The following is a 42049-nucleotide window of genomic DNA, read 5'->3' as shown; positions in this document are numbered from 1 at the left end:
CCCGGACCGCCGCGGGGTCGAGCGCGGCGGCATAGTCCTTCGCATGGGCCAACGCCCCCGCCGTCGCCGGATCGCCCGGGTCGCTGGCGATCAGCACGGACAGCAGCGTGGCGACATCGCGGACGCTGTGCGCCATCGGCCCGGCGGTGTCCTGGCTGTGGCTGATCGGCACGATATGGGTGCGCGGGACCAGGCCGATGCTGGGCTTCAGCCCGACCAGCCCCGTCATCGACGACGGGCAGATGATCGACCCGTTGGTTTCGCTGCCGATGGCGGCAGGGGCGAAACCGGCGGCAACGGCGGCGCCCGACCCGCTGGACGACCCGCAGGTCGTGCGATCGAGCGCATAGGGATTGCGGGTGAGGCCGCCGACCGCGCTCCACCCGCTCAGCGACCGTTCGGACCGGAAATTCGCCCATTCGGACAGGTTGGTCTTGCCCAGGATGATCGCGCCTTTCGCCTTGAGCGCCGCGGCGACGGGGGAATCCCGGTCGGGATCGTTGCGCGCCAGCGCCAGCGAGCCGGCGGTGGTCGGCATCCCCGCCGCTTCGATATTGTCCTTGAGCAGGATCGGGATGCCATGCAGCGGCCCGCGTAGCCGGCCTGCCCTGCGCTCCGCGTCCATCGTGCGCGCCTCGGCCAGGGCATGGGGATTGAGCGCGATGATGCTGTTGAGCCGCGGCCCCCTGCGGTCATAGGCGGCGATGCGCTTCAGATAGGCGCGCACCGCTTTCACGCTGCTGGTACGCCCGGCGGCCAGATCGGCCGAGAGGGAGACGATCGTCGCGTCCTCCACACCCTGCGCCCCTGCGGGCGCGGCCAGCAGCAGGGCCACCACGGCGATCGTCCATCGCTTCATCGCGGATATGTCCCGTCCATATGCTCCAGGCTCTGGACGATCAGCGCCTCCATCACCGCCATGTCGATGTCGGAAAGGCGCTTCACATAGAGGCAGCCCTTGCCCCGGCGATGGCGGCCGAGGCCAGGCAGCTCGCCCTCCCCCAGCCCGGACAGGTAGAAGACCAGTTCCGCCTTGCGCGGCGAAAAGGCGATGCGCGGCGCGTCTCCTTCCCGCCCGCTGTCATAGCGATAATGATAGCGGCCGAAGCCGATGATCGACGGTCCCCAGAGGCGCGGCGGCTCGCCCGACAGGCGCGCCATCAGCGCGGCGACGACACGGCCGTCGTCCCTGCGTTCGGCCGGCTCCACGGCGGCGAGGAACGCCTCCACATCGGCCTGCGTCTCCGCGGTCTTGTTGCCGGCCTTCCCCATGGCTTGCCATTCCTCTTGCCCTGTCCTACAGGCTAGCGCGTCATCTGGGGAGTAGCCAGCCGTTCGCGCCGCGCGAACGGGCCATGCGTCAACATATTCGGCCGAGAGGCCGTGGCTCATGGGATTCGGAAGGGGCGGAGCGCCCCTTTTCCGCATCGGGCGAGACCAATGGCATCGCATCCTCCTCGTCCGGCCGGGCGGGAGGAGGCGGTGGCATTGCGTCTTCAACCCTTCGCCCGGCCCCGGACAAGTCGATGGAAGCGCTCCTCACCTCCACCGCGCTGGTCGCGCTCGCCGAAATGGGCGACAAGACGCAGCTGCTCGCCATGCTGCTCGCCACCCGGTTCCGCCGGCCTATACCCATCATCCTGGGCATATTGTTCGCGACGCTCGCCAATCATTTCCTCGCCGCGCTGGTCGGCCATTCGATCGCCGGCGTGCTGACGCAGCCCTGGTTCCGCTATGCCGTGGCGGCCAGTTTCGTCGCCATGGCCGCCTGGACGCTGATCCCCGACAAGATCGACGCGGACGAGCCGCTGAAGGCGCCGTCGAAGGCCGGTGTGTTCGCAACGACGCTGATCGCCTTCTTCCTGGTGGAGATGGGGGACAAGACCCAGGTGGCGACCGTCGCGCTGGGCGCCCGGTTCGACAATGTCTTCGCCGTGACGGCAGGCACCACGCTGGGTATGATGATCGCCAATGTGCCCGCCGTGCTGTTCGGGGAAGCACTGGCGAAGAAGGTGCCGATGCGCGCGCTCCAGGTCGGCGCCGCGCTGCTGTTCCTGGGCCTTGGCCTCTGGATGATGGCAGACCTGCTGGGTTGGATCGGCTGAAAAAGGGAACGGGCAAGGACGCGGGCGGTTGTCACCGGGCGGCGGCTGTTGCAAGGGAGGGCGCAGAGTCATCCTCTTTCAAGACAGGCATGGGCGCGTGATGAAGGACAGTCTGGTTACGGTGTTCGGCGGCGGCGGCTTCCTCGGCCGGCAGGTCGCGCAGGCGTTGATGGCGCAGGGCGCGCGGGTGCGCGTGGCGCAGCGCGACATCGCCACGGCGCTTCGGGTCAAACCGCTCGGCGGCCTTGGCCAGACGCAGTTCGTCGCGGCCGACATCACCAAGCCGGAAAGCGTCGCCCGTGCGGTGGCGGGCAGCGACGTGGTCATCAACCTCGTCGGCGTGCTGGCCGGTGACTTCGACGCGATCCATCATCGCGGCGCCGCCAATGTCGCGCAGGCGGCTGCGGCAGCAGGCGTCGGGGCGCTGGTGCATGTCTCCGCGATCGGCGCCGATCCGGAAAGTCCGTCGGCCTATGGCCGGTCCAAGGCGGCGGGCGAGGCGGCCACAAAGGCGGCCTTTCCCAGCGCGACCATCATCCGCCCGTCGATCGTCTTCGGGCCGGAGGACCAGTTCCTCAACCGCTTCGCCGAGATCATCAGCATGGCCCCCGTCATTCCCGTGATCGGCGGCGCCACGCGCTTCCAGCCGGTCTATGTCAAGGACGTGGCCCATGCGATCGCCAACGCGGCGGAGGCGCCGGCCGTGCACGGCGGCCGGACCTATGAGCTGGGCGGTCCGCAGGTGATGACCATGAAGGAAATCAACGGCTGGATCGCACGGGCGATCGGGCGCGAGCGGTCGCTGGTGGACGTGCCGCACGGCCTGGCCTCGCTGCTGGCGATGCTGCCGGGCGGACCGATCACGCGCGATCAGCTGGCGATGCTCGGCCGCGACAATGTCGTGTCGGCCGGGGCCGACGGCCTCGCCGCGCTGGGTGTCACGCCGACTCCGATGGCGGCCGTCGCGGAGAACTGGCTTGTGCGCTACCGCAGGCATGGCCGTTTCGCCGGGCGGGTAAAGGCCTGACCCCGGCGACGGGGCGAAGCGTTGCCGCGACCGGGCGACGGCCACGGATTTGCACAGCGCCTTCGCAGCTGCAATATCAGGAAACTCTTTCACCCTCTCCCGCCTGCGGGAGAGGGTTTTCCATGCCGATCGGGGATGAGACGCACCCATGGACATGCATATTCTGACCGTCATCCTTCTGGGTATCGTGGAGGGGCTGACGGAGTTCCTGCCGGTCTCCTCGACCGGGCATCTGATCCTGGCGAGCGAGCTGCTGGGCTATGACGCGGCGACCTGGGCGATGTTCAACGTCGTCATCCAGCTCGGCGCGATCCTGGCGGTGGTGGTGCTCTACTGGCGCACCTTCTGGGCGGTGGCGATGGGACTGCTGCGGCGCGAGCCGGCAAGCTGGCGATTCCTGCGCAACCTCGTCATCGCGTTCATTCCCGCCGCCGTCATCGGCCTCGCCGTGCATGACTATGTCGAAATGCTGCTCGGCGCGCCGATGGTGGTCGCGGTCGCGCTGGTGGTGGGCGGCGTCGCCATATTGCTGATCGAACGGATGGCGAAGGACAACCGCTATCATGGTATCGCCGACATACCCCTGCCGCAGGTGATCGGCATCGGCCTGATCCAGTGCATCGCGATGATCCCGGGTGTCAGCCGGTCGGGCGCCACCATCATGGGCGCATTGACCCTGGGGGTCGAGCGGCGCACCGCCGCCGAGTTCAGCTTCTTCCTCGCCATTCCCACCATGCTCGGGGCCAGCACTCTCGAACTGCTCAAAAACGGGGACCGGATCACCAGCGCCGATGTCGGCTGGGGCAGCATCGCGCTGGGCTTCCTGGTGTCCTTCATCGTCGCCGTCATCGTCATCCGCTGGTTCGTCGGACTGGTGTCGCGGCGGGGCTTCATTCCCTTCGCCTGGTACCGAATCGCGGCGGGGATCGGCGCGATCCTGTGGCTTTCGCTGAGATAGGTCCGAATTGGTACAATCCTTTGAAAGATTATTACAGAGAGGCGCTGCGGAGAACGGATTTTCCCGAAATTTAAGTCAATATTACTGACCTATATGCCAGAATCCGCGTGACTCCGCGGGTTTTTCTGCTATCGCGCCCGTGAACTGAAACGAGGGCGCGACATGGGCGACAATCCGATGCTGAAATTCGTGGGAACGGGCCAGGCCTATCCCGAGAAGCGGCCGGCGGACGATCGGGCGGACGATTTCCTGGAGATCAGCCGCAGCTTCATCCTCGACAAGGCGGAGGAGCAGGCGTCGCGCTGCTCGCAATGCGGCGTGCCCTATTGCTCGACCCACTGCCCGCTGCACAATCATATCCCCGACTGGCTGCGCCTGACGGCCGAGGGACGGCTGCGCGAAGCCTATGAGCTCAGCAACCTCACCAGCACCATGCCGGAAATCTGCGGCCGCATCTGCCCGCAGGACCGGCTGTGCGAGGGCAATTGCGTCATCGAATTTTCCGGCCATGGCGCCGTCACCATCGGCAGCGTCGAAAAGTTCATCACCGATACCGCCTGGAAGGAGGGCTGGGTCGAACCGCTGGTCCCCGGCGCGCCGCTCGGCCAGTCGGTCGGCGTCATCGGGGCCGGCCCGGCCGGCCTCACCACCGCGGAATATCTGCGCGTCGCGGGCTATGAGGTGCATGTCTACGACCGGCACGACCGCGCCGGCGGGCTGCTGACATACGGCATCCCCGGCTTCAAGCTGGAGAAGGACGTGGTGATGCGCCGTGTCCAGCGGCTGAAGGATGGCGGCATCGTCTTCCACGAGAGCTTCGAGGTCGGCCGTGATGCGACGCTGGAGGAACTGCGCCAGAAGCATGACGCGATCCTGATCGCGACCGGCGTCTACAAGCCGCGCGACATCCGGGCGCCTGGTGTCGGCGCGCCTGGTGTGGTCAAGGCGCTCGACTTCCTGACCGCCTCCAACAAGGCGGGCTTCGGCGACGCCGTGCCTAGCCATGAGGACGGATCGCTCCACGCCAATGGCAAGAAGGTGGTCGTGATCGGCGGCGGCGACACCGCGATGGATTGCGTGCGCACCGCCGTGCGGCAGGGCGCGACCTCCGTCCAGTGCCTCTATCGCCGCGACCGGGAGAATATGCCCGGCTCGCAGCGCGAAGTGCAGAATGCCGAGGAGGAGGGCGTCGAGTTCGTCTGGCTCTCCGCGCCCATCGCCTTCGAAGGGACCGAGCATGTGACCGGCGTCAAGGTGACCCGGATGCGCCTCGGCCAGCCCGACGCCTCCGGCCGCCGCGCACCCGAGCCCGATCCGGGCAGCGAGTTCAGTCTCGAGGCGGACCTCGTCATCAAGGCGCTGGGCTATGATCCGGAAGAGCTGCCGAAGCTGTTCGGCGCGGAGGACCTGTCCGTCACCCGCTGGGGCACGCTGCGCGTCGACCACAAGACGATGATGACCAGCATGGACGGCGTGTTCGCGGCAGGCGACATCGTGCGCGGCGCGAGCCTGGTCGTCTGGGCCATCCGCGACGGCCGCGACGTGACCGAGCATATGCACCGCTACCTGCGCGCCAAGGCGAAGGCGGCGGCGGGTGAGAGGGTTGCGGCGTGATGCGTACTGTCCTCCTCTCCCTGCTCATGCTGTCGGCTCCAATCGCTGCGCATGCTCAATCGGCGGCCACCCCTTCAGCTGAAACGGCGGACCCTGCGCTGCTGGCGAAGGCTCAGCCGATCGCAGCCATCATCCTTCCCAACGGTACCATGGAAAAGATGATGGGACCGATGATGCAGAAGATGATCGGCCCCATGATGGACAGCATGACAAAGATGCCGATCCGTGAGTTTCTGAAAATGGGCGGCCTCGATCCGGAGCAGGTAGAAAACCTCGGCGATGGCACGATCGAGGAAATGATGGCGATCATCGACCCCAATTTCCGCAAGCGGATGGATGTTATCGTAAACAACATGATGCCCGCCATGGGTCGTTTCATGGGACGCTATGAGCCGGACATGCGGGAAGGCATGGCGGAGGCCTTCGCCTATCGCTACAACGCCTCCGAATTGGAGCAAATCAGCGGCTTTCTGAGAACACCCACTGGTGCCAAATTCGGCGCGGGATTTATGGAGCTGGCTGCCGACCCGCATTATATCGCCCGGATGCAGAAGATCATGCCTGAGATGATGCAGGCGATGCCGGAGATCATGAAATCCTCCGCTGCTGAACTGGCCAAGCTGCCCAAGCCGCGAACCTATGACGACCTCACTAAGGCCGAACGCGACCGCCTAGCCGCATTGTTTAAGGCGGACGCCAAGAAGGCCCACTGATAATCGCGCCGGTCCCGCCGGCGCCATGTGGAATGACAGCAGCCGTGCCGGAAAACGGGCGGCCACATTCAAGGGTAAGTCATCATGACCGACACCAATTTCATGGCCAGCCCCGAAGAGCGCGCACGGATCGCAGCCGAGGGCATGTACCACCCGGACCTCGAATCCGACGCCTGCGGCGTGGGTCTGGTCGCCGCCACCGATGGCCGCCCCTCGCGCCGCGTCGTCGCCTCCGCGATCGACGCGCTGAAAGCCGTGTGGCATCGCGGCGCGGTGGACGCGGACGGCAAGACCGGCGACGGCGCGGGCATCCATGTCGACCTGCCGGTGCGCTTTTTCGATGACGCCATCGCCGATGGCGGTCACAAGCCGCTGCCCAACCGCCTGGCCGTGGGCATGGTCTTCCTGCCGCGCACCGACCTTTCGGCGCAGGAAACCTGCCGCACGATCGTCGAGTCCGAGATCATCGAGGCGGGCTACACCATCTATGGCTGGCGGCAGGTGCCGGTCGACGTGTCCGTGATCGGCGAAAAGGCGCAGCGCACCCGTCCGGAGATCGAGCAGATCATGATCGCCGGTCCGATGCCGGAGGAACGCGACGTCGCCGAGTTCGAGAAGGATCTCTACCTCATCCGCCGCCGGATCGAGAAGAAGGTGATCGCGGCGCAGATCCAGGACTTCTACGTCTGCTCGCTGTCCTGCCGCTCGATCATCTACAAGGGGCTGTTCCTCGCCGAATCGCTGTCGGTCTTCTACCCGGACCTGCAGGACGAACGGTTCGAGAGCCGCGTCGCCATCTTCCACCAGCGCTATTCGACCAACACCTTCCCGCAATGGTGGCTGGCCCAGCCGTTCCGCACGCTCGCCCACAATGGCGAGATCAACACGATCCGCGGCAACAAGAACTGGATGAAGAGCCACGAGATCAAGATGGCCGCGCTGGCCTTCGGCGAGCAGTCGGAGGACATCAAGCCGGTGATCCCGGCGGGCGCGTCCGACACCGCCGCATTGGACGCCGTGTTCGAGGCGATCTGCCGCGCCGGGCGGGACGCGCCGACGGCCAAGCTGATGCTGGTGCCGGAGGCATGGCAGGCGGACAGCGCGGAGCTGCCCAGGGCGCATGCCGACATGTACGAATATCTCGCCTCCGTCATGGAGCCGTGGGATGGGCCGGCGGCGCTGGCCATGACCGACGGCCGCTGGGTCGTCGCGGGCGTGGACCGCAACGCGCTGCGGCCGCTGCGCTACACGCTGACGGGCGACAATCTGCTGATCGTCGGATCGGAAACCGGCATGGTCGTGGTGCCCGAGACGACGGTCGTGAAGAAGGGCCGGATGGGCCCGGGGCAGATGATCGCCGTCGACCTGCTGGAAGGAGAAATCTACGACGACCGTTCGATCAAGGACCGGATCGCGGCGGAACGCCCCTATGGCGATCTGATCAAGGACTTCCTGACCGTCGACGACCTGCCCCAGGCCGACAGCGCGCTGCCCGGCTGGGACAAGGCGGAGCTGACGCGGCGCCAGGTGGCGGCGAACATGACGCTGGAGGACATGGAGCTGATCCTGAGCCCCATGGTCGAGGATGCGAAGGAGGCGGTCGGCTCCATGGGAGACGACACGCCGCTCGCCGTCATCTCCGACAAGCCGCGCACGATCAGCCACTTCTTCCGCCAGAATTTCAGCCAGGTCACCAACCCGCCGATCGACAGCCTGCGCGAACGGCATGTGATGAGCCTCAAGACGCGCTTCTCCAACCTCCACAACATCCTGGAGGAAGGGGCGCAGAACAGCCATGTGCTGGTGCTGGATTCGCCGGTCGTGACCAGCGCCGAATGGGCGCGGCTCAAGGCCAGCTTCGGCAAGGCGGTGGCGGAGATCGACTGCACCTTCCCGTCGAGCGGGGGGCAGGAGCAGCTGCGCGCGGCGATCGCCCGCATCCGCGAGGAGGCCGAGCAGGCGGTGCGCGAGGGGCGGACCGAAATCTTCCTGACCGACGAGCAGATCGGGCCGGACCGGGTCGCCATCGCCGGCGTGCTCGCGGCGGCGGCGGTGCATACCCATCTGGTGCGCAAGGGGCTGCGTTCCTATGCGTCGATCAACATCCGCGCGGTCGAGGCGCTCGACACCCATTATTTCGCGGTGCTGATCGGCGTGGGCGCGACCACGGTCAACGCCTATCTGGCCGAGGCGAGCATCGCCGACCGCCATGCGCGCGGCCTGTTCGGTGCCCTGAGCCTCGACCAGTGCATCGAGCGCTACCGCACCGCGATCAATGAGGGCCTGCTGAAGATCATGTCCAAGATGGGCATCGCGGTCATCAGTTCCTATCGCGGCGGCTATAATTTCGAAGCGGTCGGCCTGTCCCGCGCGCTGGTGAACGACCTGTTCCCCGGCATGCCGGCGAAGATTTCGGGCGAAGGCTATGCCTCGCTGCACTATTCCGCGATGCTGCGGCACGAAAAGGCGTTCGACAGCGCCGTGGTGCGGCTGCCCGTCGGCGGCTTCTACCGCCAGCGCAACGGCGGCGAGAGCCATGCCTATTCCGCGCAGCTGATGCACCTGCTGCAGACGGCGGTCGCGACCGACAGCTATTCGACCTATCTGCAATTCTCGCGCGGGGTGCGCGACCTGCCGCCGGTCTATCTGCGCGATCTGATGGAATTCAACTTCGCGCGCGAAGCCGTGCCGATCGACGAGGTGGAGGCCACCACGGAGATCCGCAAGCGCTTCGTGACGCCCGGCATGTCGCTGGGCGCGCTCTCGCCGGAGGCGCATGAGACGCTGGCGATCGCGATGAACCGCATCGGTGCCAAGGCGGTGTCGGGTGAGGGCGGCGAGGATGCGACTCGTTTCAAGCCCTATGAGAATGGCGACAACGCCAATTCGGTGATCAAGCAGATCGCGTCGGGCCGCTTCGGCGTCCATGCCGAATATCTGGGCAGCGCCGAGGAGATCGAGATCAAGGTCGCGCAGGGCGCCAAGCCCGGCGAGGGCGGCCAGCTGCCCGGCTTCAAGGTCACGGAGTTCATCGCCAGGCTGCGCCACTCGACGCCCGGCGTGACGCTGATCTCGCCGCCGCCGCATCATGACATCTACTCGATCGAGGATTTGGCGCAGCTCATCTACGACTGCAAGATGATCAACCCCCGCGCGCGGGTGTGCGTGAAGCTGGTGAGCCAGGCCGGCATCGGCACCGTCGCGGCGGGCGTGGCGAAGGCGCATGCCGACGTCATCCTGGTCGCCGGCCATGTCGGCGGCACCGGCGCCTCGCCCCAGACCAGCATCAAATATGCCGGCACGCCCTGGGAAATGGGCCTTTCCGAAACCAACCAGGTGCTGACCCTCAACGGCCTGCGCCACCGGGTGAAGCTGCGCACCGACGGCGGCCTCAAGACCGGGCGCGACATCGTCATCGCCGCGATCCTGGGCGCGGAGGAATATGGCATCGGCACGCTCTCGCTCGTCGCCATGGGCTGCATCATGGTGCGCCAGTGCCACAGCAACACCTGCCCCGTGGGCGTGTGCGTGCAGGACGAAAAGCTGCGCGCCAAGTTCACCGGCACGCCGGAAAAGGTCATCAACCTCATGACCTTCATCGCCGAGGAAGTGCGCGAGATCCTGGCGCGGCTGGGCTATCGCAGCCTGGACGAGGTGATCGGGCGCACGGAGCTGCTGAAGCAGGTCAATCGCGGCGCCGAGCATCTCGACGATCTCGACCTCAACCCCATCCTCGCCAAGGTGGACGCGCCAGACGAACTGCGCCGCTTCGCGCTGGAAGGCCGCAATCCGGTGCCCGACAGCCTCGACGCGCAGATGATGAAGGACGCGCGCGCCGTGTTCGAGCGCGGCGAGAAGATGCAGCTGACCTATACCGTGCGCAACACCCACCGCGCGGTCGGCACGCGGCTGTCGGCGATGATCACCGAAAAGTTCGGCATGTCGACGCTGGCGGACGGGCACCTGACCGTGCGGCTGCGCGGCAGCGCCGGCCAGTCGCTGGGCGCCTTCCTCTGCAAGGGCATCACCTTGGAGGTATTCGGCGATGCCAACGATTATGTCGGCAAGGGGCTGTCGGGCGGCATCATCAAGGTGCGGACCACCGTGTCGAGCCCGCTCAGCAGCAAGGACAACACGATCATCGGCAACACTGTCCTCTACGGCGCGACCAGCGGCAAGCTGTTCGCGGCGGGCCAGGCGGGCGAGCGCTTCGCCGTGCGCAATTCGGGCGCGCAGGTCGTGGTCGAAGGCTGCGGCGCGAACGGCTGCGAATATATGACCGGCGGCACGGCCGTGATCCTGGGCAAGACCGGCGCCAATTTCGGCGCGGGCATGACCGGCGGCATGGCCTTCATCCTGGACGAGGACGGCAGCTTCCCGACCCGAGCCAATCCCGAGAGCATCGTCTGGCAGCGACTGGAAAGCGCCCATTGGGAGGCGGAGCTCAAGGCGCTGATCGCCCAGCATGCGGTGGCGACCGACAGCCGCTGGTCCAACAGCATCCTCGATGACTGGGACCGCTGGCGGCGCTACTTCTGGCAGGTCTGCCCGAAGGAGATGGTGAACCGCCTCGCCCATCCGCTGAGCGACGCTCCGGCGCAGGTCGTGGCGGCGGAATAAGCCGGGTCAGCGCGACTGCGGCGGCACGGTCGCGACCACGGGCGGCGGCGCCTGTGCAGCCGCAACCGGCAGGCTCGCCGGCCGGACCGTCGCCGCGTCGCCCATCGCGAACCGCTCGACCGGTGAGGGAAGCTGGTGCGCGGGGGAAGGCGGCGGCGGATCGGCCGGAATGAAGAGCGGCGTATCCTCGGCCGCTAGGTAGCGCCGCACCTCCGGGTCGCGGCTGCCGTCGATCATCCCGTCAGCGTCCATCCCGGCCAGTTCCGCATCCCGGCGCCGTTCCGCCAGGGTCGGGCCACAGCCGGTGCATCGGATCTCCACCGGGCCCTGCTGATCCCCGGTATCGGCGGCAAAGGCGAACGCACCCGAGCCTTCGTCCGATGCATCGGCCCATTCCTCCGAGGAAACGACGCTCTTCTGCGGGCTGGTGGCAAAGACCCCCAGCCCGAACCCGCCTATGATCGCCGATGCCGTCATGGCCGCGCTTGCCAGCCAGAAACGCGTGGACATCTGCCCTTGCCCTCTCCTTCGCCTTGCGCGCTTTTCCCTCGAACCGGCAATCTCAACGCGCATGACGATCGGTTGTTGCATGGGGGGAAAGCCTTTGCTAAGGGCCAGCGCCTACCAGGGTCCGGCGCCGCCGGTTCCCCTTGAAATGTGCGGTCGTGGCGGAACTGGTAGACGCGCAACGTTGAGGTCGTTGTGGCCGAAAGGCCGTGGAAGTTCGAGTCTTCTCGACCGCACCAAACAGCCCGAATGATAGCCGATTTTCGCCTGCGGGCAATCAACCCCCGCTCGCCAGCCAGCGCGCGCAGTCGGGTCCGAGTTCGGCGAGGGCGCGGCGCTCATAGGCGGCGATGTCGGCGACGCTCAGCACCTCCTGCCAGCGGCCGTTCACCCCCTTGTGGATGAAGCCCCGCGCTCCGCCGTCCAGCCAGACGCCACCCATCGGCACGGCTTGCCCGGCATGGCGTTTCATCCATTCGAAGCCGCTATGCTCGACGACGGCGTCCCATCGCGCCGGATCGATCGCGATGCCAAGGAAGTCGGCGATGCGGCGGATCTGGCCCGGCAGGTCGCGCTTCAGGTCCGCATGGTGCAGCATCAGCACATTGGGCTCGCGCCGCACGCCCCACCAACTGCGGACATTGTCCCAGAAGGGCCAGAAGGGCGCGCCGTCGCCCTCCAGCCAGGTGCGGAAATAGGCGCGGATGTCGGGATCGGCGGGCGGCACCGGTGGCCCGACCCGACCGGGCGTATCATTGACCAGCTCGTACCAGAGCGCGTTCGCCCGGCTGTGATGGTTGTGATAGCTCCACACCACGTCGCGCCCGTCCCGCGCGCAATAGATGTAGCGCAGGCGCGCATCGAAGGTGAGCGCGTCGACCGGCAGATGCGACTTGAGGAACCGCCGATGCGTCTGCGCCTCGACCTGGGCCAGGCGCTCCGCCTTGGTGGGGATGCGCAGATCGATCCATGGCGACAGCGCGTTGACGTTGACAGTGGGATCGCCGCCGAAAAGCAGCTGGCCGACGATCTGCTGCGTCCAGGTGGTGCCGGACTTGCCATAGGTGGCGATCACGATGTCGTCCGCGCGCAAGCGCAGATCGGCCCAGATGGTCGAATCCAGATGATGGTTGCGGATGATCCGGCGGGGGGCGAGCATGTCGGAAGGCATGGATCCGGTCTTTGCGCGATCAGGCGATGCTGTGGGCGAACGCCAGCCAGGCGGAACTGCGCCAGACGAAGATCGGGCCGACGGTCGTCATGAGGACGAACAGGCCGCCCCACAGCGTCGCGGGATGGATGCGGCGCAGGCTTGCGACGTCCCAGGCGGCAAGCGCCAGCGTATAGAGATTGGGGATCACCAGCAGGCCCAGGAAGGGCGGAATGAAGACGATCCGCCCGAAGGCGGCCGAAAGCATCGCCGCCATGCCGAGCACCATCAGGCGCTTGTGGGCGGCGGGACGGTGACGCAGCGCGAGCGCCATCAGGAACAGCACGGTAAAGCCGAGCACGCTGGCGAGCGGCATGGCAAGCCACATATGGGGATCGAGCATGGGAGGGCCGGAACGACGCGCGACCTGCGCCAGCGCCGTCGCGATGCCGAGCGGGATCATCGTCAGCACGATCAGCAGCCCGGTCGTGCCGGTCGCGCGGTGCAGATCGCGCCGACCGGCGGCGACGAACGCCACCTGCGCCATGAACAGGGCGATCCACGCGCTGAAGACGATTCCGTGCAGATGCACCAGCGGCGTCGCCGGCTGGAGCGTCGCGGGCGGCGGCAGCACGGAACGAAGATAATAGCTGGGCGCAAAGCCGGTCAGCACCGCCAGGACCATGCTGCCGGACAGCAGCAGGAAGAAGCGGCGTTCGCCGGAAAGCGGCCGGTGCAGGGGCGCGGTCATGTCCATCGGATGGGCCTTTCGAGTTCGGTCGCCCCCAGATGGCGCGGAGCCGGCAAGCGCCGAAAGGATGCACAACCGATCTTTGGCCGATGGCTTGCCGACCGATTGCCGAGGAGGGGGTTTTCGAGACGCGCATGGCTGGAAAAGCACTGGGGACCTGATAGGTCAGGGGGTCGGCGACGGGAGGGAAAGAGGTGACGCAGACCGGACAGATCGAGCTGGCGCGGGCGCGGGTCTTTCAGCTCGGCTGCCTGCTGGTGCAGCCGCCGCTGCGCCAGATCACCGATCCCGACGGGGAAAGCGAGACGGTCGAACCCCGCGTGCTGCAGGTGCTGATCGCACTCTCCAGGGCCCCGGGCACGGTGGTGTCGCGCGACGACCTGATCGCTTCCTGCTGGGGCGGGCGGATCGTGGGGGACGATGCGATCAATCGCGTGATCGGACAGGCGCGTCGGATCGCGGAAGGGATCGGACGGAGCAGTTTCCGCATCGAGACGGTGGCGCGTGTCGGCTACCGGCTGCTGGAGGACGCGCCGCATTCCGCGGTGCCGGCGACCGGACCTGCCGAGGCCCCCGCGAACCCGCGTCTCGACCGGCGCATGCTGATGGGCGGCATCGGCGCCGGAGCGCTCCTGCTGGCAGCTGGCGGCGCCTTCCTGGCGATGCGGGGGCGCAGCGACGGGCCGCCCGCCGCTATCGCCCCGCTCCTTGCCCAGGCGGCGACGGCGGTTCAGCAGGGCACGGCCGAAGGCGCCGATCAGGCGATCGGCCTGCTGCGCCGGGCGGTGGAGCAGTGCCCCGATTGCGCCGACGCCTGGGGCATGCTGGCGCTGACCTACGCCGTGACGGCCCAGGGCCGCTCCGGGGCGCTGCGAGAGAATCTGCGGTCGCGCGCGCAGGAGGCGGGAAAGCGAGCGGAAGACCTGCAGCCGGGCAATGTCCACGCGGTGCTCGCCACCGCGCAGCTCATTCCGCAGTTCGGCAACTGGGGGCGGATCGAGAACCGTTTGCGGCGCGCGCAGGCCGGTGCGCCGGACCATCAGCCGCTCCTGATGGCGCTCGGCACCCTGATGGGCAGCGTCGGACGATGCCGGGAGGGCGGGGAGCTGATCGAGCGCGCCGTCAAGGTCGGACCGCCCAGCCCGGCGCTGGCGCAGTTCGAGATCGAAGCGCTCTGGTCGGCGGGCCGCAGCGACGAGGCCGACCGGGCGGCGACCCAGGCCTTCGCGACCTACCCAAGCCATTTCGGCGTCTGGTTCGCGCGCCTGCACCTGCTGCTCGCGAGCGGGCGGGCGCGGGAAGCGCTCTCGCAGATCGACGATCCCGACACGCGGCCGGCGATCGTCGCGCCGGAAGACTTCCCGATGCTCGCGCAGGTCGCCCGCGCCGCGCTCTCGCGCGCGGACAGCGATATCGACCGCGCGGTGGAAATGGTCGTGGCGGCGGCAAGGCGGGGCGCCGGCTATGCCGAAACCGGCATCCAATATGCCGCACTGCTCGGCCGCGCCGACGCGGCCTTCGCCATTGCCGACGCCTATTATTTCGACCGCGGGTTCACCGTCGCCGACCGCCGTTTCACCGATCGCCAGCGCACCGCCACGCAGCGGGAGGAGCGCCGCACGCGCTTCCTGTTCTTCCCGACCGCCGCCGCGATCCGTGGCGACCCGCGCTTCGCCGGCCTGGTCGAGGGCGTGGGCCTCAGCCGATACTGGCGCGAGACGAACACCCGTCCCGACTATTGGAGGGCGCGCGCCCTGCCCGCCTAGAGCATTTCCGAAGCGGACAGCCTCGTCCGCTGGCTCGGAAACTGCGGAAAATAAAAGAACCTATGGCATGATCTAGCGCCGCGCCTCGAAGATCGAGATGCGGCGCGGCTGCCTCGGCGCCACCGCCACGCCCAGCTCGCGCTGGAGCATCGTCACCATCCAGGCGCGATGGCGCGCGAGGAAATCGGAGAAGCCGTCGGGCCGGGCCGGGTCGAATACCGGCACCTGCCAGTCCGCCGGCGGCTCCACATAGGGCACGACCGGCCGCCCGATCCCGTCCTCGGGCAGGTCGACATGGGCGCCCAGATAGCTGTTGTCCCTGAACCGGATGAAGCTGGCGGGCGAAAAGCCGGCCTTGATCAGATAGTCGGGACCGCTGCGGCCGCTTTCGCTGCCATAGCGCGCCGTGCCCGCCACCTTGAAGACATTGCCGACGAACCGGACGTCGCGCGCCCAGCCCTGCCATTCGGTCGCGACCACCATCTGGACGTCCATCGCCGCGCCCACATGGATGACGTTCCGTTCCACCAGCGCATCGGACACATTGCCCGACAGCTGGAAGATCCGCGTGCCGTCATTGCGGCTGACGTTGAACCGCGCCACCGTACCGCGATTGCCCAGATTGTCCTTGTCGTTGGGCTGGGGCGAACAGATCAGCAGGAAGCCGCCGGCATTGTCGTGGCTGTAATTATAGAGGAAGGTCGTCCGCCGCGAATTGAAGTCGGAATCGAACCCCTGCCCGTCATAGCGGGTGACAGTATAGGCCGCCTCGTTGAGCTGGATCAGGCTGTTGTCGGTGCTCCACTGCCAGATCCCGGCATTGTAGCCGGGCGCGCGGCTGCCGGCATAGCGCACGATATTGTGCTCGATCAGCGCGCCGTCGGTCCCGCGCGGGACGATGCCGTCGCCGCCGACATCCTCCACCAGATTGTCGCGGATCACGACCCCTTCGCTGGGAAACCAGTTGAGGAACGTCACCCGGTCGCTGATCCCCGCAATGCCCGACCGGTCCACCCGCCAGACGATGTTCCTTTCGATGGCGAGGTCCTGGAAGCGGGTGGCGAGGCGCTGGCCGACGGCGCGGAACACGATGCCGCCATTGTCCTTGCGGCTGTTGATGCCCCGCACGTCATGGATGTACATGTCGCTGATGCGGATGTCCCGCGTGACGCCCCGGTCCTCCGCCGACACCAGCACTCCATAGCGCGGCGCCGGGGACGGCGCGTCGTTCGTCACCTCCAACCCGCTCACCGTCACATATTCGGCGTTGATCACGCCGACGGCATGGGGGGACACGCCGCCCGCATCGATCCGCGGCCGCTGCGCGCCGTCCGTAGCGCCGATCACGATCGGTGCGCCCGCGCGGCCCGACCGGGTGATGGTGAGCGGCTCCTTCCACACCGATCCGGCGGTCAGCAGCACCCGATCGCCGGGCCGAAGCGGAAAGCCGTTGACCCGCGCCAGCGACCGCCACGGCCGGTCCGGCGCGGTGCCGCTGGCGTGATCGTCGCCCAGCGTGGAATCGACATAATAGGTTTCGGCATGGGCCGTCGCGGCGAGGCCCGACGAGAACATAAGGAAAGGGACGAAGAATGTCCGAAACCAGGGCAACAACGCGTAATCTCTCCCAAGACGATAGAAGGCAGCATGCGCCCCCGGCCCTGAATAGCCGCTGAAGGGAGCGGGAGCCAGGGACGCGAAGGATGCCGCAGGCCCCCGACCTGCCCCTTTTCACTCGCGCCGCCCGCTCCTAGAAGGGCGGGGATGCAGAGCGAAAGGACGCCCATGGACATACTCGTTTCCACCGACTGGCTGGAAGGCGCACTGGGCGCGCCCGACCTGCGCATCGTCGACGCCACCTTCTTCCTGCCCGGCACGGGCCGCGACGCCTGCGCGGAATTCGAAGCGGCGCATATCCCCGGCGCGGTCTTCATGGACATCGACACCCTCGCCGATCCGGACCATTCCGCGCCCGGCATGGTGCCGCCCGACGCGATGATGACGCAGCGCGCGCAGGCGCTGGGGCTGGACACCGACAGCCGCATCGTCGTCTATGACAACAGCCCGGTGCGCAGCGCCGCGCGCGGCTGGTGGATGCTGCGCCTGTTCGGCGTGGGCGCGGCCGTCGCGATCCTCGACGGCGGCCTGCCGAAATGGCTGGCGGAAGGGCGTCCGACGCAGGCCGGATCGCTCTTCCCCCCGCCCGGCAACGCCATCGCCCGGCAACAGCCCGGCGCAGTGCGCAGCAAGGCCGACATCCTCGCCAATCTCGACAGCGGCGCGGAACAGCTGATCGACGCGCGCGGCAAGGGCCGCTTCACCGGCGAGGAGAAGGAGCCGCGCCCCGGCATGGCGTCGGGCCATATCCCCGGCTCGCTCAACCTCCCCTATTCCGCGCTGTTCAACCCGGACAACAGCATGAAGTCGGGCGAGGAGCTGCGCCGCCTGTTCACGGACGCGGGACTCGATCTCGACCGGCCGGTCGTCACCACCTGCGGCAGCGGCGTCACCGCGGCGATCCTGCTCGCCGGGCTGGAGACGCTCGGCAAGACCGACGTCACGCTCTATGACGGCAGCTGGTCCGAATGGGGCTTCGATCCCGCCACGCCCAAGGCGACCGGCGAAGCATGAGCGACGACGGCACCGACCCGAAGGACGATCGCCGGCCGCTCACCCGGCTGGCGCAGGCCGGGCGCCGCCCCGAATGGACAGGGATGCCGGGCCAGCCGGGTGGGATCGTCAGCCCGCCGGTCTGGCGCGCCTCGACCATCCTCTATGACGACGTCGCCCATCTGCGAAAGGCCGCCGCCAGCAGCACCCACGAGCGCCTGTTCTACGGCCGCAAGGGCACGCCGACGGCCTGGAGCCTCGCCGACGCGCTCACCGAAATGGAGCCGGAAGCCGCCGGCACCATGCTCTATCCGTCGGGCGTCGCCGCGATCGGCTGCGCGCTGATGGCGGTGCTGAAACCGGGCGACCGGCTGTTGATGGTCGACAGCGCCTATGACCCGACCCGCAATTTCTGCGAGCAGGTGCTGCGTCCCTGGGGCGTGGAGACCGTCTATTACGACCCGACGATCGGCGAAGGCATCGCCGGCCTGATCTCGGACAACACCCGCGCCATCTTCCTCGAAAGCCCCGGCAGCCTGACCTTCGAGGTGCAGGACGTGCCCGCCATCACCGCCATCGCCCGCGACCGGGGCGTGACGACGCTGATCGACAACACCTGGGCGACGCCGCTCTACCTCCCCGCGCTCTCGCTGGGCGTCGACATCTCGATCCTCGCCTGCACCAAATATATCGTCGGCCACAGCGACGTGATGATGGGATCGGTCAGCGCGACCGAGGCCTGGTTTCCCCGGCTGCGCCAGACCGCCTATCTGTTCGGCCAGATGGTCAGCCCCGACGACGCCTGGCTCGCCGCGCGCGGGCTGCGGACGCTCGGCATCCGCCTCAGGCAGCATCAGGACAGCGCGCTCGCCATCGCGCGCTGGCTGGAGGAACAGCCGGAGGTCGCCCGCGTGCTGCACCCCGGCCTGCCCTCCAGCCCCGGCCACGCCCTGTGGCAGCGCGACTTCAGCGGCGCCACCGGCCTGTTCAGCTTCGTCCTGAAGGGCGGGGACGAGAAGGCCCGCGCCGCGCTGATCGACGGGCTCGCACATTTCGGCATCGGCTACAGCTGGGGGGGCTTCGAGAGCCTGGCCCTGCCGGTCGACCCGGCCCGCTACCGCAGCGCCACCCGCTGGGAAGCGGAAGGGCCTGCCGTCCGCCTCCATATCGGCCTGGAGGATCCCGCCGACCTCATCGCCGACCTGGACGCCGGCCTCGCCCGTTTCCGCGCCGCCGCCTGATCGCGGCATTTCAGGCCTTTTAGTAATATTGTTGCCCGTGCTCCTGAGAGCATGGGAAGAAGCGCGCTGTTCTTTGTTGCAGTCTAGCAACATTTCGGACGTAAAAGACATCATTGCGCAATAAATTCTTGTGCAGCGCAACGAGGCCGGGCATGGCCTCAACCGTTGAGGCAAGCCGGCCCATTCCTCCGAGCGGGGGGCCATAGAGGAGCGGCGCCTGAACGCAGGCGGGACGATCGCAGAACCATCAAGGGGATTATCATGCGTCAGTCCATTCTCGGCCTTTCGGCCCTCGCTCTTGCTGTCATGTCGGCACCTGCGCTCGCCCAGGACGAGCCCACCCCCGACCTCACCGTGACCGGCAGCGCGGCTCTCGTGACCGATTACCGCTTCCGCGGCATCTCGCAGACCGACAAGCGCTTCGCGGTGCAGGGCGGCCTCACCGTCACGCACAGCTCGGGCCTCTATGTCTCGGCCTGGGGCTCCTCGATCGACGATTATGTCGCGGCCGGCAGCGACCAGGAAATCGACCTGATCGGCGGCTATTCGAAGACCGTGGGCGCCGCCACCTTCGACGTCGGCGTGCTCTATTACTACTATCCCGGCTCGGGCGGCGCGCCGACCGACTTCATCGAGCCCTATGTCTCGGTGAAGGGCACCTTCGGCCCCGCCACGGCAAAGCTGACCGCCAACTATGCACCCAAGTCCGCCGCGCTGTCGGTCGGCAACGGCAAGGAGGACAATCTCTATCTCGCCGGCGACGTGTCCGCTTCCATCCCCAACACCCCGTTGGGCGTGTCGGGGCATCTGGGCCGCAGCTTCGGCCCCAGCTACCTGACCATCGGCAAGAATTACACCGACTGGAACCTGGGCGTCACCTACACCTGGAGCCACCTGACCTTCGGCGTCAGCTATGTGGACACCGCCCATTCGGTCTATAGCCCCAGCGGCCGCAACATCACCAAGGCCGGCGTGGTCGGGTCGATCACCGCCTCCTTCTGATCGGCGAAAGAGAAAAGGGGTCGCGACCGGTTGCGTCGCGGCCCTTTTTTGCGTCTCGCCTCGCGCGCTGCGGGGACATATAAGGGCGGCCATGCATCCCCTTCTCCTCCTGCTGCTGTTCGTGGCAACGGTCGTGGCGATGGAAGGATTCGCCTATGTCATGCACCGCTGGGTCATGCACGGACCCGGCTGGTTCCTGCACGCCAGCCACCACCGGCCGCGCACCGGCCGGTGGGAAGCGAACGACCTCTATTTCGTGATCTTCGCCTTGCCCTCCATCCTGTTGCTGCTGGGCGGCGTGCAATGGGGCTGGGGCAATTGGGCGACCGCGGTCGGCGCCGGGATCGCGGCCTATGGCGCCATCTATCTCGGCTTCCACGATATCATCGTCCACCGCCGCGTATCGCATCGCTATGTCGCCCGCTCCCGCTACATGAAGCGCATCGTCCAGGCCCATCGCCTGCACCATGCGGTCGAGACCAAGCACGGCACGGTCAGCTTCGGCTTCCTGATCGCCCCTCCACCCGCCGCGCTGAAGCGCGCGCTGGCGCAGGGGGACCGTACCGGACTGCGGGAAGCAAAGGGCCGGGAGGACGCGGCGGCGCAGTGAGGGCGAGGCTGACCGGCGCGCTTCCCCAATAGGATTTCTTCTGATCTATCCTGATCGATGAAATCGCTTCTCCCCTTCGCCCCGTCCCCTCCATCCGGCCGTTCCGAATGCCGCCTTAGTGTAGCGTGGGTGGCGCGTCGGCGTGACCTTCCTGTCGCGCCAGTGGCGCGTCCCTGTCGCCTCGCCGGCGCTTTACTGTCGCAATTCGCCCGAATCCCCTCGAAATTGCCCGACGACACTGTGAACTTCGTAGGAAACCCTTCTGTGCCCCTTGCAAGGACGGCCAGGGGGCGGACTTCCTGCCCCTTCCTCCCATCTCCCCCCTTCATCTTGCCCGACGCTTGTTCTATGCCCGCAGTCCATTTCCCAAGGGGACGCGCATCTTGATCCTGGACCTCGCCGCCGCCGCTTCGGGCGCCATCCGCTTCGAAGATCTGGGGCTGAACCCCGTGGCGCTCGACCTCGGCTTCTTCACGCTCAAATGGTACAGCCTCGCCTATCTGGCGGGCATCCTCATCGGCTACTGGTACCTGCTGAAGCTGGTGGCCCAGCCGGGATCGCCGATGGCGCGGCGCCATGCCGACGACATGATCTTCTACGCGACGCTCGGCATCATCCTGGGCGGCCGGCTCGCCTATGTGATATTCTACAAGCCCGACATCCTCCTCCACCCGCTCGACATCTTCAAATTGTGGGAAGGCGGCATGTCCTTCCACGGCGGCGCGGCGGGCGTGTCGCTGGGCATTCTCTACATGGCGTGGAAGGAAAAGCTCAGCTGGCTGCGCATCCATGATTATGTCGCCTGCGTCGTCCCCTTCGGCCTGTTCTTCGGCCGCCTCGCGAATTTCGTGAACGGCGAGCTGTGGGGCAAGGAGACCGACGTGCCCTGGGCGATGATCTTCCCCACCGGCGGGCCCTTCCCCCGCCATCCGAGCCAGCTCTACGAGGCCGCGCTTGAGGGTGTCGTCCTGTTCGCCATCCTCGCCTTCGCCTTCTGGCGCACCCGGGCACGCTACCAGCCCGGCATGCTCGTCGGCATCTTCCTGCTCGGCTACGGCATCTTCCGCTTCGGCGTGGAATATTTCCGCGAGGCCGACGCGCAGCTGATGGAATTCGCGGCGCGCACCGGCCTCCACATGGGCCAGTGGCTGTGCGTGCCGATGATCCTGGGCGGCCTCTACCTGATCGCGACGGCCAGGGGGCGCCGCTTGCGGGTGGAGCCGGTCGCGGGCAGCGCGAGTGTCAGCTGAGCCGCTGCCCATCGCCAAGCGCCTGGCTCGCCAGATCGCGGCGGGCGGCCCCGTCTCCGTCGCGCATTTCATGGGGGAGGCGAACCAGCATTACTACGCCACCCGTGACCCGCTGGGCACGGCGGGCGATTTCACCACCGCGCCCGAAATCAGCCAGATGTTCGGCGAGCTGGTCGGCCTTTGCCTCGCCGATGTCTGGCTTCGTTCGGCCCGGCGCCCCAATGCGCTCTATGTGGAACTGGGGCCGGGGCGCGGCACCCTGGCCAATGATGCGCTGCGGGCGATGGAAAGCGCCGCGCTTGCCCCGCGCGCCCATCTGGTGGAGACCAGCCCGGTGCTGCGCGAGCGCCAGCTGGCGCTCCTTCCACATGTCACCCATCATGACAGCGTCGAGACCCTGCCCGACACTGGCCCCCTGCTGGTCGTCGCCAACGAGTTCTTCGACGCGCTGCCCGTCCGCCAGTGCATCCGCGTCGGCGACGAATGGCGCGAGCGGGTGGTGATCCGCCGGGAAAGCGAGGGCCGCTTCCTCGCGGTACCCGGCTATCGCCGGATCGAGTCGGGCCTGCCACCCATCGCCGCGGCCGCGGAGGACGGCGCAATCCTCGAAACGCCCATCATCGGCGCCGGCATCGCCTACGCCCTCGCCAACCGCATCGCGCGGCAGGGGGGCGCCGCGATCATCATCGACTATGGCTATGAAGGGCCGGCATTGGGCGACACGCTGCAGGCGGTGCGCGGCCACCGCTTCGCCGATCCCTTCGCCGATCCAGGGGAGGTCGACCTCACCACCCATGTCGATTTCAGCGTGATCGGCAACATGGCGCGCCAGGCGGGGCTGCGAGTGCTGGGGCCGGTGGGACAGGGCGCGTTCCTGGAAAGGCTGGGCATCGACGCGCGCGCCGGCCAGCTGATCCGCGCCACCCCGGGGCGCGCCGCCGAGGTCGAGGCCGCCCGCCGCAGGCTGGTGGACGAAGGCGAGATGGGCACGCTGTTCAAGGCAATGGCCTGGATCCACCCCGACTGGGCGGAACCGGCGGGCTTTTCCGACTAGTCGTCCTGATGATGGCGGCTGAGCTTGCGGATGAAGCCGATCAGCCCGGTCTGGCGGCTGCGCTTCATGCGCTCGGCATGGAGGATGGTCTGCACGCGGCGGAAGCAATCCTCCGCATCGACATTGCAGAGCACATAGTCATAGCCGTCCCAATGCGCGATCTCGCCAGCGGCGCGGGCCATCCGGCGCTCGATCACCGCGTCGCTGTCGGTCGCACGCCCGCGCAGGCGGCGCTCCAGTTCGTCCATCGAGGGCGGCAGGATGAACACGCGCACCACGTCGCCGCCGGCGATCTGGTGCAGCTGCTGCGCGCCCTGCCAGTCGATGTCGAACAGCACGTCGCGCCCGCTTCTCAGCATCGCTTCCACGGGTGCGCGCGGCGTGCCGTAGCGCTCACCGAAAACATGGGCCCATTCCAGGAACTCGTGATCCGCCACCATCCGGCGGAACTCGGTCAGGTCGACGAAATGATAGTCCTTCCCCTCGACCTCGCCCGGCCGCATCGGTCGTGTCGTGGCGGACACCGACATGGCGAGGTCGGGCTCGGCCGCAAGCAGCTTGCGAGCGATGGTGGACTTTCCCGCGCCCGAAGGCGAGGACAGGACGAAAAGGACGCCGCGGCGCTTGAAATCGGGGTTTTCGGAAGGAATGCTGTCGGCCATGGCCGCTAGTGCCGCCGCGGAAGCGGTTTTGCAAGGGGGGAGACAGGGGGTATGGCATGCTGAAACGCCTGCGCGCGCGCAACCGCAGGGGCTATGCCGCGGCACTGGCGATCGCGATCGCCGCCGCACTGGTGCTGTTCCTGATGCACCGCCCGCCTATCTGCACCTGCGGCCGGATCGAGCTGTGGCACGGCGCGCTCGACAGCGGCAACAGCCAGCATCTGTCGGACTGGTACAGCCTCAGCCACGTCGTCCATGGCTTCCTGTTCTACGGCGCGACCTTCCTGCTTTTGCGGCGCCAGCCTAACGGCATCCGGCTGGCAGTCGCCGTGACGGTCGAATCGCTGTGGGAGATACTGGAGAACTCCCCTGTCATCATTGACCGCTATCGCACCGCTACCATCGCACTGGGTTATTCCGGCGACAGCATCCTCAACTCGATGAGCGACATCGGGATGATGACGCTCGGCTTCCTCTTTGCGTCTCGAATGCCGGCCTGGGTGACGGTCGCGACTGCCCTCGCGCTGGAACTGCTGGCACTGGCGGTGATCCGCGACAATCTGACGCTCAACGTGCTGATGCTAGCCTGGCCGATCGACGCGGTGAAGGCCTGGCAATCGGCCCTCTGACGGGCGATCAGGCCTTCCGTGCCTTCCGCGCTTCGTCGAGGGGGATGGGCTCGCCGCTCTTGTCCGGCAGCAGCTTCTGGTTGCGCTTGCGGTCCGCCTCCCGCTTCGCTTCGTATAGCTTGCCGGCCATATAGGCGCCGGTGACGACCAGCGCGCCCACAGGATAGCGCATGATGAGCCGCTTGGCGCCCATGCCGGCGATCAGGCCGACGACGCCCTTCTTTCCGGTGGCGGCGGCCACGCGGGTCGCAACCAGCGTCGCCCCCACGCGCGCGGTCTTGCGCAGCAGGCCCGCCTTTTTGGGCGGCCGGACCGTGACGAGCGGCTGGGCGGGGGCGGGCTTCTTTTTCATGTAACATCCTTCCTCATGCCGACAATGGTCCGCGAAGACGGCGGTTCCGCCACGGGGGCCTGATCACACCATATTTTCCGGCCGCACCAGCCTGTCGAAGGTCGCCTCGTCCACCAGCCCCAGCTTCAGGCCTGCTTCCTTGAGCGTCAACCCTTCCGCATGGGCGTGCTTGGCGATCTTCGCGGCATTGTCATAGCCGATCTCGGGCGCCAGCGCCGTCACCAGCATCAGCGACCGGTCGACCAGTTCGGCGATCCGGCCCTCATTGGCCTCGAGTCCCTCGACGCAGCGCTCGGCGAAGCTCTCCATGCCGACGCTCAGCAGGTGGATCGAGCGCAGCACCGCCGCGCCGATCAGCGGCTTGAAGACGTTGAGCTCCATATGGCCCTGCATTCCGCCGATCGTCACCGCCTGATGATTGCCGATCACCTGCGCGGCGACCATGGTCAGCATCTCGCACTGGGTCGGGTTGACCTTGCCCGGCATGATCGAGCTGCCCGGCTCGTTGGCGGGCAGGTCCAGCTCGCCGAGACCCGAACGCGGGCCGCTGCCCAGCAGGCGGATGTCGTTCGCGATCTTGGTGAGCGCGACCGCCAGCGTGTTGAGCCGCCCGGAAAAGTCGACCAGCGTGTCGTGGCTCGCCAGCGCCTCGAACTTGTTGGGCGCGGTCTCGAAAGGGAAGCCGGTGATGGCGGCGATTTCCGCCGCGATGTCCTCGGCAAAGCCCGGCGGCGCATTCAGGCCTGTGCCAACCGCCGTGCCGCCCTGCGCCAGTTTCGACAGCCCATGCTCCACCAGCGGCACGATGCGCGTGCGGGCGAGGCGGAGCTGGGCATAGTAGCCGGAAAACTCCTGCCCCAGCGTCAGCGGCGTGGCGTCCTGCAGATGGGTGCGGCCGATCTTGACGATGCCGCTCCACGCCTCCGCCTTCGCCAGCAGCGCATTTTCCAGCCGTTCCAGCGCGGGGAGAAGCTGGCGGGTCGCGGCGAGCGCAGCCGCGACGTGCAGCGCCGTGGGGAAGCTGTCGTTGGACGACTGGCCGAAGTTCACACCGTCATTGGGATGCACCGGCGCCTTGCCGCCGCGCTGGCCGGTCAGCATCTCGTTGGCGCGGCCGGCGATCACTTCGTTGACGTTCATGTTCGACTGGGTGCCGCTGCCGGTCTGCCAGATGACCAGCGGGAACTGATCGTCATGCTGCCCGGCGACCACCTCGGCGGCGGCCGCCTCGATCGCGTCGGCGACCGCGGCGTCCAGCCCGTGCCGGCGGTTCACCCGCGCCGCCGCCTGCTTCACGATGGCGAGCGCGTGGACGATGCCGATCGGCATCCGCTCGGTCGCGCCAAAGGGGAAATTCTCGATGCTGCGCTGGGTCTGCGCGCCCCAATAGGCGTCGGCGGGCACCTCGATCGGGCCGATACTGTCGGTTTCGGTGCGGGTTTCGGACATGCAGGGCGGCTCCGGAGGCTTGAGAATGGGTCGCAAGAACCGGGCTGATGTAGGGCCGGGCGCCTGAAATCCAAGGGCCCCAAGGCAGCAACCTGCGTCAGCCCCGGAGCCTGGTCGCGAATGTTCCGGACAGCATCCTACGCGGCCGTGCGCCGCGCCCCGATGCCTATTTCTTCTTGCCGAAATCCACCGTCACCACGTTGGAGCCGTCCTCGCTCATCACCTGCGGCCCGTCATTTTCCGCCTGGTCGTGCGGCTCGGGGACCATGTCGGCCTGGACCTGGAACTGGAGGGCGAAGTTGACGGCCGGATCGACGAAGGCGGTGATCGCGCCGAAGGGGATGGTGAGGTGCGCCGCCACCTGATTGAAGGTCAGGCTGACCCCGAACATATTGTCGCTGACCTTCAGATCCCAGAACTTGTTCTGGAGGACGATGGTCATCTCATCCGGGAACCGCTCGACCAGATGCTTGGGAATATCGACGCCCGCTGCCTGGGTCTTGAAGGTGATGTAGAAATGATGGCTGCCCGGCAGGCCGCCGGAAGCCTCCACCTCGCCCAGCACGCGGCCGACGACGGCGCGCAGCGCCTCCTGCACAATCTCGTCATAGGGAATCAGGCTGTCGGGCAGGTCTTCGCTCATGCGCCAATGTCCTAACGGCGCGAAACGGCGGGTCAAGCAGATTGCAAGGCTCGCCCGACTCGCTATAGGGCGGCCATGCGCACGGCCGAGATTCACCGCAACACCGCGGAAACGCGGATCGACGTGACCGTCAACCTGGACGGCACCGGCCTCTACACCGTGTCGACCGGCATCGGTTTCCTCGACCATATGATCGAGCAGCTGTCGCGCCATTCGCTGATCGACATGACCGTGAAGACGGTCGGCGACCTGCATGTCGACCAGCATCACACCACCGAGGACACCGCGATCGCGATCGGCGAGGCGGTCGCGAAGGCGCTGGGCGACAAGCGCGGCATCGCACGCTACGGCAGCGTCTATTCCCCGATGGACGAGACGCTGACCCGCGTGGCGCTCGATATTTCGGGCCGCCCATGGCTGGTGTTCAAGGCGCCCTTCACCGTGCAGCGGCTGGGCGAATGGGACACCGAGCTGATCGAGCACTGGTTCCACAGCTTCGCGCAGGCGGCGGGCATCACGCTGCATGTCGAAAATCTCTACGGCAGCAACAACCATCATGTGGTCGAAAGCTGCTTCAAGGGGCTGGCCCGTGCGCTGCGGCAGGCGGTGGAGATCGACCCGCGCAAGGCGGACGCGATTCCCTCGACGAAGGGCATGCTGTGACCCGGGGGATGCCGTGACCACCGCGCTGATCGACTATGGCGCCGGCAACCTCCATTCGGTCCACAACGCGCTGCGCAAGGCGGGCGCGGACGATGCGGTGATCACCGCCGACCCCCAGGTGGTCCGCGGCGCCGATCGCATCGTGCTGCCGGGCGTGGGCGCCTTCCGCGCCTGCCGCGACGCGCTGGTGGCGATCCCCGGCATGGTCGAGGCGATGAACGAGGCGGTCAATAAGCGCGGCATGCCCTTTCTGGGCGTATGCGTGGGCATGCAGCTGCTCGCCGACGCCGGCGAGGAGTTCGGCCGGCATGAGGGACTTGGCTGGGTTCCCGGTACGGTGAAGCGGATCGAGCCCGGCAATCCCACAGTGAAGATTCCGCACATGGGCTGGAACGACGTGACGCTGGCCGGCACGGCGCCGCTGCTGGAGGCGGGGGAGGCCTATTTCCTGCACAGCTATCATTTCGAGGCGGAGATCGGAGATCATATCGCCGCCGTAACGAATCACGGCGGGCCGCTGGTCGCCGCCATTGCGCGCGACACGATCATCGGCTGCCAGTTCCACCCGGAAAAGAGCCAGCGTTACGGCCTTTCCTTTCTCGCCCGTTTTCTGTCGTGGCGGCCGTGAGCCGCTCCGCCCCCGTTCGGATTCTGCTGAGATGTCTTTGATCGTCTTCCCCGCCATCGACCTCAAGGGCGGTCAGGTGGTGCGCCTGGCCGAAGGCGACATGGACCGCGCCACCGTCTATGGCTACGATCCCGCCGCACAGGCGATGCTGTTCGCGCAGGCCGGCGCCGGGCACCTGCATGTCGTCGATCTGGACGGCAGCTTCGCAGGCCATGCGGTCAATGCCGAGGCGGTGGAGCGCATCGTCGAGGCCTTTCCCGGCCATGTGCAACTGGGCGGCGGCATCCGCAACCGCGAGGCGGTGGAGCGCTGGTTCGATCTTGGCGTCTCGCGCATCGTGATCGGCACCGCGGCGCTGAAGGATCCCGCCTTCGTCAAGGCGGCGGCGCGCGACTTTCCCGGCGGCATCGTCGTCGCGGTGGACGCGCGCGACGGCTTCGTCGCGACCGACGGCTGGGCGGAGAAGTCCGACATGCCGGTCGTCGACCTCGCCCGCCGGTTCGAGGATGCGGGCGTCGCCAGCCTGCTCTTCACCGATGTGGGCCGCGACGGTCTGCTCAAGGGCTGCAATATCGAGGCGACGGTGGACCTGGCCCGGGCAACCGACATCCCGGTGATCGCCAGCGGCGGGGTCGCGGGCATCGCCGACATCCGCATCCTCAGCCTCCATGCCGACGAAGGGATCGAGGGTGTCATCACCGGGCGAGCGCTCTATGACGGGCGGCTGGACCTGAAGACCGCGCTCGCCGTGGCGCAGGCGGCGGTTTGAAGGCGCCGGAGATGACCGTCCGCACCCGCGTCATACCCTGCCTGGACGTCGCCAATGGACGCGTGGTGAAGGGCGTCAACTTCGTCGACCTGCGCGACGCGGGCGATCCGGTCGAGCAGGCAAGGGTCTATGACGCGGCCGGGGCGGACGAGCTGTGCTTCCTCGACATCACCGCCAGCCACGAGGCGCGGGGCACCATCCTGGACGTCGTGCGGCGCACGGCGGAGGTCTGCTTCATGCCTGTCACGGTGGGCGGCGGGGTGCGTAGCGCGGAGGACGCACGCGCGCTGCTGCTCGCGGGGGCGGACAAGGTGGCGGTGAACAGCGCCGCGGTCGCCCGGCCCGAAGTCGTCGCCGAGATCGCCGACCGCTTCGGCAGCCAGTGCATCACCGGATCGGTGGATGCACGGCGCGTGGCCGAGGGACGGTGGGAGATCTTCACCCATGGCGGGCGCAAGGCGACCGGCATCGACGCGCTGGAGCACGCCGTGCGCCTTGCCGAACTGGGCGCGGGCGAGCTGCTGGTCACCTCGATGGACAGCGACGGCACGCGGCAGGGCTATGACATCGCCCTCATCCGCGCGATCGCCGATGCCGTGACGGTGCCGGTGGTCGCGAGCGGCGGCGTCGGCACGCTGGAGCATCTGGTCGAAGGCGTAACGCTGGGCCATGCAAGCGCGGTGCTGGCGGCGTCGATCTTCCATTTCGGCCAGCACAGCATCGCCGACGCGCACCGGGCGCTGGCGGCGGCCGGGGTTCCCGTGCGCACGGCCTGAAAAACGTCGATTTACCTTACAGTAACCATGATCGGCGGGACGGCGTTAACCAGTCTGTCGGGCGAGAATCCGTGACTTCGGCGATTCCGGCACGCCCCCTGCTTTACCCTTTCCGGGTCGAGTTCGAACAACATGGACTTGAACGGAAACAAGGGGTGCGAAACATGACCATCAACAAGCTTCTTCTCGCGGTCGGCGCGGCCGGCCTGATCGGCGCGGCGACGCCCGCCAATGCGACCTTCTGCTGGTTCGGCAAGTGCGGCGGCACGTCTTCGGGCGGCAGCTCGTCCTCGGGTGGCAGCAGCTCGGGCGGCACGCCCACGCCGGTGCCGGAGCCGGAGCAGATGACGCTGTTCGCCATGGGTTCGGCCGTGCTGGGCCTGCGCATGTTTGCGGCGCGCCGCAAGCGCAAGTAAGTTTTCGTTGACGGGTCGCGTGCCGCGCGCTTGATGGCGCGATGCGCGCGACCCTCTTCGACCTCGAACGGACCATCCGCCAGCGGCGGGCGGCCGATCCGTCCGCTTCCTATGTGGCGAAGCTGACCACGCGTGGCCGCGCCAAGATCGCGCAGAAGGTGGGCGAGGAAGCGGTCGAGGCGGTGATCGCCGCCATGGCGGACGACCGGCAGGGGCTGGTCGGGGAAAGCGCCGACCTGCTGTTCCACCTGATCGTGCTGCTGGCCGACCTCGACGTGCCGCTCGACGCGGTGCTCGACGAGTTGGAACGGCGCGAGGGCGTCTCGGGCCTCGCCGAAAAGGCTGCACGCAAGTCCGACTGACATCTTTTATTCCGCAGGCGGAAAGATAGGCCGTCCCTGGCGTTTGACTTGCCGGATCGAGTCACACGGACAGGGAGGATACGGCCATGGTACGAACGGTGATCGGCGGCCTGCTGGGCGGCTTTGCAATGTATATCCTCGGCTTCCTCTTCTGGGGTACGCCGCTGAGCGCGATCGCGCTGAGTCGGGCCGACGGGCAGGCGAGCGCGAACCTGCAGGCCGCGCTGGCACAGGCCCTGACACCCGGTGGCACCGGCGTCTATGTGATCCCCGATCCCGCGACGGCGCAGGGCACCATCCTCTACGGCCGCGGGCCCGTGGCGCAGGTCTTCTACAACAGCGGCGGCTTTCCCGTGACCGACGGCGCCAGCCTGATCGGCGGCTTCGTGCTGGCGCTGGTCGTCGGCCTACTGATCGCCTTCGCGCTGCGCTTCGTCGCCGGGGGATTTGCCGGCCGGGCGCGCGCGGCAGCGCTGTTTGCACTGGTTGCGGTACTGTGGCCGCATGTCGGCCAGGCCGTCTTCAACCATGCCCCCTGGGGCTATATCCTCTACCTCGCCATCAGCGACTTCCTCGCGCTCGCCGCCGCAGGCCTCATCGCCGCGAAGCTGATGGAGGAGAAGGTGTCCAGCCCGGCCGGCACGCTGCACTGAGCGTCAGCGCGCCTCGGCCGGCCAGGGGAGCCCATAGCCCGCGAACTGCTCCTCCACCTGGGGAGCCAGCTTGAGCGCGGCGGCGCGGTCGGCCTCGGCCTTCGCTTTGTCTCCCTTGCCGGCCCAGGCGAGCGCGCGGCCGTAGAAGGAGGAGCTATAGGGTTGCTTCGCCAGCACCTTGTCATAGTCGCCGATCGCGTCGTCCAACCGGCCGAGGCGCAGCAGCACCATCGCGCGGCTGTCCAGGAACCCGGCCATGTCCGGCACCTTCGCCAGCGCGCCGTTGCAGTCCGCCAACGCCGATTCGAGCGCCTGGCCGGCGGTCGCCTTCTTCCAGCACATATTGTTGAGCAGCACGGGATCGGTCGCCCGCTCCCGCGCGGCGGCGAAGTCCTTGTCGGCGAGCGCCCGCTGGCCGGCCCGATCATAGGCAAGGCCGCGTCCGGTCAACAGATCGGTATTGTTGGGCGACTTCGCGATAGCCTGCGAATAGCTCTCGATAGCACCCTTCACATCGCCACGTTCCAGCGCCAGATCGGACTTCGCGGCCCAAGCTTCCACAAGGGTTGGGTCACGGCGCACGGCTTCGTCGAAATCCGCTTCCCTGCCGGCAAGATCAGCCTTAGGGCGCCGCAGGCCGCGGTTGAGGTAGATATAGGCCTCCGGCTTCACCGCCAGCGCCCGGTCATAGGCCTTCAGCGCGTCGTCCCATAGGCCCATGGCATGATAGATGCTCGCAGCCGCCACATGGGCATAGGATTCATCGGGGACAGCCTTTTCCAGAGCGACGGCTTCCTTTGCCGCCGCTTCCCGGTCGCCCTTGCCGCGTAAAATGGTGGCCCGCAGCATATACAGATCCACCTGGCGCGGATCGACCGCCAGCGCCGCGGTGGCATCCCTCAGCGCAGCGTCCTCGTTTCCGGCATTGCGCTGGGCCATCGCCCGCCGGATGAGGGCGAAACTATTGCCCGGCTCGCCTTCCAGCGACTTGCCATAGGCATCGGCGGCGGCGGCCCATTCTCCCTTGCGCTCGGCCATCAGGCCGACGGCGCGGAACGTGACCGGGTTTCTGGGGTCCAGGGCCTGGGCTGCGGCAATGTCAGCAGAAGCGGCGGCGTTGTCGCCTTTCCAGACATAGGCGAGACTGCGATTCGCCAGCGGCCATACATCTGTCGGCTTGAGTTCGTGCGCCTTGGTGAAATCGGCCACCGCCTCGTCCAGCCGGTTACGGTCCATAAGGACAAGGCCACGCCGGAAATAGCCGGCAGAATCCGCAGGAGTCTGTTGGGTCATGATGGCCAGTTCCCGGTCCGTCGGCCGGTAGCCTGACGGCTTGCGCAGATAGACGGTGCTGTCCGCCAGCCTGCGCAAGGCGGCCTGCGCCGCCGTGGCTTCGCTCGCGGGGAACTCCGGCACGAGACTGCGCTCGGTCTTTTCGATCCGGAAGACGTTTCCGTCGAGCGTCGCTTTCCGCTTGTAGGCGATGCCGGCCACGGTTTCGTCCACATCGGCATTGTCGGCACCCGCCTTGCCCGAGAAACCGGGCGGCAGCAGGATGGTTTCGGTGGTCCGGTTGTAGAAGGGATAGGCGACCGCGAAGGGCGCGCTCTGGTCCTGCTTCGCGTCCCGGACGAAATCGGCCTTGTAGCCCACCCGCATCCCGTCGGCCTCGTACCAGCCGTCGTCCCAGTCCATCCGGGCGAGCCCCTCCATGGTCAGGCGCTCTTCACCCGTCCTCTCATCGAAGGTCGCGCCCGTCGACTTCACCTCTACGAAGTCATATTCGCCTTTCCAGTATCGCCGCAGGCTGTCTTCCCGCGCGGCTTCGGTGAGTCCCGCCAGATTGGTCCTGGTCGCGAACGCCGCGTCCCCGGTCAGCACCGTCTCCACCTTGAAGGGCGCCGGAACCGTGAGACCGCCGGTGGCGTCGATCGTGACCGACACCGTCGTGTCCGGCGTGTCCAGCGGCGCCGGCAGCATGCGGACGAGCGCCGCATCCTTGGCGAGCAGCGGCAGGCCCCAGCCGAAATCCGGCACTTTCAGCCTGTCCAGGCTGGTGTCTCCGCTGCGCGTGCCATCGAGCCAATAGGTCTTGCCGCCGATGACCGCCCGCACCAGCACATGGTTGAACAGGCCTATCATGGGAAGGCGCTGATCGATGCCGTCGCCGGACAGCGCGTTCACCGCGACCGGTTCGGCCTCGATCCCGAGGCCGTGCAGCAGCGCCAGCAGCAGCGCGGTCTTGCCCTTGCAGTCGCCATAGCGGCGCGACCAGGTGACTTCCGCGTCGGCCGGCACCAGGCCGCCCGTCCCCATGGCGAGTGCGACATAGCGCACCCTGTCCTGCACCAGCGTCAGCGCCGCCTGCGCGCGCGCCTTCGGGTCGGGCGACGACGCAGCGATGCGGTCGAACTCGCTGCGCAGCGGCCCCTGCTCCGGCAGCGCCGCCGCCTTCGTATAGAGCGGCGCCAGCAGAGCACCGAGTTCGGCCCAGGAGGCAAAGTCGGTGAATTCGACATAGCGACCCATGGCGTAGCGGGCGGGAGCGCCCTTGGGCGGAATGATCGGCTCCACCCGGCCCGGGTCATAGTCGACGCTCATCAGCTCGCCCTTGCGCACCGGCCGGGCTGCGGCCAGCCCGCCGCCCGCGCGCATCCGGACAGGAAGGCTGGCGGGCCATTCCGCATGCAGGCGCGCCCGTCCCACCGGCAGGACATTCCATATGGCACCGACCTGTTCGACATGCCCCCGCATCGTCGGATCGGAGGAGAACATGGAAAAGGCGAACTGGAGAATATCGCCAACCTGCAATCCTTCCGGCTGGATGTTGGCGGTCAGCACACCGTCCAGCGTCGCGGTTTCCAGATTCTGCTCGCGACGGATGACGGTGAATTTCTGGCCCGAGGCGAGCACGTCGATCAGCTGATCGCCGCGGCGGATGACCAGCTTGTGCACGGTCAATTCGTCGGTTTCCGGCCGCCAGGGGAAGGAGATATTGCCAGCCGCCAGCCCCTGCGGCGTACCGATCCGCATCGCCACGTCGGAATAGACGGTCTGCCTTCCCTTCTCCAGCCGCACCTGCTGGTCGGACAGCAGCAGTTCGACAGGAGCCTCGCCCGTCTTGCCAGCGGGCGGCAGCGGTGGCGATGCGACCACCCAGGCAGGGGCAGGACCGATCACGGGCTGGTCGCCGGCATGCGCCGCCGTGGCGATCGCGCTGACGGCCGTGAACAGAATGGCGAAACGCTTCATAACCCCCCTATCGGTCGGAGCGAACCGCATGCCCCATGGTGCCGCTTCCCTCCCTTCTGATCTCAGGCTCCGGCTCGATTCGCAAGCCACCCACCCGCCTCCTCCGCCAGCCGCACCATGCAGGCCGCGTGGCGGCTGGCCACCGCCATGCGATCGGCGCCGTAGCCGCCGCCCATGGTGCTGGCGAGCGGGACGCCCCGCGCCTTCACCATGCGCATGACGAAGCGGTCGCGCGCGTCGAGCCCTTCGTCGCTGAGCGCCAGCCGGCCCAGCCGATCGTCGGCATGGGTATCGACGCCGGCCTGGTAGAGGATGAGGTCGGGTGCGAAATCGTCCAGCACCGGCGGAAGGATATCGGCCAGCAGGGCGAGATAGGCGGCATCTCCCGTCCCGTCCGGCAGCGGTACGTCCAGCGAGGATCGCGCCTTGCGCACCGGGAAGTTCCTTTCCGCGTGGACCGACAGGGTGAACACGTCGCTGCGTCCCGCCATCAAGGCCGCCGTGCCGTCGCCCTGGTGCACGTCGAGGTCGAGGATCAGGACGCGCCGCGCGTCCCCTTCCTCGATCAGCCGGTGTGCGGTGATCGCAAGATCGTTGAAGACGCAATAGCCGGCGCCGGTGTGGTGCAGCGCGTGATGGCTGCCCCCGGCCGCATTGGCGGCATAGCCATGGACCAGCGCCAGCCTGGCCGCCATCCATGTGCCGCCAGGCGACAGCATCGCCCGCCGCATCACCCGTTCGGTGACGGCGAAGCCGATGCGCCGTTCCTTGGCGGGCGGGACGGACAGGGTCGCCACCTCCCCGACATAGGCGGGATCGTGCACCGCCTCGATCCAGGAAAGCGGCATCGGATCGGGCTCGTGCACCCGCATCGCCGCGCCGCTTTCCCGCAGCGCGTCCATGACGAGACCATATTTGTCGAAGCGGAAGGTGCCCCCGCCTGTTGCCGGAGAGACATAGGCCGGATGGTGAACGACGTGCAGCATCATCTTTTTCCGCACTCGCGATTCCAACTGTCAAGTCTTTGCGTTATCTGCACCGCCATGAACCGTCCCGATATGATCCGCCTTTCGACCTTGCCGCTGCTGCTGTCCATAGCCCTCCCGGCGATCGCACAGCCCCCTGCCCCCACGTCGATCCTGCCCCCCGCCGCATCCCCGGCTACACCTCCGGCCGTCCTGCCGCCGCCCATCATCGTGCCCCCGCCGGTACCGATCCCGCCGCTGTCCCCTGCACAGGAGGCCTGGGCGAACGACTGGCTGCAGAAGGGCGCGGAACAGGGACTGATGGCGCGCGCCCGGGCGACCGGGCCGCTGACCGGCCAGGCGCTGATCACCGCCCTGGTTGACCGGGCCAAGGCGCTGGGCACCGGCCGGGTCGACAGCGCCGATTTCCTGAACGTCTGGGCGCTGCGCCCGACGCCGGTCGACCCACGCCCCGCGCTCGCCCGCGCGGTAGCCGAGGATCGGCTGCCGCAATGGGCGGCCGGCCTGACGCCGCCCTATGCGGGCTATGACGGCTTGCGCAAGGGGCTCGCCACCTATGAGCGCATCCGCGACAAGGGCGGCTGGCCGATGCTGAGCGCCGACTCTTCGCCCGACGCGGTGCGCAAGCGCATCGCCATCGAGGATCCCGCGGTGACCCCGGCCGAGCCGCTGAGCGACGTGCTGCAGCGCGCCCAGCGCCGCTACGGGCTCAATCCCACCGGCCTGCTCGATGCGCGGACGCTGAAGGAACTGAACGTGCCCGTCGACGAGCGCATCGGCGCGATCATGGCCAATATGGAACGCTGGCGCTGGATGCCGCGCACCTTGCCGGTCAACCGCGTGCAGGTGAACATCGCGGCGGCGGTCCTGACGGTGTTCGAGGGCGACCAGCCGGTCAAGTCGATGCGCGCCGTTACCGGCAGCCCGGACAACCAGACGCCGATGCTGTCGTCCAACATCCATTCGATCGTCGTCAATCCGCCCTGGAACGTGCCCGCCTCGATTGCCAAGCGCGAACTGTGGCCCAAGGGGCGTGCAACGCTGATTCGGCAGGGCTACAAGATCGTCGGCACGCCGGGCGGCGGCGAGCGCATCGTCCAGCCCGCCGGGCCGAACAGCGCGCTCGGACGGCTGAAGTTCGACTTCGACAATCCCTTCGCCGTCTATCTGCACGATACGCCGTCGCGCGGGAAGTTCTCCAGCTATGACCGGCTGGCGAGCCATGGCTGTATCCGGCTGGAAAAGCCGGTGCCGCTGGCCGAGCTGATGGTCGCGGCCGACCCGAACCTCGCCGGCAAGGTCCAGGAACTGATCGACACGGGCAAGACGCAGCGGGTGTCGCTGCCCAGCCAGGTGGCGGTCTATCTGCTCTACTGGACCGCCTTCGCCAGCGCGAACGGCACCATGAACTTCCGTTCCGACCCCTATGGCTGGGACAAGCTGCTCGCGTCGAAGATCGAGGCGTCGAGCCGCCGGCTCGATCCCACGGCCGCGCCCTCCCCCGCCCTCGCATCGAAGGACTGACCCCATGCGCAAGATCATGCTCGTTTCCCTGGCCGCCGCGCTGGCCCTGTCGGCCTGCGGCAAGAAGCCGGAAGAGCCGGCGGCGACCAACAATCTGGTCGAGCCGCCGGTCGAAAATATCGTGGTGGAGGAACCCGAGGCCGCGCCAGAGCCGTCCAACAATGCGGTCGCGACTCCGGCCCCGCCGCCGTCGGTTTCCGAGCAGCAACAGATCCAGGACGACGCGGAAGCCAGCGGCATGACGTCGCGCCTCGACGGCGAAACGGGGCAAAGCGCGGACGAAGCGAGCAACTCGGGCGAGTGATGCGCGTTCTGGCGGCCTTGGACGGGGGCTGCCGCTTTGTTATATTGCGGACATGGATCGCCGCAATTTCATGAAGTTCGCTTTCAGCGGGCTCGCCCTGTCTTGTCTCACCGATAGCGTCGGCAAAGCCGCCCTTCCGGTTTCCCCCTTCCCGCCGCAGCCGGCCCCGTCGCCGGTTCCTGCCGCGCCTGCGGCCAACCCGCTGGCGAACAAGCCCTGGTATCCGCTGCTGGAGCGCGCCAAGGCGGCGCTGGACCTCCATGCCGGCTCCTTCGAGCTGCGGGACCGGGTCGCCATCGCCGACTTCAACGCCGCTTCGCGCGACCTGCGGTTTCACGTCGTCGATCTGCTCGGCGGGCAGACCAGCTCCTATCTCGTCGCCCACGGGCGCGGGTCCGACCCCGAGCATTCGGGCTGGCTGCAGAGCTTCTCCAATAAACCCAATTCGCTCGCCAGCTCATCCGGCACGTTCAAGACCGGGATGCTGTACGAAGGCCAGCATGGCCGGGCGATGCGCCTGGCAGGCCTCGACCCGCAGAACAACAATGCGGAAATGCGCGCCATCGTGATCCATGGCGCCGATTATGTCAGCGAGGATCACATCGCGAGCTGGGGCAAGATCGGCCGCAGCGAAGGCTGCTTCGCCGTGGCGCCGCACATGCTGCCGCAGCTGCTGGGCCTGATGGGACCGGGCCGCCTGCTTTATGCCGACAAGCTGAACGGCCCCGCCGCAGCCTGAGGGCGATCCTTCCCCGCACGGGGGAAGGATGCCGGTTGCTCAGCCCGTTTTCTGGCCGGTCATCGCCTCGATCGAGGGCTTGTTCATCGCGTCGATCGTGCCGTCGGCCATCATCGACTTGCCCAGGTCCAGCGCCTCTGTCTGCAGTGCGGGATCGTTCGCCGTCTGGCTGGCGCCGATCAGGGCGGACAGCAGGATGTTCTTGTTCACCTTGTCGGTGCCGTTTTCCGCAACCGACTTGCGGGCGAGAGTCAGCGCTTCCTGATAGAGCGGATCGGCGCCGGCCTTGTCCTGCGCGCCCAGCTTCTGGTTGCCCATCTGGATCAGGATGCCCGCCAGGATGTTGCGGCTGGCTGTGTCGGTGGGCTTTGCCTCCACCACCTTGCGCCAGTGGGGCAGGGATTCGCCGTAGAGCGCGATCACCTTGTCCATCTGGCCCTGCGCGCCATAAGCGGCGGCATCGGCATAAAGGGCATTGGCGAGGAAGTTCACATTGTCGATCTTCGACGGATCGACCTCCACCGCAGTGCGGATGGCGGGCAGGGCCGCATCATATTTCGCTACTGCCGTCGCGTTGTCGCCCGCCTGCTGGGCGGTCTGGCCGGCGGTGAAATCCGTGACGGCCTGGTTGAAGGCGGCGATCTGCTCGGGGGTCATCTGCGCGGCGGCAGGCGCTGCGGCATCCTGCGCGAAGGCGGGCGCGGCGACCGCCACGGGAGCGGCGAAAATCAGGAAGGCGGAAAGGCAAGGGCGCAACAACGTCTGGTCTCCTTGGACGTTTCGACAGATGCGTCGGAGCGGACGAAAAACCCGTCCCGTAGCAGAAACAATGAACAAGATAGGCAGGCGGTTCCCAACCCTTTCAGGCTCGAGTCATCCCGCAAAAGGCTCGTGCCATGGAAAATTCGCTCTGCCGCCGCGACGAACGTGCCGCGGCTTCCGCATCTTCGCCCCACAATTCGACCTGCCAGCGCTCGTCGATTTCAGCCGCCGCCCAGATGGAATCGGAGTCATGGCCACCCTCGACCACCGCCAATCCACAAACCAGCGATCCAGTGAGCGTCACCAGCGTCGACAGTCCGGTAAGGGTGAAGGGATCGAACGCCGCCACGACCGCCTGCAGCCTTTCCAGCGTCTCGCCGGGCTGCGCGACGGGGAGGATGCCCTGCGTCGTGCGGAAACGCACACCATATCGCTGCTCGGCCCATGCCAACAGAGGATCCCAGGCCGCGGCCTGCCGGGCGACGAGCGCCTCAGGCCCTTCCGCTCGGTAGCAGAGCAGGTCGCTTTCGCCATAGCGTGCCACCCCTTGCGCAAAGGCGACATGGTTCGGCGCCACCTGGTCGATCGCGGCATTGGCAAGGCCGGTGATCGGCATGGCGCGGGGATCGACGGTCTCGCCCTGCGCGCGCCATTCGTCCGCCACCGCCTCCGCCAGCGCGGGGGTGGGCAGCGCCAGCAGAGCGCGGGCGGGCGTGCGCACGGGGCGGCCATCCAGCTGCACGCCAAGGCCGCCTTCCCCCGGCACCACCGTCACATCCTTGTAGAAGCGCTTCATTGCGGCGGACGCTGGCGGAAAAGCGCGAGCAGCAGGCGCGGCACCGCGACGAACTGAAACAGGCCGACCAGCACCAGGATCGTGCCCATCGCCTTGGCCTTCCCGCCCTGCACCCAGCCGAAGCGCTGCATCAGGACGAGGAAGCCGAACATCACGATGAAGGCGCCGGACAGACGGAACAGGCCGATCGCGAAGAAGCGCTGGCGGGCGACCTTTTCCGGATCGACGGGTGGAATGGGCGGCGTGTCGGTCATGGCGTGCCGATATGGCGGCGCAATTCGGCGCTGTCCATCGCGACGGCATGGGCTCCCGCTTCGGCGAGTTCGTGCGGGGGATGGTAGCCCCAGCCGACGCCGATGGAGCGCACCCCGGCGGCCAGCCCCATGTCGATGTCGAAGCGGGTGTCGCCGATCATCACCGTGGTTTCCGGCGCAGCGCCCGCTTCCGCCATCGCCGTCAGCAGCATCGAGGGATGCGGCTTCGACGGGTGGCGATCGGCGGTCTGGAGCGTGACGAAATGCCCGGCAATGCCATGGTGGGCGAGGCACAGGCCGAGGCCCCGGTCGGACTTGCCGGTCGCGACGCCCAGCAGCCAGCCCTGCGCGTCGAGATCGCGGATCAGGTCGGCGATGCCGGGATAGAGCGGCTCGCTGACCGCCTTTTCAGCGCGAAGCTGGTGGAAGGCCTGCTTGTAGCGGTCCGACAGATGGTCGTGGAAATCGGCCTCCGCCTCTGGCAGCAGTCGGGCGATCGCATGGGGTAGCGACAGGCCGACCACCGACAGGATCGCCAGCCGGTCGGGCGGCGTCAGCCGAGCGCTCTCGAAGGCGCGGGTCATGGCGGTGCAGATGCTGTGCTGGCTGTCGACCAGCGTGCCGTCGCAATCGAACACGACAAGACGGTTGGTCATGGCCGGCCCGCCCGCATCAGCCCGGCCATATCCCCCTTGCCCAGCGCGTCGAGGGCATCGGCCACTCCGGCGCGGGCAGCAGGCGACTTGTCCTGCCCCAGCTTCGCGGTGCCGCGCATCGCGTCCACCCGCATTGCGAAGCCGATCAGGCCCGCGAGCATCCGGTCGAACAGTCCATCCGTCATCTTGCCGCGCGTCCAGGCGGGCTTGGGGGCGAGCCGCCGCTCCTGCTCGTGGGACAGCGCGTCGAGATGGGCGGCGGTCTCCGCCGCGTCCAGCGCGCGCATCGGGCCACGCAGTTCGGCCGCGACATAGTTCCAGGTCGGCACCCGGTCCGGCTCGCCATACCAGTCGGGGCTGACATAGGCGTCCGGCCCGGTGACGACGATCAGCGCCTCCCGCCCGTCCAGGTGCCGCGCGATCGGGTTGGCGCGATGGATATGCAGGCCGATGCGCGTCTCGTCCAGCCAGACCAGCGGCAGGTGGACGGCGTGGACCCGGTCCCCGTCCGTGGCGCAGAGCAGGCCGAAGCCGATCCCGCCGACGAAGGCGCGGATGGCGGCTTCATCGTCCCAGCGATAGGGCGCGCGGGGCGTCATCCCTTGCGCGTGCTCCCGGCCCCCCGCGAGCGGCGTTCACCCCGGCGGCCCTTGCGCACCTGCTTGGCATGGGCGCGCGCCGCCTTCTTCTCATCCTCGCGGGTCGGGCCGCGCGCGATCTCATCGTCGAGCGGCAGGTCGCCCTGCGCCTCTTCGAAGCCGAGCGAGGCCAGGCTCGCGGCGAAATGATCGGGCAGCTCCGCGCGCACGTCAACCCGCCCTCCATCGGGATGGTCGATGCGGATACGCCGCGCATGAAGGTGCATCTTGCGGCTGATCGTGCCGCTCAGGAACGCGTCCTTGCCGCCATATTTGCCATCGCCGATGATCGGGTGGCCGATCGCCGCCATGTGGACGCGCAGCTGGTGCGTGCGGCCGGTATAAGGCTGCAGCTCGACCCAGGCGGCACGGTTGCCCGCGCGCTCGATCACCCGGTAGCGGGATCGGGCGGGCAGCCCCTCCTCCTGGTCCACATGCATCTTCTCGCCGCCAGTGCCGGGCTGCTTGGCGATGGGCAGCTCGACCATGCCGTCCTCGATGCTGGGCACGCCCAGCACCAGCGCCCAATAGACCTTGCGCGCGGTGCGGCTGGAGAAGGACTTGGCGAAATAGGCGGCCGCGCGCGCCGTCCGAGCCACCAGCAGTGCGCCGGACGTGTCCTTGTCGAGCCGGTGGACCAGCTTGGGGCGCTGGTCGAGCTCGAATTCCAGCGCGTCGAGCAGGCCGTCGACATGCTCCTCGGTCTTGGTGCCGCCCTGGGTCGCGAGGCCGGGCGGCTTGTTGATGACGATCGCCTGCGCGTCGCGATGGATGACGAGGCCCTGGGCGAAGGCGAGCTGGTCGTCGCTGAGCTGCGGGCGGACGCGGCGCGGCTTGGCGTTTTCCGCCGCCTTGGGCTCGGCCGGGGGCACGCGAATGGTCTGGCCTTCCGCGATACGGTCGCCCGGCGCGGCGCGCGCGCCGTCGACGCGAAGCTGGCCGGTGCGCGCCCAGCGCGACACCAGGTTGAAGGTCACGTCGGGCAGGTGCCGCTGGAACCAGCGGTCCAACCGGATGCCGTCGTCATCCGCGCCCACCCGGAACTGCCGCACATCCAGCGATACGCCCTTGGCCGGTGCGGCCTTTGCGGGCGCCGGCTTCGGCTTGGGTGCCGCGGCAGGCTTCTTCGCGGGTGCGCCGTCGGGTTTGCGCGCACGC

The 42049-nt window shown here is 67.7% G+C and carries 42 protein-coding genes, 1 tRNA gene and 1 riboswitch; of the genes, 25 read left to right on the top strand and 18 right to left on the bottom strand.

What is annotated here, in order from left to right; translation table 11 throughout:
* Positions 1-859 (bottom strand): amidase family protein (locus tag M529_RS31880; protein ID WP_021317315.1); only part of this gene is annotated, 859 nt, incomplete at its 3' end.
* The gene (locus M529_RS31875; protein ID WP_021317314.1) at positions 856-1272 is read right to left on the bottom strand and encodes a DUF1801 domain-containing protein; all 417 of its coding nucleotides are present in this window, start codon (positions 1270-1272) and stop codon (positions 856-858) included. The genes M529_RS31875 and M529_RS31880, both read right to left, overlap by 4 nt.
* Positions 1273-1305: 33 nt before the next feature.
* A riboswitch (yybP-ykoY riboswitch) is annotated at positions 1306-1429 on the top strand.
* A 97-nt stretch (positions 1430-1526) separates the two neighbouring features.
* On the opposite strand from M529_RS31875, the gene M529_RS31870 reads away from it, so the two are divergent.
* From M529_RS31870 to gltB, 6 genes are all read left to right on the top strand, one after another.
* On the top strand, positions 1527-2105 hold the full coding sequence (locus tag M529_RS31870) for a TMEM165/GDT1 family protein (protein ID WP_021317313.1): 579 nt from the start codon (positions 1527-1529) through the stop codon (positions 2103-2105).
* Positions 2106-2205: 100 nt separating this feature from the next.
* Entirely contained in the window at positions 2206-3132 is a 927-nt protein-coding gene (locus tag M529_RS31865; RefSeq protein ID WP_021317312.1) for a complex I NDUFA9 subunit family protein, read from the top strand.
* A gap of 148 nt (positions 3133-3280) precedes the next feature.
* On the top strand, positions 3281-4090 hold the full coding sequence (locus M529_RS31860; protein ID WP_021317311.1) for an undecaprenyl-diphosphate phosphatase: 810 nt from the start codon (positions 3281-3283) through the stop codon (positions 4088-4090).
* A 162-nt stretch (positions 4091-4252) separates the two neighbouring features.
* Entirely contained in the window at positions 4253-5704 is a 1452-nt protein-coding gene (locus M529_RS31855) for an NAD(P)-dependent oxidoreductase (RefSeq protein ID WP_021317310.1), read from the top strand.
* A complete protein-coding gene (locus M529_RS31850; RefSeq protein WP_021317309.1) occupies positions 5704-6417 on the top strand; it encodes a DUF2059 domain-containing protein in 714 nt (237 codons plus the stop codon). Before M529_RS31855 ends, M529_RS31850 begins: the two co-directional genes overlap by 1 nt.
* An 84-nt stretch (positions 6418-6501) precedes the next feature.
* Entirely contained in the window at positions 6502-11037 is a 4536-nt protein-coding gene (gene gltB, locus M529_RS31845; protein WP_021317308.1) for a glutamate synthase large subunit, read from the top strand.
* A gap of 6 nt (positions 11038-11043) precedes the next feature.
* Here gltB and M529_RS31840 read toward each other — a convergent pair whose 3' ends face one another.
* Positions 11044-11547, bottom strand: coding sequence for a hypothetical protein (locus tag M529_RS31840; protein WP_021317307.1), 504 nt, complete (start codon positions 11545-11547; stop codon positions 11044-11046).
* A gap of 149 nt (positions 11548-11696) precedes the next feature.
* On the opposite strand from M529_RS31840, the gene M529_RS31835 reads away from it, so the two are divergent.
* A tRNA-Leu gene (locus tag M529_RS31835) sits at positions 11697-11783 on the top strand.
* A gap of 38 nt (positions 11784-11821) precedes the next feature.
* On the opposite strand, the gene M529_RS31830 is transcribed toward M529_RS31835, so the two are convergent.
* Together M529_RS31830 and M529_RS31825 are read right to left on the bottom strand one after the other, a co-directional pair.
* Positions 11822-12703 (bottom strand): sulfotransferase domain-containing protein, encoded by an 882-nt coding sequence (locus M529_RS31830; RefSeq protein ID WP_201766335.1) that lies wholly within the window; start codon positions 12701-12703, stop codon positions 11822-11824.
* Between the two features lie 31 nt (positions 12704-12734).
* On the bottom strand, positions 12735-13445 hold the full coding sequence (locus tag M529_RS31825; RefSeq protein ID WP_152522553.1) for a hypothetical protein: 711 nt from the start codon (positions 13443-13445) through the stop codon (positions 12735-12737).
* A 194-nt stretch (positions 13446-13639) separates the two neighbouring features.
* Here M529_RS31825 and M529_RS47675 point away from each other — a divergent pair, with 194 nt between their 5' ends.
* A complete protein-coding gene (locus tag M529_RS47675; RefSeq protein ID WP_021317304.1) occupies positions 13640-15211 on the top strand; it encodes a winged helix-turn-helix domain-containing protein in 1572 nt (523 codons plus the stop codon).
* A gap of 72 nt (positions 15212-15283) precedes the next feature.
* On the opposite strand, the gene M529_RS31815 is transcribed toward M529_RS47675, so the two are convergent.
* Positions 15284-16786, bottom strand: a complete 1503-nt coding sequence (locus tag M529_RS31815; RefSeq protein WP_021317303.1) for a right-handed parallel beta-helix repeat-containing protein — start codon at positions 16784-16786, stop codon at positions 15284-15286.
* A 210-nt stretch (positions 16787-16996) separates the two neighbouring features.
* Here M529_RS31815 and sseA point away from each other — a divergent pair, with 210 nt between their 5' ends.
* The 6 genes from sseA (at position 16997) to M529_RS31785 (ending at position 22978) form a co-directional block, all read left to right on the top strand.
* On the top strand, positions 16997-17842 hold the full coding sequence (gene sseA / locus M529_RS31810) for a 3-mercaptopyruvate sulfurtransferase (RefSeq protein ID WP_021317302.1): 846 nt from the start codon (positions 16997-16999) through the stop codon (positions 17840-17842).
* On the top strand, positions 17839-19062 hold the full coding sequence (metC, locus tag M529_RS31805; RefSeq protein ID WP_021317301.1) for a cystathionine beta-lyase: 1224 nt from the start codon (positions 17839-17841) through the stop codon (positions 19060-19062). The genes sseA and metC overlap by 4 nt, the downstream gene beginning before the upstream one ends.
* 261 nt (positions 19063-19323) lie before the next feature.
* On the top strand, positions 19324-20064 hold the full coding sequence (locus M529_RS31800) for a TorF family putative porin (RefSeq protein WP_021317300.1): 741 nt from the start codon (positions 19324-19326) through the stop codon (positions 20062-20064).
* A gap of 91 nt (positions 20065-20155) precedes the next feature.
* Positions 20156-20674, top strand: a complete 519-nt coding sequence (locus M529_RS31795; RefSeq protein ID WP_021317299.1) for a sterol desaturase family protein — start codon at positions 20156-20158, stop codon at positions 20672-20674.
* Positions 20675-21057: 383 nt separating this feature from the next.
* On the top strand, positions 21058-21924 hold the full coding sequence (gene lgt / locus M529_RS31790) for a prolipoprotein diacylglyceryl transferase (protein ID WP_021317298.1): 867 nt from the start codon (positions 21058-21060) through the stop codon (positions 21922-21924).
* Entirely contained in the window at positions 21914-22978 is a 1065-nt protein-coding gene (locus tag M529_RS31785) for a class I SAM-dependent methyltransferase (protein WP_021317297.1), read from the top strand. The genes lgt and M529_RS31785 overlap by 11 nt, the downstream gene beginning before the upstream one ends.
* Here M529_RS31785 and gmk read toward each other — a convergent pair.
* On the bottom strand, positions 22975-23640 hold the full coding sequence (gene gmk, locus M529_RS31780; RefSeq protein WP_021317296.1) for a guanylate kinase: 666 nt from the start codon (positions 23638-23640) through the stop codon (positions 22975-22977). The two genes, M529_RS31785 and gmk, sit on opposite strands and share 4 nt — an antisense overlap.
* 56 nt (positions 23641-23696) lie before the next feature.
* Between gmk and M529_RS31775 the strand changes: the two genes are divergently transcribed.
* Positions 23697-24269 (top strand): DUF2585 family protein, encoded by a 573-nt coding sequence (locus tag M529_RS31775; protein ID WP_021317295.1) that lies wholly within the window; start codon positions 23697-23699, stop codon positions 24267-24269.
* A 7-nt stretch (positions 24270-24276) separates the two neighbouring features.
* Here M529_RS31775 and M529_RS31770 read toward each other — a convergent pair whose 3' ends face one another.
* From M529_RS31770 to M529_RS31760, 3 genes are all read right to left on the bottom strand, one after another.
* Positions 24277-24621, bottom strand: a complete 345-nt coding sequence (locus M529_RS31770) for a hypothetical protein (RefSeq protein WP_021317294.1) — start codon at positions 24619-24621, stop codon at positions 24277-24279.
* A 63-nt stretch (positions 24622-24684) separates the two neighbouring features.
* The gene (gene fumC, locus M529_RS31765; protein WP_021317293.1) at positions 24685-26070 is read right to left on the bottom strand and encodes a class II fumarate hydratase; all 1386 of its coding nucleotides are present in this window, start codon (positions 26068-26070) and stop codon (positions 24685-24687) included.
* 166 nt (positions 26071-26236) lie between these two features.
* Positions 26237-26713, bottom strand: a complete 477-nt coding sequence (locus M529_RS31760; protein WP_021317292.1) for an SspB family protein — start codon at positions 26711-26713, stop codon at positions 26237-26239.
* 75 nt (positions 26714-26788) lie between these two features.
* Between M529_RS31760 and hisB the strand changes: the two genes are divergently transcribed.
* From hisB to M529_RS31725, 7 genes are all read left to right on the top strand, one after another.
* The gene (gene hisB / locus M529_RS31755; RefSeq protein WP_021317291.1) at positions 26789-27376 is read left to right on the top strand and encodes an imidazoleglycerol-phosphate dehydratase HisB; all 588 of its coding nucleotides are present in this window, start codon (positions 26789-26791) and stop codon (positions 27374-27376) included.
* A gap of 13 nt (positions 27377-27389) precedes the next feature.
* The gene (gene hisH, locus M529_RS31750) at positions 27390-28004 is read left to right on the top strand and encodes an imidazole glycerol phosphate synthase subunit HisH (RefSeq protein WP_021317290.1); all 615 of its coding nucleotides are present in this window, start codon (positions 27390-27392) and stop codon (positions 28002-28004) included.
* A 31-nt stretch (positions 28005-28035) separates the two neighbouring features.
* Entirely contained in the window at positions 28036-28773 is a 738-nt protein-coding gene (gene hisA / locus M529_RS31745; RefSeq protein ID WP_021317289.1) for a 1-(5-phosphoribosyl)-5-[(5-phosphoribosylamino)methylideneamino]imidazole-4-carboxamide isomerase, read from the top strand.
* A gap of 11 nt (positions 28774-28784) precedes the next feature.
* Positions 28785-29549, top strand: coding sequence for an imidazole glycerol phosphate synthase subunit HisF (gene hisF / locus M529_RS31740; protein ID WP_021317288.1), 765 nt, complete (start codon positions 28785-28787; stop codon positions 29547-29549).
* A 164-nt stretch (positions 29550-29713) separates the two neighbouring features.
* Positions 29714-29965 carry a PEP-CTERM sorting domain-containing protein gene (locus M529_RS31735; protein WP_021317287.1) on the top strand — a complete coding sequence of 84 codons (252 nt, stop codon included), beginning with the start codon at positions 29714-29716 and terminating at the stop codon, positions 29963-29965.
* Positions 29966-30006: 41 nt separating this feature from the next.
* Positions 30007-30327 carry a phosphoribosyl-ATP diphosphatase gene (locus M529_RS31730; protein ID WP_021317286.1) on the top strand — a complete coding sequence of 107 codons (321 nt, stop codon included), beginning with the start codon at positions 30007-30009 and terminating at the stop codon, positions 30325-30327.
* An 86-nt stretch (positions 30328-30413) separates the two neighbouring features.
* Positions 30414-30980, top strand: a complete 567-nt coding sequence (locus M529_RS31725; RefSeq protein ID WP_021317285.1) for a hypothetical protein — start codon at positions 30414-30416, stop codon at positions 30978-30980.
* A 3-nt stretch (positions 30981-30983) separates the two neighbouring features.
* Here M529_RS31725 and M529_RS0124395 read toward each other — a convergent pair whose 3' ends face one another.
* Both M529_RS0124395 and M529_RS31720 read right to left on the bottom strand, forming a co-directional pair.
* Positions 30984-34232 carry a tetratricopeptide repeat protein gene (locus M529_RS0124395; RefSeq protein ID WP_021317284.1) on the bottom strand — a complete coding sequence of 1083 codons (3249 nt, stop codon included), beginning with the start codon at positions 34230-34232 and terminating at the stop codon, positions 30984-30986.
* A gap of 62 nt (positions 34233-34294) precedes the next feature.
* Positions 34295-35218 (bottom strand): histone deacetylase family protein, encoded by a 924-nt coding sequence (locus M529_RS31720; protein WP_031294709.1) that lies wholly within the window; start codon positions 35216-35218, stop codon positions 34295-34297.
* A 57-nt stretch (positions 35219-35275) separates the two neighbouring features.
* Between M529_RS31720 and M529_RS31715 the strand changes: the two genes are divergently transcribed.
* Genes M529_RS31715 through M529_RS31705 form a run of 3 tightly spaced genes read left to right on the top strand, consistent with a single transcriptional unit; the run spans position 35276 to position 37785 of the window.
* A complete protein-coding gene (locus M529_RS31715) occupies positions 35276-36742 on the top strand; it encodes a L,D-transpeptidase family protein (RefSeq protein ID WP_031294707.1) in 1467 nt (488 codons plus the stop codon).
* Positions 36743-36746: 4 nt separating this feature from the next.
* Positions 36747-37046 (top strand): hypothetical protein, encoded by a 300-nt coding sequence (locus tag M529_RS31710; protein WP_021317281.1) that lies wholly within the window; start codon positions 36747-36749, stop codon positions 37044-37046.
* A 52-nt stretch (positions 37047-37098) separates the two neighbouring features.
* Positions 37099-37785, top strand: coding sequence for a murein L,D-transpeptidase catalytic domain family protein (locus M529_RS31705; protein WP_021317280.1), 687 nt, complete (start codon positions 37099-37101; stop codon positions 37783-37785).
* 39 nt (positions 37786-37824) lie between these two features.
* Here the strand turns inward: M529_RS31705 and M529_RS31700 are convergent, their stop codons facing one another.
* The 6 genes from M529_RS31700 to M529_RS31675 all read right to left on the bottom strand — a co-directional run.
* Positions 37825-38541, bottom strand: coding sequence for a hypothetical protein (locus M529_RS31700; RefSeq protein ID WP_408021268.1), 717 nt, complete (start codon positions 38539-38541; stop codon positions 37825-37827).
* A gap of 106 nt (positions 38542-38647) precedes the next feature.
* Positions 38648-39343 (bottom strand): ATP12 family chaperone protein, encoded by a 696-nt coding sequence (locus tag M529_RS31695; protein ID WP_021317278.1) that lies wholly within the window; start codon positions 39341-39343, stop codon positions 38648-38650.
* Positions 39340-39597 (bottom strand): hypothetical protein, encoded by a 258-nt coding sequence (locus tag M529_RS31690; RefSeq protein ID WP_021317277.1) that lies wholly within the window; start codon positions 39595-39597, stop codon positions 39340-39342. Before M529_RS31690 ends, M529_RS31695 begins: the two co-directional genes overlap by 4 nt.
* Positions 39594-40253, bottom strand: a complete 660-nt coding sequence (locus M529_RS31685; protein WP_021317276.1) for an HAD-IA family hydrolase — start codon at positions 40251-40253, stop codon at positions 39594-39596. Before M529_RS31685 ends, M529_RS31690 begins: the two co-directional genes overlap by 4 nt.
* Positions 40250-40852 (bottom strand): FMN-binding negative transcriptional regulator, encoded by a 603-nt coding sequence (locus M529_RS31680; protein WP_021317275.1) that lies wholly within the window; start codon positions 40850-40852, stop codon positions 40250-40252. The genes M529_RS31685 and M529_RS31680 overlap by 4 nt, the downstream gene beginning before the upstream one ends.
* Positions 40849-42049, bottom strand: a 1201-nt coding sequence (locus M529_RS31675) for an RluA family pseudouridine synthase (RefSeq protein WP_021317274.1), incomplete at its 5' end; no start/stop codon positions are given. The genes M529_RS31675 and M529_RS31680, both read right to left, overlap by 4 nt.

The organism is Sphingobium ummariense RL-3 (genome assembly GCF_000447205.1).
Taxonomy (GTDB): Bacteria; Pseudomonadota; Alphaproteobacteria; order Sphingomonadales; family Sphingomonadaceae; genus Sphingobium; species Sphingobium ummariense.
The sequence above is the reverse complement of the archived record's forward strand: the minus strand, read 5'-3'. Positions and strand labels throughout refer to the sequence as shown.

Coding starts and splice junctions, on each gene's coding strand:
- M529_RS31860 (WP_021317311.1), top strand. CDS start 3,281: ATGGACATGCATATTCTGACCGTCATCCTTCTGGGTATCGTGGAGGGG.
- gltB (WP_021317308.1), top strand. CDS start 6,502: ATGACCGACACCAATTTCATGGCCAGCCCCGAAGAGCGCGCACGGATC.
- M529_RS31720 (WP_031294709.1), bottom strand. CDS start 35,218: ATGCTGCACGTCGTTCACCATCCGGCCTATGTCTCTCCGGCAACAGGC.
- M529_RS31800 (WP_021317300.1), top strand. CDS start 19,324: ATGCGTCAGTCCATTCTCGGCCTTTCGGCCCTCGCTCTTGCTGTCATG.
- M529_RS31735 (WP_021317287.1), top strand. CDS start 29,714: ATGACCATCAACAAGCTTCTTCTCGCGGTCGGCGCGGCCGGCCTGATC.
- M529_RS31705 (WP_021317280.1), top strand. CDS start 37,099: ATGGATCGCCGCAATTTCATGAAGTTCGCTTTCAGCGGGCTCGCCCTG.
- M529_RS31840 (WP_021317307.1), bottom strand. CDS start 11,547: ATGTCCACGCGTTTCTGGCTGGCAAGCGCGGCCATGACGGCATCGGCG.
- M529_RS31795 (WP_021317299.1), top strand. CDS start 20,156: ATGCATCCCCTTCTCCTCCTGCTGCTGTTCGTGGCAACGGTCGTGGCG.
- gmk (WP_021317296.1), bottom strand. CDS start 23,640: ATGGCCGACAGCATTCCTTCCGAAAACCCCGATTTCAAGCGCCGCGGC.
- M529_RS31695 (WP_021317278.1), bottom strand. CDS start 39,343: ATGAAGCGCTTCTACAAGGATGTGACGGTGGTGCCGGGGGAAGGCGGC.
- M529_RS0124395 (WP_021317284.1), bottom strand. CDS start 34,232: ATGAAGCGTTTCGCCATTCTGTTCACGGCCGTCAGCGCGATCGCCACG.
- M529_RS31760 (WP_021317292.1), bottom strand. CDS start 26,713: ATGAGCGAAGACCTGCCCGACAGCCTGATTCCCTATGACGAGATTGTG.
- M529_RS31825 (WP_152522553.1), bottom strand. CDS start 13,445: ATGACCGCGCCCCTGCACCGGCCGCTTTCCGGCGAACGCCGCTTCTTC.
- hisF (WP_021317288.1), top strand. CDS start 28,785: ATGACCGTCCGCACCCGCGTCATACCCTGCCTGGACGTCGCCAATGGA.
- M529_RS31715 (WP_031294707.1), top strand. CDS start 35,276: ATGAACCGTCCCGATATGATCCGCCTTTCGACCTTGCCGCTGCTGCTG.
- sseA (WP_021317302.1), top strand. CDS start 16,997: ATGGACATACTCGTTTCCACCGACTGGCTGGAAGGCGCACTGGGCGCG.
- M529_RS31685 (WP_021317276.1), bottom strand. CDS start 40,253: ATGACCAACCGTCTTGTCGTGTTCGATTGCGACGGCACGCTGGTCGAC.
- M529_RS31875 (WP_021317314.1), bottom strand. CDS start 1,272: ATGGGGAAGGCCGGCAACAAGACCGCGGAGACGCAGGCCGATGTGGAG.
- M529_RS31775 (WP_021317295.1), top strand. CDS start 23,697: ATGCTGAAACGCCTGCGCGCGCGCAACCGCAGGGGCTATGCCGCGGCA.
- M529_RS31865 (WP_021317312.1), top strand. CDS start 2,206: ATGAAGGACAGTCTGGTTACGGTGTTCGGCGGCGGCGGCTTCCTCGGC.
- M529_RS31725 (WP_021317285.1), top strand. CDS start 30,414: ATGGTACGAACGGTGATCGGCGGCCTGCTGGGCGGCTTTGCAATGTAT.
- M529_RS31850 (WP_021317309.1), top strand. CDS start 5,704: ATGCGTACTGTCCTCCTCTCCCTGCTCATGCTGTCGGCTCCAATCGCT.
- metC (WP_021317301.1), top strand. CDS start 17,839: ATGAGCGACGACGGCACCGACCCGAAGGACGATCGCCGGCCGCTCACC.
- hisA (WP_021317289.1), top strand. CDS start 28,036: ATGTCTTTGATCGTCTTCCCCGCCATCGACCTCAAGGGCGGTCAGGTG.
- fumC (WP_021317293.1), bottom strand. CDS start 26,070: ATGTCCGAAACCCGCACCGAAACCGACAGTATCGGCCCGATCGAGGTG.
- M529_RS31690 (WP_021317277.1), bottom strand. CDS start 39,597: ATGACCGACACGCCGCCCATTCCACCCGTCGATCCGGAAAAGGTCGCC.
- M529_RS31730 (WP_021317286.1), top strand. CDS start 30,007: ATGCGCGCGACCCTCTTCGACCTCGAACGGACCATCCGCCAGCGGCGG.
- M529_RS31815 (WP_021317303.1), bottom strand. CDS start 16,786: ATGTTCTCGTCGGGCCTCGCCGCGACGGCCCATGCCGAAACCTATTAT.
- M529_RS31680 (WP_021317275.1), bottom strand. CDS start 40,852: ATGACGCCCCGCGCGCCCTATCGCTGGGACGATGAAGCCGCCATCCGC.
- hisB (WP_021317291.1), top strand. CDS start 26,789: ATGCGCACGGCCGAGATTCACCGCAACACCGCGGAAACGCGGATCGAC.
- M529_RS31870 (WP_021317313.1), top strand. CDS start 1,527: ATGGAAGCGCTCCTCACCTCCACCGCGCTGGTCGCGCTCGCCGAAATG.
- M529_RS31710 (WP_021317281.1), top strand. CDS start 36,747: ATGCGCAAGATCATGCTCGTTTCCCTGGCCGCCGCGCTGGCCCTGTCG.
- M529_RS31855 (WP_021317310.1), top strand. CDS start 4,253: ATGGGCGACAATCCGATGCTGAAATTCGTGGGAACGGGCCAGGCCTAT.
- M529_RS31770 (WP_021317294.1), bottom strand. CDS start 24,621: ATGAAAAAGAAGCCCGCCCCCGCCCAGCCGCTCGTCACGGTCCGGCCG.
- M529_RS31830 (WP_201766335.1), bottom strand. CDS start 12,703: ATGCTCGCCCCCCGCCGGATCATCCGCAACCATCATCTGGATTCGACC.